The organism is Kluyvera sp. (genome assembly GCF_047971185.1).
GTDB lineage: Bacteria > Pseudomonadota > Gammaproteobacteria > Enterobacterales > Enterobacteriaceae > Kluyvera.
Genome location: NZ_JBKDZH010000092.1, coordinates 1 through 57,671 on the forward strand (window position 1 = coordinate 1; position 57,671 = coordinate 57,671).

The 57,671-nt window shown below is 53.0% G+C and carries 47 protein-coding genes (1 of these 47 running past the window's edge); 9 read left to right on the forward strand and 38 right to left on the reverse strand.

Annotated elements, in window-relative coordinates:
* The 32 genes from gndA to ACK5JN_RS19740 all read right to left on the reverse strand — a co-directional run.
* Nucleotides 1-1,024: NADP-dependent phosphogluconate dehydrogenase (gene gndA, locus ACK5JN_RS19585; RefSeq protein ID WP_416871678.1), on the reverse strand; the 1,024-nt coding region annotated here is incomplete at its 3' end.
* 97 nt (nucleotides 1,025-1,121) lie between these two features.
* The gene (locus tag ACK5JN_RS19590; RefSeq protein WP_416871679.1) at nucleotides 1,122-2,033 is read right to left on the reverse strand and encodes a glycosyltransferase; all 912 of its coding nucleotides are present in this window, start codon (nucleotides 2,031-2,033) and stop codon (nucleotides 1,122-1,124) included.
* Nucleotides 2,026-3,135 carry a UDP-galactopyranose mutase gene (gene glf / locus ACK5JN_RS19595; RefSeq protein ID WP_416871680.1) on the reverse strand — a complete coding sequence of 370 codons (1,110 nt, stop codon included), beginning with the start codon at nucleotides 3,133-3,135 and terminating at the stop codon, nucleotides 2,026-2,028. Before glf ends, ACK5JN_RS19590 begins: the two co-directional genes overlap by 8 nt.
* A gap of 2 nt (nucleotides 3,136-3,137) precedes the next feature.
* Nucleotides 3,138-4,187 carry a glycosyltransferase family 2 protein gene (locus tag ACK5JN_RS19600; RefSeq protein ID WP_416871681.1) on the reverse strand — a complete coding sequence of 350 codons (1,050 nt, stop codon included), beginning with the start codon at nucleotides 4,185-4,187 and terminating at the stop codon, nucleotides 3,138-3,140.
* Between the two features lie 48 nt (nucleotides 4,188-4,235).
* On the reverse strand, nucleotides 4,236-5,330 hold the full coding sequence (locus ACK5JN_RS19605; RefSeq protein WP_416871682.1) for an EpsG family protein: 1,095 nt from the start codon (nucleotides 5,328-5,330) through the stop codon (nucleotides 4,236-4,238).
* Between the two features lie 87 nt (nucleotides 5,331-5,417).
* Nucleotides 5,418-6,197 carry a glycosyltransferase family 32 protein gene (locus ACK5JN_RS19610; protein WP_416871683.1) on the reverse strand — a complete coding sequence of 260 codons (780 nt, stop codon included), beginning with the start codon at nucleotides 6,195-6,197 and terminating at the stop codon, nucleotides 5,418-5,420.
* Nucleotides 6,198-6,201: 4 nt separating this feature from the next.
* Nucleotides 6,202-7,230, reverse strand: coding sequence for a glycosyltransferase family 2 protein (locus tag ACK5JN_RS19615; RefSeq protein WP_416871684.1), 1,029 nt, complete (start codon nucleotides 7,228-7,230; stop codon nucleotides 6,202-6,204).
* Nucleotides 7,231-7,233: 3 nt separating this feature from the next.
* On the reverse strand, nucleotides 7,234-8,382 hold the full coding sequence (locus ACK5JN_RS19620) for a polysaccharide pyruvyl transferase family protein (RefSeq protein WP_416871685.1): 1,149 nt from the start codon (nucleotides 8,380-8,382) through the stop codon (nucleotides 7,234-7,236).
* Entirely contained in the window at nucleotides 8,379-9,761 is a 1,383-nt protein-coding gene (locus ACK5JN_RS19625; protein ID WP_416871686.1) for a Coenzyme F420 hydrogenase/dehydrogenase, beta subunit C-terminal domain, read from the reverse strand. The genes ACK5JN_RS19620 and ACK5JN_RS19625 overlap by 4 nt, the downstream gene beginning before the upstream one ends.
* Nucleotides 9,719-11,239 (reverse strand): hypothetical protein, encoded by a 1,521-nt coding sequence (locus tag ACK5JN_RS19630; RefSeq protein WP_416871687.1) that lies wholly within the window; start codon nucleotides 11,237-11,239, stop codon nucleotides 9,719-9,721. Before ACK5JN_RS19630 ends, ACK5JN_RS19625 begins: the two co-directional genes overlap by 43 nt.
* A 324-nt stretch (nucleotides 11,240-11,563) precedes the next feature.
* Nucleotides 11,564-12,457: a UTP--glucose-1-phosphate uridylyltransferase GalF gene (gene galF / locus ACK5JN_RS19635; RefSeq protein ID WP_416871688.1), complete on the reverse strand. Its 894-nt coding sequence runs from the start codon at nucleotides 12,455-12,457 to the stop codon at nucleotides 11,564-11,566.
* A gap of 214 nt (nucleotides 12,458-12,671) precedes the next feature.
* Nucleotides 12,672-13,667 carry an NAD-dependent epimerase/dehydratase family protein gene (locus ACK5JN_RS19640; RefSeq protein WP_416871724.1) on the reverse strand — a complete coding sequence of 332 codons (996 nt, stop codon included), beginning with the start codon at nucleotides 13,665-13,667 and terminating at the stop codon, nucleotides 12,672-12,674.
* 164 nt (nucleotides 13,668-13,831) lie between these two features.
* Nucleotides 13,832-15,244 (reverse strand): colanic acid biosynthesis protein WcaM, encoded by a 1,413-nt coding sequence (gene wcaM / locus ACK5JN_RS19645; RefSeq protein WP_416871689.1) that lies wholly within the window; start codon nucleotides 15,242-15,244, stop codon nucleotides 13,832-13,834.
* Between the two features lie 9 nt (nucleotides 15,245-15,253).
* Nucleotides 15,254-16,477, reverse strand: coding sequence for a colanic acid biosynthesis glycosyltransferase WcaL (wcaL, locus tag ACK5JN_RS19650; protein ID WP_416871690.1), 1,224 nt, complete (start codon nucleotides 16,475-16,477; stop codon nucleotides 15,254-15,256).
* Nucleotides 16,474-17,754 (reverse strand): colanic acid biosynthesis pyruvyl transferase WcaK, encoded by a 1,281-nt coding sequence (gene wcaK, locus ACK5JN_RS19655; RefSeq protein WP_416871725.1) that lies wholly within the window; start codon nucleotides 17,752-17,754, stop codon nucleotides 16,474-16,476. Before wcaK ends, wcaL begins: the two co-directional genes overlap by 4 nt.
* Nucleotides 17,755-17,858: 104 nt before the next feature.
* Nucleotides 17,859-19,343: an MOP flippase family protein gene (locus ACK5JN_RS19660; protein WP_416871691.1), complete on the reverse strand. Its 1,485-nt coding sequence runs from the start codon at nucleotides 19,341-19,343 to the stop codon at nucleotides 17,859-17,861.
* Between the two features lie 9 nt (nucleotides 19,344-19,352).
* Nucleotides 19,353-20,747, reverse strand: a complete 1,395-nt coding sequence (wcaJ, locus tag ACK5JN_RS19665; protein ID WP_416871692.1) for an undecaprenyl-phosphate glucose phosphotransferase — start codon at nucleotides 20,745-20,747, stop codon at nucleotides 19,353-19,355.
* A 116-nt stretch (nucleotides 20,748-20,863) separates the two neighbouring features.
* On the reverse strand, nucleotides 20,864-22,234 hold the full coding sequence (gene cpsG / locus ACK5JN_RS19670; RefSeq protein WP_416871693.1) for a colanic acid biosynthesis phosphomannomutase CpsG: 1,371 nt from the start codon (nucleotides 22,232-22,234) through the stop codon (nucleotides 20,864-20,866).
* A 103-nt stretch (nucleotides 22,235-22,337) separates the two neighbouring features.
* Nucleotides 22,338-23,774 carry a mannose-1-phosphate guanyltransferase gene (cpsB, locus tag ACK5JN_RS19675; RefSeq protein WP_416871694.1) on the reverse strand — a complete coding sequence of 479 codons (1,437 nt, stop codon included), beginning with the start codon at nucleotides 23,772-23,774 and terminating at the stop codon, nucleotides 22,338-22,340.
* A gap of 3 nt (nucleotides 23,775-23,777) precedes the next feature.
* Nucleotides 23,778-25,001 carry a colanic acid biosynthesis fucosyltransferase WcaI gene (gene wcaI, locus ACK5JN_RS19680; protein ID WP_416871695.1) on the reverse strand — a complete coding sequence of 408 codons (1,224 nt, stop codon included), beginning with the start codon at nucleotides 24,999-25,001 and terminating at the stop codon, nucleotides 23,778-23,780.
* A complete protein-coding gene (locus ACK5JN_RS19685) occupies nucleotides 24,998-25,477 on the reverse strand; it encodes a GDP-mannose mannosyl hydrolase (protein ID WP_416871696.1) in 480 nt (159 codons plus the stop codon). Before ACK5JN_RS19685 ends, wcaI begins: the two co-directional genes overlap by 4 nt.
* A 3-nt stretch (nucleotides 25,478-25,480) precedes the next feature.
* The gene (fcl, locus tag ACK5JN_RS19690; RefSeq protein WP_416871697.1) at nucleotides 25,481-26,446 is read right to left on the reverse strand and encodes a GDP-L-fucose synthase; all 966 of its coding nucleotides are present in this window, start codon (nucleotides 26,444-26,446) and stop codon (nucleotides 25,481-25,483) included.
* Nucleotides 26,447-26,448: 2 nt separating this feature from the next.
* Nucleotides 26,449-27,570: a GDP-mannose 4,6-dehydratase gene (gene gmd, locus ACK5JN_RS19695; RefSeq protein WP_416871698.1), complete on the reverse strand. Its 1,122-nt coding sequence runs from the start codon at nucleotides 27,568-27,570 to the stop codon at nucleotides 26,449-26,451.
* 24 nt (nucleotides 27,571-27,594) lie between these two features.
* Nucleotides 27,595-28,149, reverse strand: a complete 555-nt coding sequence (wcaF, locus tag ACK5JN_RS19700; RefSeq protein ID WP_416871699.1) for a colanic acid biosynthesis acetyltransferase WcaF — start codon at nucleotides 28,147-28,149, stop codon at nucleotides 27,595-27,597.
* Nucleotides 28,150-28,158: 9 nt separating this feature from the next.
* Complete coding sequence (gene wcaE, locus ACK5JN_RS19705; RefSeq protein ID WP_416871700.1) at nucleotides 28,159-28,905, reverse strand: colanic acid biosynthesis glycosyltransferase WcaE; 747 nt, start codon at nucleotides 28,903-28,905, stop codon at nucleotides 28,159-28,161.
* Between the two features lie 8 nt (nucleotides 28,906-28,913).
* A complete protein-coding gene (gene wcaD / locus ACK5JN_RS19710; RefSeq protein WP_416871701.1) occupies nucleotides 28,914-30,137 on the reverse strand; it encodes a colanic acid polymerase WcaD in 1,224 nt (407 codons plus the stop codon).
* On the reverse strand, nucleotides 30,112-31,329 hold the full coding sequence (gene wcaC / locus ACK5JN_RS19715; RefSeq protein WP_416871702.1) for a colanic acid biosynthesis glycosyltransferase WcaC: 1,218 nt from the start codon (nucleotides 31,327-31,329) through the stop codon (nucleotides 30,112-30,114). The genes wcaD and wcaC overlap by 26 nt, the downstream gene beginning before the upstream one ends.
* Nucleotides 31,326-31,817, reverse strand: coding sequence for a colanic acid biosynthesis acetyltransferase WcaB (gene wcaB, locus ACK5JN_RS19720; protein WP_416871726.1), 492 nt, complete (start codon nucleotides 31,815-31,817; stop codon nucleotides 31,326-31,328). The genes wcaC and wcaB overlap by 4 nt, the downstream gene beginning before the upstream one ends.
* Nucleotides 31,817-32,659, reverse strand: coding sequence for a colanic acid biosynthesis glycosyltransferase WcaA (gene wcaA, locus ACK5JN_RS19725; protein ID WP_416871703.1), 843 nt, complete (start codon nucleotides 32,657-32,659; stop codon nucleotides 31,817-31,819). The genes wcaB and wcaA overlap by 1 nt, the downstream gene beginning before the upstream one ends.
* 102 nt (nucleotides 32,660-32,761) lie before the next feature.
* Nucleotides 32,762-34,924 (reverse strand): tyrosine-protein kinase Wzc, encoded by a 2,163-nt coding sequence (wzc, locus tag ACK5JN_RS19730; protein WP_416871704.1) that lies wholly within the window; start codon nucleotides 34,922-34,924, stop codon nucleotides 32,762-32,764.
* Nucleotides 34,925-34,926: 2 nt separating this feature from the next.
* Nucleotides 34,927-35,370, reverse strand: coding sequence for a low molecular weight protein-tyrosine-phosphatase Wzb (gene wzb / locus ACK5JN_RS19735; RefSeq protein WP_416871705.1), 444 nt, complete (start codon nucleotides 35,368-35,370; stop codon nucleotides 34,927-34,929).
* Between the two features lie 5 nt (nucleotides 35,371-35,375).
* Entirely contained in the window at nucleotides 35,376-36,509 is a 1,134-nt protein-coding gene (locus tag ACK5JN_RS19740; protein WP_416871706.1) for a polysaccharide export protein, read from the reverse strand.
* A gap of 642 nt (nucleotides 36,510-37,151) precedes the next feature.
* Between ACK5JN_RS19740 and ACK5JN_RS19745 the strand changes: the two genes are divergently transcribed.
* Nucleotides 37,152-38,735: a TerC family protein gene (locus tag ACK5JN_RS19745; protein WP_416871707.1), complete on the forward strand. Its 1,584-nt coding sequence runs from the start codon at nucleotides 37,152-37,154 to the stop codon at nucleotides 38,733-38,735.
* Nucleotides 38,736-38,776: 41 nt separating this feature from the next.
* Here the strand turns inward: ACK5JN_RS19745 and asmA are convergent, their stop codons facing one another.
* From asmA to udk, 3 genes are all read right to left on the reverse strand, one after another.
* Nucleotides 38,777-40,621 carry an outer membrane assembly protein AsmA gene (gene asmA / locus ACK5JN_RS19750; protein ID WP_416871708.1) on the reverse strand — a complete coding sequence of 615 codons (1,845 nt, stop codon included), beginning with the start codon at nucleotides 40,619-40,621 and terminating at the stop codon, nucleotides 38,777-38,779.
* Between the two features lie 26 nt (nucleotides 40,622-40,647).
* Nucleotides 40,648-41,229: a dCTP deaminase gene (dcd, locus tag ACK5JN_RS19755; RefSeq protein ID WP_032281180.1), complete on the reverse strand. Its 582-nt coding sequence runs from the start codon at nucleotides 41,227-41,229 to the stop codon at nucleotides 40,648-40,650.
* A 77-nt stretch (nucleotides 41,230-41,306) separates the two neighbouring features.
* On the reverse strand, nucleotides 41,307-41,948 hold the full coding sequence (gene udk / locus ACK5JN_RS19760; protein ID WP_416871709.1) for a uridine kinase: 642 nt from the start codon (nucleotides 41,946-41,948) through the stop codon (nucleotides 41,307-41,309).
* A gap of 343 nt (nucleotides 41,949-42,291) precedes the next feature.
* On the opposite strand from udk, the gene ACK5JN_RS19765 reads away from it, so the two are divergent.
* Entirely contained in the window at nucleotides 42,292-44,562 is a 2,271-nt protein-coding gene (locus ACK5JN_RS19765; protein ID WP_416871710.1) for a diguanylate cyclase domain-containing protein, read from the forward strand.
* Here the strand turns inward: ACK5JN_RS19765 and alkA are convergent.
* A complete protein-coding gene (gene alkA / locus ACK5JN_RS19770) occupies nucleotides 44,514-45,356 on the reverse strand; it encodes a DNA-3-methyladenine glycosylase 2 (RefSeq protein ID WP_416871711.1) in 843 nt (280 codons plus the stop codon). The two genes, ACK5JN_RS19765 and alkA, sit on opposite strands and share 49 nt — an antisense overlap.
* Before the next feature lie 147 nt (nucleotides 45,357-45,503).
* Between alkA and yegD the strand changes: the two genes are divergently transcribed.
* A complete protein-coding gene (yegD, locus tag ACK5JN_RS19775) occupies nucleotides 45,504-46,856 on the forward strand; it encodes a molecular chaperone (RefSeq protein WP_416871727.1) in 1,353 nt (450 codons plus the stop codon).
* Nucleotides 46,857-46,938: 82 nt separating this feature from the next.
* On the opposite strand, the gene ACK5JN_RS19780 is transcribed toward yegD, so the two are convergent.
* The gene (locus ACK5JN_RS19780) at nucleotides 46,939-46,998 is read right to left on the reverse strand and encodes a type I toxin-antitoxin system Ibs family toxin (RefSeq protein ID WP_416871728.1); all 60 of its coding nucleotides are present in this window, start codon (nucleotides 46,996-46,998) and stop codon (nucleotides 46,939-46,941) included.
* Between the two features lie 48 nt (nucleotides 46,999-47,046).
* The gene (locus ACK5JN_RS19785) at nucleotides 47,047-47,169 is read right to left on the reverse strand and encodes a hypothetical protein (protein ID WP_416871712.1); all 123 of its coding nucleotides are present in this window, start codon (nucleotides 47,167-47,169) and stop codon (nucleotides 47,047-47,049) included.
* An 81-nt stretch (nucleotides 47,170-47,250) separates the two neighbouring features.
* Here ACK5JN_RS19785 and ACK5JN_RS19790 point away from each other — a divergent pair, with 81 nt between their 5' ends.
* The 6 genes in view from ACK5JN_RS19790 to baeR are tightly spaced (at most 3 nt apart) and all read left to right on the forward strand, a layout consistent with a single transcriptional unit that may run on beyond the window.
* Nucleotides 47,251-48,513, forward strand: coding sequence for an MdtA/MuxA family multidrug efflux RND transporter periplasmic adaptor subunit (locus ACK5JN_RS19790; protein ID WP_416871713.1), 1,263 nt, complete (start codon nucleotides 47,251-47,253; stop codon nucleotides 48,511-48,513).
* Entirely contained in the window at nucleotides 48,513-51,635 is a 3,123-nt protein-coding gene (locus tag ACK5JN_RS19795; RefSeq protein WP_416871714.1) for an MdtB/MuxB family multidrug efflux RND transporter permease subunit, read from the forward strand. Before ACK5JN_RS19790 ends, ACK5JN_RS19795 begins: the two co-directional genes overlap by 1 nt.
* The gene (gene mdtC / locus ACK5JN_RS19800) at nucleotides 51,636-54,713 is read left to right on the forward strand and encodes a multidrug efflux RND transporter permease subunit MdtC (RefSeq protein WP_416871715.1); all 3,078 of its coding nucleotides are present in this window, start codon (nucleotides 51,636-51,638) and stop codon (nucleotides 54,711-54,713) included. It abuts the gene before it with no gap.
* Between the two features lie 2 nt (nucleotides 54,714-54,715).
* On the forward strand, nucleotides 54,716-56,128 hold the full coding sequence (locus tag ACK5JN_RS19805; RefSeq protein WP_416871716.1) for an MFS transporter: 1,413 nt from the start codon (nucleotides 54,716-54,718) through the stop codon (nucleotides 56,126-56,128).
* 3 nt (nucleotides 56,129-56,131) lie between these two features.
* Nucleotides 56,132-57,583 (forward strand): two-component system sensor histidine kinase BaeS, encoded by a 1,452-nt coding sequence (gene baeS, locus ACK5JN_RS19810; protein WP_416871717.1) that lies wholly within the window; start codon nucleotides 56,132-56,134, stop codon nucleotides 57,581-57,583.
* A protein-coding gene (gene baeR, locus ACK5JN_RS19815; RefSeq protein ID WP_416871718.1) for a two-component system response regulator BaeR crosses the window boundary here: on the forward strand, nucleotides 57,580-57,671 show its 5' portion. 631 nt of this gene lie beyond the right edge of the window; the window shows 92 of its 723 coding nt (coding positions 1-92); the start codon lies at nucleotides 57,580-57,582; the stop codon falls past the right edge of the window. The genes baeS and baeR overlap by 4 nt, the downstream gene beginning before the upstream one ends.

Below are 57,671 nucleotides of genomic sequence, written 5' to 3' on the forward strand. Positions count from 1 at the left end.
CACGCAGCTGAGAGAAACCTTGTGCATACGAGACGATTTTACCCAGATACAGCGCACGACGAACTTTCTCAACGAATTCAGCTTTATCACCAGCTGGTTTGGCCTGAGGACCAGACAGCACTTTTGAAGCGGCAACGCGCTGCTCTTTCAGAGAGGAAATGTAACGAGCAAACACAGATTCGGTGATCAGGGACAGGGGCTCGCCCAGATCCAGAGAGCTCTGGCTGGTCCATTTACCGGTACCTTTGTTCGCCGCTTCGTCCAGGATTACATCAACAAGATATTTACCCTCTTCATCTTTTTTAGTGAAGATGTCTTTAGTGATGTCGATCAGGTAACTGCTCAGCTCGCCTTCATTCCACTCGGTGAAGGTCGTTGCCAGTTCTTCGTTAGACAGGTTCAGGCCGCCTTTCAGCAGGGAATAGGCTTCAGCAATCAGCTGCATATCGCCGTATTCGATACCGTTGTGAACCATTTTCACGTAGTGACCCGCACCGTCAGCGCCGATATAGGTCACGCACGGTTCGCCATCTTCCGCCACCGCGGCAATTTTGGTCAGAATTGGTGCAACCAGCTCGTACGCTTCTTTCTGGCCGCCAGGCATGATGGATGGGCCCTTCAGCGCACCCTCTTCACCGCCGGACACGCCGGTACCAATGAAGTTAAAGCCTTCAGCAGACAGTTCGCGGTTACGACGAATGGTGTCCTGGAAGAAGGTGTTGCCACCATCAATGATGATGTCGCCTTTATCGAGATACGGCTTCAGGGAATCGATAGCAGCATCGGTGCCTGCACCCGCTTTCACCATTAACAGGATACGACGTGGGGTTTCAAGAGACTCGACGAACTCCTTGACCGTGTAGTGAGGAACCAGCTTTTTACCTGGGTTCTCAGCGATAACTTCTTCAGTTTTTTCACGGGAACGGTTGAAGATGGAGACGGTATAACCACGGCTTTCAATGTTGAGCGCCAGGTTGCGCCCCATTACGGCCATACCGACTACGCCGATCTGTTGTTTGGACATTATTTGCTCCTGTTTGGGGGTTCACGATTCATACACAGCTTGAAAATATTTGTGATGTTAACTCAAGTTTTATTCATGATGATAGCTGAAGATGCTTTTACTGTTTCGAACCAGGTTTGAATAGCTCTGTATTTTTCAAGGAGTCAGCATCCCAGAATGCATGCCAAAGTACTTTCAGTTGCTTAAACTGTCCTCTAATGAGGCAAGAACAACCGTACCCGATAGCTAGAATTATGGGTTTTTTCCTTACGAAAATGTTAGTACCGTATTTTTTGTGAAGATAGAACAGATTCCTAAGCATGAAATAACCTTTCCAAGAAAGTAGGTCATTTCCTTGGTGATTGACAAGAAGTCGGTATGCCTTCGCCTCAAGATTACAAACGATTGGTATCTTTTTCCTTTTTGCTTTTATAGCATACTCAATATCATCACAAAAAATAAAAAATTTGGGTTCAGGAAAACCAATACTAATTATGGTATTGCGGGAAATCAAAGGTCCCTCAAATGGGATAGCTTCTATAGATATCAATTTTGGCTTATCATCACTCTCTTTTATATGCTGTTTGAGAGGAATTCCTTTAGGGTTTAGTTTGAATGGATTGGATAAATTATATGTCAACGGGGAAAGTTCTGCACAAGTATTATCAAGATTATACCTAACTGGTTGTACTATCCCTTGAGGATTATTTGATATTAATTTTTCAAGACAGTCAACAGTCGGCATGAGGTCGTCATCCATTAACCAAAGATAGTCATAACTATATTTTTCAGCCTCAAGAAAACCAAAATGAAAACCGCCAGCGCCACCAAGATTTGCACCAGTATTTTGATACTGAATGATATCTGACTCGAACGTACTGACTAATTCCCTTGTACCATCAATGCTATTATTATCGACAATAATTATTTTTTTTAAAGGGTAGCTTTGATTGTTAACAGATTCAATAACCTTCTTTAATAAGTCTTTTCTATTATACGTTACAATTATAGCTATCACATCTTTATTCACTAGTAACTACCTCCTTGCGAAATGCAGACAAAGCAGATCTGATGACCTGGTGCATGTCATAATACTTATACTCTGCCAAACGCCCTCCAAAAATCACTTTTTCGTTTTCCATGGTCAATGAATAATATTTTTTATATATCTGCATATTTTTTTCATCATTTACAGGGTAATAATACTCATCCCCTGATTCAAACTCTTTTGGATATTCACGGGTAATCACGGTTTGTTTTTGCGTACCAAACTCAAAAAATTTATGTTCAATTATTCTAGTGAACTCATATTCTTTATCAATGTAATTAACTACCGCATTACCTTGATAATTTTCAATATCTAACAACTCAGTTTCAAATTTCAATGAACGATAATCAAGCGCTCCATACCTATAATCAAAATATTTATCAATAGGCCCTGTATAGATAACCTTATTTGCTACAGAATTCCAATAGTCGCGTTCATCAAAATAATCAACACTCGTTTCTACTTTGATACCTTCGAGCAGTCCAGAAATTATTTTATTATAACCGCCTACTGGTATCCCCTGATAGCGGTCATTAAAATAGTTATTATCATAAGTGAAGCGTACAGGTAACCTTCTTATAATAAAAGAGGGAAGTTCAGTGCATTTTCTACCCCATTGTTTTTCGGTATACTCCTTAATCAAGGTATTAAATATATCTCGCCCCACTAAAGATATTGCTTGTTCTTCAAGGTTTTTGGGGTCAATACTTGAAAACTCGGCGCTTTGTTTTGCTATTATTTCTTTTGCATCCTGTGGAGTGATTACCCCCCACAATTGGTTAAAGGTATGCATATTGAAAGGAAGATTATATATACGACCTTTAGATAAAGCCATTGGAGTATTTGTATATCGATTAAACTCAGCAAACTGATTAACATAGTCCCAGATATCTTTATCATTAGTATGGAATATATGTGCTCCATATTTATGTACATTGATATCAGCAATGTTTTCACAATATACATTCCCACCAACATGCTCTCGTCGCTCAATAACCATCACTTTTTTATTGGCTTTGTGCAACTCATGTGCAAAGACACTACCATAAAGACCACTACCAACAATAACATAATCGTATTTCACAATTATCTCCCACGCCAAGTTTTAATTAATTTGTGTATAATAATGATGGGTTTAAAACAAATGACAGGATAAATAAAATACTTCCCTGTCTTTTTTAAGATATTAAATGGAAATTGTCTGACACAGAGAACAGGAGTGAATTCTTTCATGTTGAATTCTTTTATATAAAAGTGCGAGATCTTGTTTAGGTTGGATAAACATTGTCGCATTGGTAATCTAAGGGACAAAAATACAAGAGTAAAATACTGATTAATTATTACTGATTTAATATATTTAGACTGAGAATTTTCATACAGATAACTAACTCCCTTTAGGATATCTAAATATTTATTATCATTAAAAAATGTTATAGCGCCACGACGTTGACGATAAAAATAGCAATCAAAATCAATATGAAAATGAATTTTTGCGCGATCTATTAATAATGGAATTAATGCTACATCTTCATAAAACCAACCTCGATGAAACTCAATGCCACTGAATAGTGTTTTTTTGTAAATTTTATTCCATGCAAATACCGGTTTATCATTATAAAAATCAATACTAACTTGCCTCAAATAATGATTCTCATATGAACAATTGTATTCCTCATATTTATCGCCAAAAAATTTGATAAAATTAAAGGATAAAATATCAAAATTTGTTTTTTCTATGCAATCCACAATAATTTTCAAGAATTGTGGATGAACTATATCATCAGAATCGATAAATGAATAATATTCCCCAGAAGCTTTCTTGATGCCAAAATTTCTAGCATCCGATAACCCTCCGTTACTTTTCGAGAAATACTTCACACATGAATATTCAGTAGCCATCGTTTTAACTATTTGTAGAGAATTATCAGTTGATCCATCATCAACAATGATAATTTCAATTTTTGTTAAATAACTATCCCTGGCGTTTCTCAACAGACTTTTTAGACAATCGGCTATATATTTCTCAACGTTATAAACAGGTATAATTATAGATAGAATGGGTTTGCTTTCTGCATAAGATGGGTGATTATTTTTAGCAGTAAAATCCCTATCATTTTGCATAAATAAATTAGACATAAACATTCCGATTTATTACAACTTTTATTAAAAGGTAGTTTCCATTATTTAGGATACACATGCCTTAGAAAATATACATATGTTGAAATAATAGTTATAATCAGTTTCTTTTGAAATATTTGAACCGACCATCACATTAAAGAGACACAGACATAATATGCAAGCAAAATAACACGGCAAAACAATTTTTGGCCTTACTAAATAAGACAATCTATAGACAGATGTAAAAATCAAGATAATTGCGATAGGTTTTAGAAAATCGCTAAGTCTTGAAAAGATCAAAATATCGATTGACATTGCACGTAAAAGAACAAAGAAAACAACATACTTAATCATCATATCATATTGTCGTGGAAGCAATTTTGCACAACTAACAACAACACCTAATACAATTATTATAGAGAAAATACTATACGTTTTTTCTAAGCCTGTCTTAGGAATGAAGAACTCAGACTCAAAATATGTTAAAAATCGGCTATCAAAAAAGAGTAAAATATACTTTATAAGCCCTGAGAATAAATTGAAGTATGATAAAAAAACCAAGAATGGAAACATTAAAAGAAGTAATTTAACATTAACTCTACGAAGAATAAAATATAATGGAAAAATAAACAATGCAGCAGAGTGAAATAATATTGCTAAGAAAGCCATTATATAGAATGATACATCTTTTTTATCTTTCAACAATGCGCAACTTATAAAGACCGCAGAAAGTGTAGAGCGAATTTGATTCAATGAGAGAAAGAAATTAAATGAGTAAAATGCCAATAATAGTCCACATGCATAAGTTATACTTACTCTGTTAATACACTTTTGATAAGCAATAACCACTAAATAATATAAACCAACTGAATATAATATTGCATACAAAAGAAATAAGGCTTGTGCATTACCGCCTAAAAACTGAATCAAGTAAGTAATTAATTTGAATGTTGGGTCCAAATATACATCACTTGTGGAGCGCAATAATTCAAAATAATTAACATATGACATAAAATCAAAACCAACATCATATCTGAAACCAGCAACTAATGTTGTCGGCACTAAAGCGGCGATAATAAAGAGTCTACGATCTGGCAATAAAATACAGATTAAAGCCATATAAAAGAAATATAATACAGAAAAAAAATATAGGAAAGTCATAGAACTGTTACCTGCAAAACGTCATGATTAAGCGCGCTTGGAGATTATTTTAACAACATAAACAAAGTTCTCTTTAGGAATGACATTTTAGCTAAAAATTTTCTTAATCGTTTTTAGTAAACCATTGTCGCGAATCTCATCTATCAAGATAATTGGTTTATTGATCCACGAACCTAGCGAAAGACCAAAAACTTTTATTAGTTTTTTCTTTCTTTCCAATCCCTTTTTCTTAACATCAGAAAGCCAACTTGCATCATAATGATGAATTGAATACGTATTTTCAGTAAAATTACTAACACCCAACAGAGATATTGGACATAAATAATCTTCAGATAAAATAATAATGTTTTTTAAAATTTGAGTTTTTCCGTTTACTTTTAACCCCAATCGCATCAGTGCTCTCGTTTCTCTTAAAACGCAGGGCGTCATATCATAATCACCGAGTTCATTAACAAAACTCAGTTGTTCATATTCGGCAAGCAGAGAAAGGAAAAATGGATGACCTTGCTCGGCCCCAAAACCTAAGCCTGAGTTAACAACACAATTTTTATTAGATTCAAAGCCCATATATGCAGGATATTGTAGTAGATTGTCGAGAGGTTTAAGTAGCTCAACATCTGTATCAAGATATATACCACCGTGTTCGCTTACAACTTTGAGTCGGATATAGTCAGAAACAAAAGCCCATTTTTTCGATGCATAAGCTTCTCTGACAAATAAGCAAGATTCAAGATCAACATTACTTTCATCCCATCTAATAATCTTGTAGTCGGGACAATATTTTTTCCAACTTTCAATACATTTTTTTGTTAATTCTGGAAGCGGGTTACTTCCGAACCAACAATAATGAATTATTTTGGGTATCATATTTTTACCTTCCTTTCATTTTTACTTGTATATAACCAATTATATATAATATTTTTTTCGCAAGGTAATGATAACCAATATTATGGAGAACGAGAATGAGCTTATAATAAAACCTAATGTCAGAGTCTATTATAGGTAACTTATCTTTTTGGAACATATTCCATGATATATTATTAGAACTCATCTTACTTTGAGACAAGAACCAAACCTTTTGTGTTAGTTTAAATTTATTCAAAGGTTTTGCAAAAGAAATTTCAGCAATGTTTTCTAGTAAGAAAAACTCAATGAAGTTGATGGCGTTTACAACATTGTTAATTTTTACCTCATCAATTTTACTAGTTAATGAATTCGGGTTATCACGTCTATAATGATAAAGTGATTTATCGATAAAAGATATTTTATTCGCAATTTTCAATACTTGAATTATAAAAACAACATCCTCTAGATAATTTAATTCCACATTGAAGGTTATTTCATTTTCTATTATTAATTTTCGTCTAATTAATTTATTCCATGTAAAACCCTGCATATTCCCAAGTAATATGTTTGTTATGCAATTGTATTTATTAATATCTGCTTTTTGCTTAACGGATTCTTCTTTATCATCCATAACCATATAATAGTTACATATGAGGACATCTGCATCGTCACTAACGATTTTTAAATACATGTCCTCCAGCATTGTGGGCTCAATCCAATCATCACTATCTATATGAATTATGAATTCGCCACTAGCAAGAGAAGTTCCTTCCGCCCTTGTATATGAAACCCCCTTATTTCCACGATTTATAATTCTAATTGTTTTATTATGTTGCGGACACTCTTCAATAACTCTTTCAATTACACTCAATGAATCATCGGTTGAACCATCATTGATAATAATTATCTCGATATCATCTAAAGTTTGCTCAAGTAAACTTGATAATGACTTTGCGATGTACATCTGACTATTATAAACAGGGACAACTACAGATACAGAAATTTTATGTCCTACTATTGATAAGGAATCTTCATTAGACGATTTTGATTTCATAACTTACTGATTGCCCAGAGCAAGTAAAGCTTTTTCTAGATTACCCATGCATTGTTCTTTTAAAATAGCTAATTTCATATTAACTACGTCATAGTCGATGTCACTATTTAACAGTTCCGGTGAGATATCTTCAACTTTACTAACCAGTCTATCGTCTAAATTAAAAAGATTAAGCAATGATATAAATCTAGCCTTCCCTCTCTCCTCATTGGCAATTGAGATAAATGGTTTATTAAAAATAATAGCAAATACAGTCCCGTGGAAAGAGTCTGTAATAACAAAACTAGCAGATTCAAAAGAGGCAAGCCACGACTCTATTGAAGGAAATTCATACTCCGAAAAATCAGCTATTTTGAATGTTTTCTTTCTTCTTGCCTTAGGATACGTAAAAAATATATCCTTATTAAAAAAATTTGCAACTTCATCGATGATTTTATTTTTCTTTATATTTTCATCAAGCACATAACTAAATATTTTACCTTTGTTTTCATTTATAATATATGGCTTCAACAAAGAAAAATATTCATCTCTGCTTAACAATAATGTTGGGTCCAATACATGAACAGCATTAACATTAAATTTTTCTTTACAAAGTGTAATCGCCGATTGCTCACGCACAGAGACATAATGAAAATCTCTCAGAAGCATGCCACAATTAATCGTTTGTTGTTCAGAAAACTCCCAGTCATCAGTTCCAAATGAAGCTGCATAAGAAATTTTTAATATTTCATTGTTTTGTATTAAAAAATCCAAGAAAAACGATTCTATTCGAGGTGAATATATTGGGCGCCAAGTTTGATCGCTTCCGACGATAACAGCCGAATATGCTTGTTTTTTGAAATAAGAACTTAAATCAGATATAGAATTAATCTCATGTGAATATTTAATGTTGATTTTTATAAAGCGCAAATGTTCTTTAGATATTCTTTCTATATCAGCAGACGAGAATCGATAATATAACTTACCATTTACTATTAATTGTTTTATCTTTGAAAAAAAAACTTTCAATATGTTAGGTTTTTTTGGATTAAGTCGATAATTAATTGTTTCAGGCTCATGCCCTAATTTAACTATTACTTTTTGTAAAGCATAAGCTTGCAATGTACCACCATAATTGGTATGCAATGGTTGAGTCATTATTGCTACTTTCATTTTCGCCCCGTTAAGAAACCTTTAAATAAATACACTAAACGATTATATTTTCTATTTATTAAGGTTATATAATTAAGCCTCATCAGATATTTTTTCATTAACTTGTCGAACATTGATGAATCTTTAGTCTCCCTCCATATTTCTAAGCTTTTTTCACGAGTGACTAAACGTTGTTTTTGCATTAATTTGGTCAATATTGTCGTTTCAGTTAAAAAGCGAGATCTTTTAATAGGATATTTTTTATTCTCTCTTTCTGCTTTTTTAATTCTTACAAGCAGTCCTTTATGCCTATGATTAAAGCTACCTTGCTGTGATGATTTAAATAGTTCAAGATCTAGCGTTTCTAATTTCAGATTGCCACTATTAATTCCATCTTCAATAATTTTCTGAGCTAATTCCGAGCGGCAAACAATAACGCTGTTTCCTGCGCTTTCTAAATTATATGGTTTAATCCATGCATCTCCTAATGATATATCAGCAAGCTCCGTTGTCACATCATCACAGAAATCACATGCATTAGATTTAAATAATCCAGTGCCCCACATATCGCCCATTTTCTGCATATCGATAACATGGATTCGTCTGCTGTCCTTACCAATACATGAAAATTGATAATCCAGTGCTATACCGTTTTTTTTCTTAACTCTATACTCTGCGTTAGAATATTCATTCTTACATCCTGCAGATTGAGATAAATAATCTGTATAATAACGACTTTTCAAACCCCCACAAATAATCCCCACAAGAAATGGTATTTTTTCTTTTAAAGCTGGATGAAAATGCTGTTTTAACCGAATTGCTTTAATAAAACAAGCGACCCCCGAGACTGCAACGCGACCTTCAATCCTATATAAACATTCGAAAAGATTTTCTAATGTCACTGGGTAATATCTTGTCTTAGATATGTCTTTTATTTTCTCATGATCATCAAATATTTGATAAGCATAGACTCCGTTTATCTCTCGAACGATGAAGAGATGCTCTACATATTTATTGATTAATAATTGCTCAAATACATAAGTTGCTAATCCACCAGATGATGAAGATTCTCGATACTCAGTTGAATAGCCAACATATAATTGCCGATAAAGACCGATATCCTTATCTTGTTTAGTAGCGTTTTCAAAAGAGAGCTTTGCTAAATCATCTTCATCGATAATAGACGTTCTATTTAAATTAAATGGACAAACTCTCTGCATTAAATCTAGTGTTGATTCTTGGCTAATTTTAGGTTCAAGAAAACCATTGGAATTCCATGTCATAGAAGATTTTTTACTTAAATCTTCCGATATACAAACCCCACATCCCGTACAAAGTTGATTATCAATTATATCGTTTAGTGTGCCGTTTTTTTCTTTATTAACAACTCTTTGAGCCATTTTTTTTCCTTTTTAGAAACAACAATACTATAAAAAACAATAACATTTAACATGGCAATTAATATACAATTAGTTAATGTTATCACTAAAGAATCAGGCCCAATGTATTTTGTAGTTAAATAACCAAGTAGAATAGCAATAACGGATGAACATGCACATGGGGAAATAACTTTTTTAATATAACTTCTATAATTAAATGTAGAATAACTCGAAATAAATAAAACTCTTAAAACTAGATTTATTACAGCTGTTATTGTAAAAGGTATGAACATTGCTAGAACACTATACCCCATCTTAAATAAAATAAAAGTTATTGGCAGGTTTAGCAGAATAAAGAAGCTAACAACCACTTGATATTTTTTTATTCGGCCAGTAGCTTGTATTCCAGTGATTATACTCTGAGAAAAACTATCAATTAAAGCAACTACAATGATAAACCTAACACATTCTACTGTATATAGAGGAATGTCGCCAAGCCATATTTTTAATAAGCTGTCAGTACAGATTAATATTGGAGAGCTAATTACAAACAAAAATGAAAATGTATATTTAGAACCAAATTCTATCAGCGAGTAGTATCGCAAGCGCTCATTTTCTACGTAAGATTTAAATATTTGAGGCCTTAATGCAACAATTAAAGACTGGGTTAGTGAATTAATTGCATTCAACACAGTCATAGAAATAGCATATGCAGCATTAATTGTCGTTGCAAAAAACATATTTATTACTACATTAATGCCTTGTACACGACACATATAGGAAAAATTACCGAACACATTCCAGAGAGAAAAGGCCGTGATATCCTTTAATATATTTTTGTTTAGCTGCCCCCCCTTTAGCACCTCTCCGAACTTTAATCTACAATATATGTAATAAATAAAGAAATCTAGAACTGCTACAGCTGTAAGTAATATAGAATATATAATCAATTTATTTTTTGTTGTTATAACCAGTAATAAAGTCATTACTAATTTAGCACCAACATCAAATATCATCATATATGCATAAAATGACATTCGCTCATATGCAAGCACCAAAGAGTTAAAAGGTGTTTGTAAGATAAGTAATATGACAGTAAAAACGGATGCTATATAAACAATTAATGCCGAATCAACTGAACCAGCAGGTATATTCAATAGCCTGCCAACAAGCATATCCTTAATAATTAAAAGTCCAACACCCAAAAGGATTCCCGCTGATGAGAATATAAAGAGACTATTCTTAACTGCATTTTTTATAGATTCTAATTGACCTGTCCCTACACCGAATGCAATGTAGCGCTGAACAGAATCACTCATTGCTGTTATCACAAATGAAAAAAAGGCTACTACTCCATATATCACACTGAATATACCATAATCAGAAGCACCTAACTGCTGGAGTATTATTCTAGTTGTATAAAATGAAACCCCAAGCGACACAATAGTTCTGGTAGCTAAAAACATGGTGTTTTTTACAATTAATTTGTTACGTGACATTTAGTTTATTAGACTTACATGATGGATTTATTGATTATAGCCAGAAAAGTAGTTTTACCACGCTACCGCCCCTAGCTTTACAGTTACCAGAACACTGATTAAATATATTAAAATGATGTAAATACTGAAACTTGAAGCAAAATGTTTAATGTCGAATTATTCCTTAAAGAATCGCCACATATGGGTCAGAATAGTTTCTCTATTTATATTTTACTTCAAGCATCTTAATTGCCACACCTTCAGTGAAAAAACTATATTTTATTTATTGACAAAACGATATTGATATTACCCCCTAGCCAGTTGATTTCATTTATAATGAAATCACTATTTAGATAAGATATCTTCAATGTGTTTTCTAAGTTTTGTCCCATCCTTCAAATTTCGTAACCCATACTTCACAAACGCCTGCATATACCCCATCTTCTTCCCGCAGTCGTAGCTATCCCCCGTCATCAGCATCGCATCCACCGACTGCTTATTCGCCAGTTCAGCAATCGCATCGGTCAGTTGGATACGGCCCCATGCCCCAGGAACTGTCTTTTCCAGTTCAGGCCAGAGATCAGCAGAGAGCACATAGCGCCCGACAGCCATCAAATCAGATTCCAGCGTTTGCGGCTGATCCGGTTTTTCGATGAAATCGATAATGCGACTAACCTTACCTTCAACGTCCAGCGGCTCTTTGGTCTTAATAACCGAATATTCTGACAGATCCCCAGGCATACGCTTCGCCAGCACCTGACTACGACCGGTTTCATTAAAACGAGCCACCATAGCAGCCAGGTTATAACGCAATGGATCGGCCGTGGCGTTGTCGAGCACGATGTCTGGCAGCACAACCACGAATGGATTATCGCCAACAATCGGTTTTGCGCAAAGGATAGAGTGACCTAATCCTAGTGGTTGGGCCTGACGTACGTTCATGATGGTCACGCCAGGAGGGCAAATCGACTGAACTTCAGCAAGCAACTGACGTTTTACACGTTGCTCGAGCAAAGCTTCAAGTTCATAGGAAGTATCGAAGTGGTTCTCTACTGAGTTTTTCGATGCATGAGTGACCAGGACAATCTCTTTGATGCCAGCAGCCACAATCTCGTCAACGATGTACTGAATCATCGGCTTATCGACGATGGGCAGCATCTCTTTAGGGATTGCCTTTGTCGCAGGCAACATATTCATACCTAAACCAGCTACCGGAATGACTGCTTTCAAATTCATCATTGTATAATCCACTTGTGTACGGTTGATAAAGTATAGGCTTTTAGCCTCTATTAGTCAGTGCCAGGTTGACTAACCTACTGAAATAGATAGCTAACTAAGTTCGCTTAACTAACAGTAGACCTCATCAACCCGCCATTTTGACTCAGAGGAATCGGAAAGCCCGCGATTTTGTCTTACTACCGCGGACGGAATCCGTCATAGCCACCTCAGCAACCTACTCAGTAACAAAGGTGATGTCATCTTTCTTATCGTGTACGAACTCGTACTGCAACGTACGGTCCAGCCCCTGGGATAGCGTGTATGGCGCGACAAAACCAGAACTATGCACTTTTGACGCATCAAATTGTGTCGTAGCGCAGAATTTTTTTACACGGACGGAGCTGATAGCGTATTTTTTCCCCGTGACTTTGCTAAGAATATCAAAGCAAAAACCGCCTAACATTCCTGCAAAATAAGGTAAGTGAACAGAAGGGATCTTTTTGTTGAGGCTTTTTTCAACTTCAGCAACCAGTTGATTCATGTTCAGGTCTGGCTTATCTACATAATTGTAAACTTCGTAACCTGCCTGTACGTTACTGAGTTTATACTTGATAAACGCAACGATATTGCCAACGTAGGCCATTGATTTATAGTTCGTTCCTGCGCCAACCATCGCAAACTTCCCGCCGGCAATTTGCTTGAGCAGGTTGTATACGTTGCCACGGTTTCTTTCACCGAAAATCACGGTCGGCCGGACGATCGTTAAAGAACGTTCCTCAGGTGCCTTGTTGTACCATTCGCGCAGAACCTCTTCGGCCTGCCATTTGCTTTTGCCATAATGGTTGAAGGGATCGTGCGGGTGAGTCTCGTCAGGGTTCTTTTTATTAAGACCATAAACAGCGACGGAGCTGGTAAAAATGATATTTTTAACACCATTTTTATCCATCGCTGCAAGGACATTGCGCGTTCCCTGGACGTTCACGTCGTAGTACAAGGTGGTCGGGCTGACATCATCACGATGCTCAGCAGCCAGAAGTACCACGGTCTCAAAGCCTGCGAACCCAGTATCAAGATTTTCCTGATTACGAACATCGCCGATTTCAGTAAGTTCAGGGAAAAAATGGCTTTGCTGTTTGTCTAAGTTTTTAACTTCAAAGTCATTTTTTACCAATTCAATCAAACGAGTACCAACAAATCCCGACGCTCCGACAAAGCAAATTTTATTATTCATAATCAAGTTAACTGTTTGTGCTATCTGCACTAAAAAAGACTGACTCCTGAAATCAAGAGCCTCTCTTGCAAACAATATCCAACCTTCTGGTAGTGCGGTGATTATAAGCCTTTACTCACCGATATCCAGTGTGTATGAATCAGACAGCTCATTTTATCATCAACTCAGTAACCGGGCGCTTTCTTTTGCGGCAATGGAAAATTTACAGCTTCAACATTGACCACATGCTGATCCACGCGGTCAATATCCACCGCCACCTCCCCCTTCTCGTTCACCGCCTTCACGTTCGCCAGCGACAGCAGTGTGTCCTGCTTAGCCATAAACTTCCCGCGCACATCCTTGCGTAAGTCAAAGTTGAGCTTCAGCGCGGGCCCGCGAGAGGATAGCTGCATCACGTTGATGTTCCTCAAGAAAATATGCTGAGGTTTGTTGTGGATCTCCAGCGAGGCATGCTTCATGGAGAGATTAGTGATCGAAACGAACGACGGGTTGTTACCAGAGGAAATTTGTATGCCTCGTACTTTGTAAGCCAGAGCACTATTATCCATCTGTACATTATTCAGCCGGAAATTTTGCGGTATCGACAGATAGTTGCCTTTGATAACACCGTAGCCAATAAGCATGCCCGCGCTATTTACCATATCGACACCATCAATAACGAAATTATCACAGCCGTAGATCGCCACCGTCGCATTATCTATTCCCGCCTTCTTACTGAACTCCGGCGTAATATTGCTGGCCTTCACGTTACGAATAATAAAATGCTTCCCATTCTCAACATGAACCAGCTGGCGGCAGTTGCTGCCGGTGATGTTGGCGACGACGAAGTTTTTCACCGCCTGCTCTTCCGGGTAGCCGTTATCGTAGGTGCTGCCGGCCAGGCCGATACCGATGCCCCAGTTGACCTTGCCGTTGGTGCAATCGATATGGTCGATTACGTGGTCGGAGATCAGAATGTTACGGTCGTTAATCGCCACGTTCCACTCGATGGCGTCGCCCTGTAGGTAGCTGAAGTGGCAGTGGGTGATGTTTACGTCCAGCCACTGATTATGGTAGCCCTGGCGCAGAATGCCGTAGTTGGCTTTGGTGATGGTCAGGCGGGTTATGGTCAGGTTGCGCAGCGTGCTTTTATCTTTACCGCCGATAAAAATCTGCGTCACCGGGCCGTAGCCGCTCATCGTTAGCCCGGCGATGGTGCAGTCGCCGCCGCGCACGTCGAGGGTAATGTTGTAGAGACTTGCCGCGCCGCTGCCAACAACCTGGCAGCCCTTTTGCAGTATAAAGCGCCCTCGCCCGTTGCCTTTCAGGACGCCGGCAATCGCCAGCGTTTTACCGGGCGGCAGCGTAATCGCGGTATTGATGTTATCGCAGACCACCTCCGCCGGGACGTTGACGGTATCCGCCTGTGCGAAGGCCTCGTTAAACGCGCGGATCCAGTCGCCGTCATGCACAAAGTCGCGAATGTCCGCGGTGGTGCGTTTCCCGGCGGCACGTGCGGTGGTCGCCGACAGTACCGGCAGCGCGGCGGCAAGCGTCGCCCCTGCCGTGAGGAAATAGCGTCGGGTTAAGGTGTGCATAGCGCCTCCTTAGCAAAGCGTCTGCAGCAGGCTGGCAAGCTGCCGGTTGATCACCTGCTGGTTAAAATCGGTTTCGACTTTCGCACGGGCGCGCGCCAGCACCGGCTGGAGGCTGTGCTCATCCATGCCGCCCAGCGATTGCAGTTTGTCCGCCAGCGCCTGAGCGTCGTTCTCCGCCACCAGCCAGCCGGAATTGCCGGATTCAATCAGCTCCGGGATGCCGCTATGCACCGTCGACAGCACCGGGATCCCCACCGCCATCGCCTCCATCAGCGCGACCGGGATACCTTCCATATCACCGTCGGCACCGGTTACCGACGGCAACAGAAAGACGTCGGCTTCATCAAGCAGCGCTTTCACTTCATGGCTCGGCTTAAAGCCCGGCATCTCCACCCGGTCTTCCAGCTGATACTGTTCAATCAGGGTGCGCAGGCGGCGCTCCCACGGGCCTATGCCGAGAATGCGATAGCGAAAGTTAACGCCGCGTTCCTTTAACTGGCGGCAGGCTTCAATCGCCACGTGCAGCCCTTTTTTCTCGGTCAGGCGCGCGACGGAGATAATCTGCAAGCAGCCGTCCGGCGCTTTCAGCGGCCGCAGCGAGAAACGCTCCATATTGACGCCCATCCGCGAGACGGTGATTTTGTCCGTCGGGCAGCCCATCGCCCGCAGCCGGTCGGCCCATAGCTGGCTGATGGGCAGCATCATGTCGCCACGGCGGAACAGCTGCTGGTATTCACCGGTATAGTGGTTCAGCACTTCGCGGCTGGAGATATCAATGCCGTGGAAGACGGTGGCAATTTTGCCGCTGATGACGCCCAGCTCGCGCAGCTTGGCGGCGGTGACGCCCGCCGGGCCGAAGTGGGCGATGTAGACGTCGGCGGCAATCGGCGCGGGTGTCCGGCTACAGATAGAGGAGAGAATCAGGTTGCGCGCCTCCTGGCCGTAGCGGCGCGCGTTCAACGCCCGCCAGACGGCGGGACGGAGCAAGCCGCGCAGGGTGCTGAACGCCCGGTAGCGCAGCTTCTCCAGCGCCGTCGGCGGCTCATCCTGCAACCAGCGGACTTTGTCCGCCAGCTGGTATTGAGTGTAGGCGGCATGCGTGTTGGTCAGGTCGCCCTTTTGCAGGGCGACAATCTCCACCTCATACCCCATCTCGATAAACGCCACGATTTGGTTTAAGACAAACGTCTCTGACGATAGGGGAAATTTCAGCAGGAAGAAGCTGACTTTCATCGGCCCTCCCGGATGCGGTTAAGCACCGATTCAATCATGGTGAAGCCCTTCTGGCGCTCGCCTTCGACCGCCGCCGCCACTTTCTCGCCCAGCGCCGGCAGCTGGTTGAGAATATCGCCCACCACGCCCTGCATCGAGCCGTCGAGCAGGTGACGAATGTCGATGGCCATTTCCGGCATCCCCAGCTGCTGCATAATGCCCGCCGATTTGTGTTCGTAGTTGATGGCAATCGCCGGCGTGCCGAAGTTCATCGAGATAATCGCCGAGTGCAGGCGGGTACCGATCGTCAGTTCACAGGAGGCGAGGATTTTGCCGATCTCCACGTCGTTAAGCTCGTCCATCGCGATATGGAAATGCTCGCGATTTTTGACGTACTGCGCCATCCGCAGCGCGACCATACGGTCGTCGCGGTTGTAGCGGTCGATGCTGGTGCAGGTCGAGAGCGCCAGCACCTGATAACCGTCATCAATCATGCGGTTGACCACCTCGGCGAAGGCTTTTTCATACGCCTGCTGGGTGGTGCCCAGACGCTTATCAAACGGCTCCAGCTCGCGCAGGGTGATCGCCACGGTTTTACGCTGCGCGGTCAGGTTCAGCCAGTGCTGCACCGCGTAGCTCGGCGTAAAGCTGTCGTTGCGATGCTCGACTAACCAGGCGGTATCCACGCCCTGCTCCACTTTGCTGGTGTTGATTTGCGCTTTCGCCATCAGCTCGCGGCTGACGGTTTCGCGCAGAATCAGCGCATTGGTGCGGCCAAACACGTAGTTGGCCAGCTGGTTGAAGTCCGGGTTCTGGAACGGGCCAACGCTGTGGCCAATCATGTAGATAGGCTTGTTGGCCATAAAGGCGCACAGTGGGTATTCGAAGTGGGTTAGCCCGTAGAGATCGACGTAGTTCGACCCGCCAACCTGAATAATCGCGTCATAGTTACCCAGGAAGCGCACAAATTCATGGAACTCCGGCGCAATCTCAAAATTACGCAGCTTGCCTTCGCCGGTCACCTTTGCCAGCAGGATCTTGTGCTGGAAACGACGGCGCAGCACCTTCTTCACGCGCCCGCTCACGCCGGCTGCCGCCTGCTGTTTCTGGCTCAGCTGATACAGCGGGTCGGCAATAATCTCACGCCCCTGCAACCAGGAGGAACTGATCGGGAAACGGCTCATCACGTCCATTTCAACGTCCGGCTGCTGGCGGAGGATTGCATCAAGCAGGCCACGCATAATTGCGCTATCGCCGCGGTTGCCGCAGGTGTGGTTTCCCAAAATAAGTAATTTCATCATGGCCTCATCAAAAGGGGTTTCAATTCTGTAGCCCGGCCGAACGCAGTGACGCCGGGAAATCCCCGGAGTCGGCGTAAACACCTCGTCCGGGCTACGTTATGTCAGCAGTCTGAAATGCGTAATAACGTCTTCAGTTTCTGGCTCCGACAGAGCGGTTTTTTAAGTTCAATCAATAGGCTGTTGCGCGACAGCATGATCACCAGCGCAAAGCTGATGACACCAGCCAGCACCTGCAATGCCAGCAGCAGAGAGAGCGAGACGCTCCCTTCCAGCAGCCGCCCTACCGCGTAGCTTGAAACAAGCGTCGGCAGCGAGAGACGGAACGGCAGCCACAGGCTCAGCAGGTAATCGCGGTAGCCCGGCCCCAGCACCGGTTTGATCATCACGAAGTAGCTGAGGATGGTGTTGATGATTTGCACCAGCAGGAAGCCGAGGGTGACGCCAATCGCGCCGCCGAGCTGCCCGCCGATAATCACCGCAGGAATAAACAGGAAGGTTTTAAAGACGTTGAATTTGAAGCTGATATCCACCCGCGCTTTCGCCATCAGCAGCGAGCCAATCGGGTTGCCCACCGAACGCAGCAGCCCCACCACGCACAGCAGCTGGAGGATCGGCACAATGTGCAGCCATTTGTCGCCAAACACCAGCGGCACAAAGTTGTTGCTGACCACCATCAGCCCCAGCAGCGCCGGGAAGTTGATAATCCCCACCACCGACAGCAGCTTGTAGAAATTAATCCGCAGCTTGTCGGTGTCGTCCTGAATTTTAGCGAACGCCGGGAACAGCACGCGGGTGATGATCGGGTTAAGCTTCATCGGCGGCACCACCGCCACGTTGTAGGCGAGGTTATAGCCCCCGGCGACGCTGGCGCCGAGGATACGCGCCAGCGTTAGCGTCGACAGGTTGGTGTTGATGTAGTTGACGATGCTGTCCGCCGTCAGCCACGCGCCAAAGCGCAGGTTCGGCACCACCGCCGCCAACGAGAAATGCAGGCCGGGACGATAGATCTTACGGCCAAAGTAGCCGAACAGCAGCGTACGTACGGCGCTGTTGACCAGATAACCGAGGATTGCCGTCATCGCCAGCGGCCAGAAGCAGGCGCTGATCACCGTGAAAGTAAAACCAGACAGCACCGCCGCGGTCTCAATCGAGCCAATCTTGTTGAACTCCAGCTCTTTTTGCATCAGCGCGCGGAACTGCTGGCCGTGGGGGATCACCACAAAGGCCAGGGACAGCGTCTTAATCAGCGGCGCCAGGTCCGGGTTGTGCAGCAGGCGGGCGATGGTATCGCTCAGCAGATACACCGCGGCAAATACCGCAATCCCCAGACCGACGTTCAGCCAGTAGAGCGTGGTCAGCTCCAGCTGGCTAATCGCTTTACGCTGAATAATCGAGTTGGCGATGCCGAAATCCGACAGCGTGTCCGCCAGCGCGATAATCACCAGCGACACGGTCAGCAGGCCAAACTGGTGGCCGTCGAACAGCCGCGCCAGCACGGTCATCTGCGCCAGCCCCAGGCCAATAATCACCACCGTTGCCATCGCCGACCATTTCGCGCCGTTGATGGTTTTTTCTCTCAGGCCCATGTCACTTCCTCAATAGGCTGCTTTGTTGACAAAGCCTTTGAACACCGTCAGGAACACAATCTTGATATCGAGCCACAGGCTCCACTCGCGAATGTATTCGAGGTCGAACTCCACCCGTTTCTCCATTTTTTCCAGGGTGTCGGTTTCGCCGCGCCAGCCGTTGATCTGCGCCCAGCCGGTAATGCCGGGCTTCACTTTGTGGCGCAGCATGTAGCCTTCAATCAGCTGACGGTACTGCTCGTTATGTGCCACCGCGTGCGGGCGCGGGCCGACGATCGACATGCCGCCGGTGAGCACGTTGATAAACTGCGGCAGCTCGTCGAGGGAGGTGCGGCGCAGGAAGTTGCCGACGCGGGTGACGCGCGGGTCGTTCTGCGTCGCCTGGGTTACCACCTTGTCGTTCTCCATCACCTTCATCGAGCGGAACTTCCACACTTTGATCGGCTTACCGTCCATGCCGTAGCGGGTCTGGCGGAAGATGATCGGCCCCGGCGAACTCAGCTTCACCGCCAACGCAATGCAGCACAGCGCAGGGGAAATCAGCAGCAGAATGCCCAGCGCCAGCACGATATCTTCCAGCCGTTTGATGATGCGGTTCACCCCGGAAAGCGGCGTGTCGTACAGCGGCACCAGCGGAATGCCGTTCACCACCTCCACGCGCGAGTGCAGGATATTGAAGGTAAAGACATCGGGGATCAGCAGCACCGAGCAGGTGGTGTCGGCAAGAGAACGGACCACCTCTTTAATCTGGCTTTCTTCCTGCATCGCCATCGAGATATAAACGTTGTGAATTTTGCCGTTGCGCGCGTCGTCGAGCAGCTGCTGTAGATTACCCATCCAGTCGGCGTTGACGCCGCCCGGTTTGGCATCGTAATAGCTGCCCACCACCTCATAGCCCAGCCACGGCTGGTTGCGGAAGCTCTCCAGCAGCGCCTGCCCTTCCGGCATATCCCCCGCCACCGCCACGTAGCGGGTGTTATAGCCGCGATGGCGCAGCATACCGGCGCCGTAACGAATAAACGCGCGGCTTGCCAGCATGCCGATGGTGCTCAGCAGGTACCACGCCAGCCAGATGCCAAAGTTAGTATTAAAATCGTCGTTAAACGCCAGCAGTCCGGCGGCAAACACCAGGCTCAGCGTCCAGTTCTGCAGCAGCAGCAGCAGTTCGGTGGTGATACGTACGCCGCGCCATGAGCGATAAAAATCGGTGATCCCGCCGATCATCTGGAAAACGACCAGCGTCACCAGCGCCATCAACAGATGGAGATACATGAACGGCAACGCGAGGGCCTGACACACCAGCCACAGTCCACCGAGCATGATGGTGATGTCAGAAAAACGCTGCACCATGGAGATTAACGATGCATTCGTTTTGGCTCGCTCGCGCTTTTTTAGAGTCGTCATCGTCGGTCCTATTTCGTGGTTTCCCCCTCACCCTGGCCCTCTCCCCAAAGGGGAGAGGGAACAGTCCGATTTTCTCCCTCGCCCTTCGGGGAGAGGGTCGGGGTGAGGGGCAATAATTACTGATTAAGCAACGCCAGAATGTCCTGCGTTCGCGCCTGCATCAGCGGCGTATTCCCGCGAGACTCCACGTTCAAGCGCACCACCGGCTCGGTGTTGGAGGAGCGCAGGTTGAAGCGCCAGTCGGCAAACGCCAGGCTGATGCCGTCGGTGCGGTCAATCTCCAGCGCGCTGCCGGCAAAGTGTGCTTCCACGCGGGCAATCGCTTCCGACGGTGCAGCCAGCTGGCTGTTGATTTCGCCGCTCGCCGGGAACGCCGCCATACGGTCGCGTACCAGCTCGCCCAGGGTTTTCCCCTTCAGGCACAGCAGCTCGCTCACCAGCAGCCACGGGATCATCCCGCTATCGCAGTAGGCGAAATCACGGAAATAGTGGTGCGCGCTCATCTCGCCGCCGTACACCGCGTCGTCCTGGCGCATGCGCTCTTTAATAAAGGCGTGACCGGTTTTCGACATCACCGGCGTGCCGCCCGCCGCCGTCACCACGTCCACGGTGTTCCACGACAGACGCGGGTCGTGAATAATGCGCGCGCCGGGGTTCTTCTCGAGGAACGCTTCCGCCAGCAGGCCGACGATGTAGTAGCCCTCGATAAACTGCCCTTTCTCATCGAACAGGAAGCAGCGGTCGAAATCGCCGTCGAAGGCGATGCCCATATCGGCACCGTATTTGATCACCGCGTCGCGGGTATCGGCGCGGCACTCCGGCAGCAGCGGGTTAGGGATACCGTGCGGGAAGGTGCCGTCGGGGGTGTTGTGCACTTTGATCAGGTTGACCGGCACGTTCAGCGCCTTAAAGCGGGCCTCCAGCGCATCAATCACCGGGCCTGCAGCGCCGTTACCGGAGTTCACCACCAGCTTCAGCGGGGTCAGGTTTTTGACGTCGATATAACCCAGCAGATGGTCAATGTAGGCATCGCGCAGGTCGATTTTCTGATAGCTGCCGCGCGCGGCGTCGTTGACCGGCGGGAAGTCGTTAGCTTCCGCCAGACGCTGTACGTCGCGCAGGCCGGTGTCGCCGCTGATCGGACGCGCGCCTTCGCGCACCAGCTTCATGCCGTTGTAGTCCATCGGGTTATGGCTGGCGGTCACTTCAATGCCGCCGTCAACGCCGAGGTGGAAGGTGGCGAAATAGATCTCTTCGGTACCGGAAAGCCCGATATCCAGCACGTCAACGCCCGCGTCGCGCAGGCCGTTCGCCAGCGCCAGCTTCAGCGCTTCGCTGGTCAGGCGTACATCGCCGCCCAGTACGATAGTTTTCGGCTTCAGGTATTCGCCGTAGGCGCGGCCGATGCGCCACGCGATGTCTTCATTCAGCTCTTCGCCGAGCTTGCCGCGGATGTCGTAGGCTTTAAAACAGGTTAATTTAGTCATGTTTTTACCTTTCTTCAGGCAACAGTTCGCCCTGACCGTAATGGCCATCAATTTTGGTCTCGTTATTTGCCGGACGGCGCCGCGCTATCCGGCCTGCTGGGCGCTATACGCGCCCGTAACGGTCCTGGAAGCGCACCACGTCGTCCTCTTCCAGATAGGCGCCGGATCGCACCTCGATCAGGTCGAGCGGGATTTTCCCCGGGTTTTCCAGGCAGTGGGTCACGCCAAGAGGGATATAGATAGATTCGTTTTCGCCCAGCAGCGTAATCTGGTCGTTGAGGGTGACTTTGGCGGTGCCCGCCACCACAATCCAGTGTTCCGCACGGTGGTGATGCATTTGCAGCGACAGCCCTTCCCCCGGCTTCACGGTGATACGCTTAACCTGATAGCGATCGCCGGAATCGATCGAGTCGTACTTGCCCCACGGGCGGTAGACTTCCCGGTGAATGTGGTGCTCGTGGCGGCCATCGGCCTTAATCTTCTCGACCACCTTTTTCACGTCCTGCACCGCGTTGCGATCGGCGATAAGCACCGCGTCTTTGGTTTGCACCACCACCAGGTCCTTTACCCCGACGGTCGTCACCAGGCCAGACTCTGCATAGACATAGCTGTTTTCGGTTTTATGGCTGATCACATCGCCGTGGTGCACGTTGCCTTCCGGCGTGTGGTTGCTGATCTCCCACAGGGATGACCACGAGCCCACGTCGCTCCAGCCCGCGTCCATGGGCACCACCACCGCATCCGCCGTCTGCTCCATCACCGCATAGTCGATGGATTCGTCCGGGCAGCTCAGGAACGCCGCTTCATCGACGCGGATAAAATCGAGATCCGGGTCGGTGACGTCCATCGCTTTTTCGCAGGCGCGGAGGATATCCGGGCGGTATTTGCCCAGCTCTTCCAGATAGCGCCCGGCGCGGAACAGGAACATGCCGCTGTTCCAGTAGTATTCACCGCAGGCCACGTAGGCCTGCGCGGTATCCAGGTTCGGTTTTTCGACAAACTGCGCGACGTCGAAGGCCAGCCCGTCGCCGCTGCCCGGCGTGACGTCACCGCGACGAATATAGCCGTAGCCAGTCTCCGGCACGTTCGGCACAATGCCGAAGGTCACCAGCTTGCCGCTTTCGGCATACGGCGTGGCTTCGCGCACCGCGGCGCGGAAAGCGTCTTCGTCCTGAATCACATGGTCCGCCGCCAGCACCAGCATCAGCGGGTCGCCGTCCGGCTCGCGGCGCTTCGCCGCCAGCGCCGCCAGCGCAATGGCTGGCGCGGTGTTGCGTCCTGCCGGTTCCAGGATAATGTTTTCAGTGAGCTTATCGAGCTGGCGCAGCTGCTCAGCCACAATAAAGCGGTGCTCCTCGTTGCAGATCACCACCGGGCTGGCGCACTTCACGCCGTCCAGGCGGTTCACCGTCGCCTGCAGCATGGTCATGTCCCCTTTCAGGCACAGGAACTGTTTGGGGTACAGCACTCGGGACAGCGGCCACAGTCGGCTACCCGAGCCACCGGCCATCACGACCGGGAAAAGCGTAGTTTGACTCATCGTTTAACCCCGAATATCAGCAATAAATTGGTTGAGAACGTGTTCTTTATCGAGCGAACGTTCCGCCCAGCCGCGTGCGATGGTATTGCGCTTCGGCATCTTCAATGCCTGTTCAATGCCTTCCACCAGCGACGGAACCGATTCAGGCGTCACGCACACCGCAATGCCCGGATTGTCCAGACACAGCTGGCCGAGCTCGGTCTGCGGTTCGGCGGTAATCACCGCGTTACCGCCTACCGCCAGAATATTGGTCAGCTTAGAAGGCAGCACCGCGTCCGCCGCGCCGCGCTTCTGAATCACCAGATGGCAGTCGCCAATCGCCAGCAGCGCGGGTAAATCCTCATACGATTGCAGCGGCAGGAACCTGACGTTATCCAGTCCGCGTTCGGCGGCCATTTTCTCCAGCCGCGCTTTGCCGCCGCCCTGGCCGACAATCGCAAACAGCCACGGCTGTTCACGGAGCTGTTCGGCGGCGGTAATCACGCTCTCCAGCCCCTGCTTCTCGCCGATATTGCCGGAGTAGAGAATAATTTTGCGCTCGGCCGGCAGGCCAAGACGCTCACGCAGCGCCATCACCAGCGTTTCCGGCACCTCGCGAAAACGGGACACTTCCGACCAGTTGGGGAAGAAAATCACCTTCTCCGCCGCCACGCCCTTTTCGCAGGCCTTGTTCATCATCGAGCGCGAGATGGTCGACACGTTATCGACGTTATGCAGCCCGCTGCGCTCAAAGGCGCTGGCGAGTTTCGCCACCTTGCCGCCGTTGCCTTTGCCGGCCATACCCAGCCCGAGCATCGCATCCACTTCATAATCCTGAATGTGCAGCAGCGTGCGCGCCCCGGAGAGCTTCGCCAGCAGGCGCATACCGGGGGTGCAGAACAGCGTCGGCACCACGCCGATAATGCGATCCGGTTTCCAGCGGCGCTGGGCCATCAGCGGGAAGAAGCTGCTCAGCGCAAAGCTGCCGAGATGAAGCAGACGCTTCAGCGTTGACGGCTGCTTAGGCACATACAGCGGGCAGCGCCAGACGGTGGCGTCGCCAACTTCCCGGCGGTAGCGCCAGCTGGAGTAGTTAACGCCAACCTGCCATTCCGGGTAGTACGGCGGTGCGGTAATCACCCGTACCTCATGGCCCTGCTGCGCCATCCATTCGACCATTTCCCCGGTGTATTTGCCGATGCCGGTCAGTTCAGGCGAATAGTTGATGCCATACACCAGAATCTTCATAGGCCCGGCACCTCGGCCATTTTGTCGATACGAAAATAGGCGCGGCTGTTTTCGTGAACGTTGTCGGACTCCAGCAGCGCGGGCGGCGTCAGCCAGCGGTAGTCATTGTGCTGATCGTCCGGCAGCGTTAAGGCGTCGGCGTCCACCTGTAGGCGGAAGGCCAGCACGATGTAATGGGTGGAGAAATCCGTGCCGGAGAAATTATCGTCATAGAAATGCTGCCACACGCCGTAGAAGCTGCCTGCCGTGATCGGCAGGCCCAGCCCCAGTTCGGCCTCGGTCAGGCGGGTGAACGCCTGCGCCAGCGTTTCATCTTTCTGTACCCGCCCGCCCGGCACGAACCAGTAGCCCTGCGCCGGACGGTTGGTGCGTTTGCCGAGCAGACACTCGCCCTGCGCGTTCTCGACGATCAAATCGATGGAGATCAGCGGCGTAGAGCGCACCACGGTGGCAAACGCTTCCTGGCTCAGAAACATACGTTACCCCCGGAAGCGGTGCTGGTTTTCCAGAAACCACTGGTAGGTGCTGGCAAGACCAGCCTCCAGCGAGATTTCGTGGTACCAGCCCAGCTGATGCAGGCGAGACACGTCGAGCAGCTTGCGCGGCGTGCCGTCGGGTTTGGTGGCGTCAAAGACCACCCGGCCCTTGAAGCCCACCACTTTCGCCAGCGTCTGCGCCAGCTCACGGATGGTGCAGTCAACCCCGGTGCCGACGTTGATGTGCGACAGCATCGGCTGGGTGTTCTCCAGCCACACGCTGCGATCGAGCTCCATCACGTGGATGCTGGCCGCCGCCATATCGTCGACGTGCAGGAATTCGCGCATCGGCGTACCGCTGCCCCACACCACCACGTCAGAGGCATTCTGCTGTACCGCTTCGTGGAAGCGGCGCAGCAGCGCCGGGATGACGTGCGAATTGCTCGGGTGGAAGTTATCGTTCGGCCCGTACAGGTTGGTCGGCATCACCGAGCGATAGTCGCGGTTGTGCTGACGGTTATAAGACTCGCACAGCTTGATACCGGCGATTTTGGCAATCGCGTACGGCTCGTTGGTGGCTTCCAGCGTGCCCTGTAGCAGCTCGCTCTCGTGCATCGGCTGATTGGCCATCTTCGGGTAAATACAGGATGAACCGAGGAACAGCAGCTTATTCACGTTATGGACATGCGCCGCGTGAATGATGTTGCTTTCGATCATCATGTTTTCGTAGATGAAATCCGCCGGGAAGGTGTTGTTGGCGACAATGCCGCCCACCTTCGCCGCCGCCAGATACACCTGGTCAATCTTTTCGCGGGCGAAAAAGTCGTTCACCTCGCGGCTGTCCAGCAGGTTAAGCTCCTCGCGGCTGCGAACCACCAGATCCACGTCGCCGCGCTGCGCAAGCTGTCGGACGATGGCCGAGCCCACCATTCCCCGGTGGCCCGCCACAAAAATACGTTGTCTGGTCATACTCAGGACTCCAGCGCGATCGCCACTTCGTAGCCATGGGATTTCAGCAGGGAATGTTTTTTCGCCGCTTCAAGATCTTTCGCGACCATTTCAGAGACCATCTCCTGCAGCGTGGTTTCCGGTTTCCAGCCCAATTTCTCGTGTGCTTTGGTCGGGTCGCCGAGCAGGGTTTCCACCTCTGCCGGACGGAAGTAGCGCGGATCGACCGCCACCATCACATCGCCCGGCTTCACGCCCGGCGCATCGTGACCGGTCACCGACACCACAATGCCCTTCTCGTCCACGCCGGTACCTTCAAAGCGCAGTTTGATACCCAGCTGGGCCGCCGCCATTTCAACGAACTGACGCACCGAGTACTGCACGCCGGTGGCGATAACGAAATCTTCCGGATGATCCTGCTGCAGCATCATCCACTGCATTTTGACGTAATCTTTGGCATGGCCCCAGTCACGCAGGGAGTCCATGTTGCCCAGATACAGGCATTTCTCCAGGCCCTGAGCGATGTTAGCGATCGCACGGGTGATTTTACGGGTGACGAAGGTTTCGCCACGGCGCGGGGATTCGTGGTTAAACAGAATGCCGTTACAGGCGTACATGCCATAGGATTCACGGTAGTTGACGGTGATCCAGTAGGCGTACAGCTTGGCCACCGCATACGGCGAGCGCGGGTAGAACGGCGTGGTCTCTTTCTGCGGAATTTCCTGAACCAGGCCGTACAGTTCAGACGTGGACGCCTGATAGAAACGGGTTTTCTTTTCCAGGCCGAGGAAGCGGATGGCCTCCAGCAGGCGCAGGGTGCCCATCGCATCCACGTCGGCGGTGTATTCCGGCGACTCGAAGGAAACGGCAACGTGGCTCATCGCCCCCAGGTTATACACTTCATCCGGCTGCACTTCCTGCAGGATGCGCGTCAGGTTGGAGCTGTCGGTCAAATCACCGTAGTGCAGGTGAAATTTCGGGTTGCTGCTGTGCGGATCCTGATAGATGTGATCGACACGTTCGGTGTTAAAGGAGGAAGCACGACGCTTAATCCCATGAACTTCATACCCTTTTTCCAGCAGCAGTTCTGCCAGATAAGAACCATCCTGCCCCGTTACGCCGGTAATAAGTGCGACTTTTGACATTCTATTTTCCTCAAATTGTCCCGTTTAGGGAGTCACTTTCTCTACGCGCTCACGCGTAACCACTGCGGGATTGCCACGGCAAATCGTATTTGCCGGTAGCGATTTAAAAACGCTGCTCCGCGCACCCACGATAGTGCCGTCGCCAATCGTGATGCCGGGTGCAACAAACACATCGGTTGCCAGCCAGCATTTCTCACCGACCACAATAGGTGCGGCGTTAATATCAAAATGCGCGCTCTGATAATCATGGCTGCCGGTGCATAAATAACATTTTTGCGATACCACCGAATTCGCCCCAAGGGTAATGTCGCCAAGGGTATATAACACCGCGTCATCCCCTACCCACGCATAATCACCAATGGTCAATTTCCATGGATAGGTAATTTTTACCGACGGGCGAATCACTACGTTTTTTCCTATTTTTGCGCCGAACCGGCGTAATAAAAAAGCACGCCAGCGGTACATAATTTGTGGCGACCACGCAAATAATGTTGCCTGTACCGCCCACCAGATTTGAACTTTAATCCCCCCGGCGCCGCGAAACCCTTTAGGCACCGAAAAGCCAGATAATTCCTGCATCCTGTTTCCTTACGCTTTGTTGTATAACGCTTTGGTTTTACCGGTCGTGCGCAGGCGTAATAAATAAGACAATTCCGTCAATACCGCTGGCATGTGTAATATTTCACGCTGCACCTTTTTCGCATCCTGGCACAGTTGCAGATTATTGGTCGTTGACACTCCGCCCATCGAGAACTCTGACACCAGCCCCTTAATACGCTTAAAGGCAAATCCCGATTTATACATTCGCGCCGCCAGCGCATAATCAGAAGAAACACGATACTGAACATCGTAAGGATAATTTTTCAGCCCGCGCAGCGGGAAGAAAATAGCCTGATGGCTGGCCGGCAGGCTGTGGTAAATATACCAACCCTGCTTGGCGCTACGACGAATCTGGGTGCCGTCGCCGAAGTCCAGCATCGCATCGCCAAGGTACATCGCCTCGTCGCTTTTCCCGCGCAGCTGGCGGACAAACTGCGAGACGTCCGGATGGAAGCTGTCGCCAGAATTGAGGAACAGCACAAACTTGCCCTGCGCCATACGGATGCCTTTGTTCATCGCATCGTACAGACCTTTATCCGGCTCGCTAACGTAACGTAAGTTATACTGGCCGTTACGTTTTTCGAGAAACTCCGCGGTACCGTCGCTGGAGCCGCCGTCGACCACAATCCACTCAAAAGTGAGGCTCGGATCGTTGGCCAGATGCGCCAGCGAACGCCAGGTTTTCATCACGCCGTCAAAGTTACGAAACGCCACGGTAATCACGCTTAACAACATGTTTCACCTCATCTGTTGTCAGCAATATTCAGCGCTTTACGCAGAATAAAAGGACAAACAATTAAAAATGCATATTCCGGGCTAAATATCGAACCGGTAAAAAATAACGATATCGGCGTGAAAAGATACAGCTGCACGGCGAAATTACGATTATTCCCAAAAGCGTTAATGAACATTTTAAATACGTAGTACAGATAACCTGCGGTTAATATCACAGCGAACCACGAAAAATAAATCATTAACAGATACAGACCATTGTCTATGGTTTTACCGACATCCGCACCGTTAAATATTCCGAATGATGCAACATATTCGTAAAGAGAACCAAAACGCACGACACCATCAATACTGGTTAGTGAATAACCGACCATCACTAACGGCCCAATAATTCGGTAATACGATGACGAGCCTTCGGTTCCCAGATCGCCAAGACGTTCTGAAATATAGGGAAACGCAAACACCAGCCCGATAAAAAACGCACCTAGCGAGATAATCGCCAGCGGTAACTTTTTCTTGATCGCTTCTTTGTTCAGATACTGGAAAGCCCACTCCAGCAGATAGAACAGGATAAATGTCATTACCCCTGAAAACGACCCAGAAAGAATTATTCCTGCCAGAATCATAGCATCAGACTTCGGGGTTTTGATACCAAACTGTTTGATACAGAGCCAAATTGAGATTAATGCCAGAGCAAAGAATGCCGGTTCGAAATATAGCGCGGTGGTACGCTTGCCACCGAATTTGATGAAATTCAGTACATAGCTATTACTGTAAATAAGATATTTCGAAATCGTCGATATCAGACTACTGCCGCCAGTGAGAATAATCTGCGCCATCTCCAGCGCCGCCAGCGCCACCACCAGGGTAATCACCACGTAGAAAAAGCGCAGGATCTTGTGGTGGTTATGCGGCGAAATGGTTTTAAAGCGAATGCTCCAGACCATGCCGATGATAATCACGATATAGACAAACAGCATCGTCGAGGTGACGTACTTACTCGGATCCAGCGATTGCCCAAACAGATAGTTGAACAACGTCAATCCCACGCCCAGCCCGAGAGCAATCATCAGTTTTTTCAGGTTGATGCGTTCGACAAACAGCAGCAGCAGCAGGGGAAGGAAAGTCACGATGGTAATGGGGAAGCTTTCCCCCAGCTGCGCCAGCTTTACGTTAACCAGCAGGTAGATTAACGGCAGCAGCAGATAGCTACAGACTCTGATAGAACGAGACATATTCCTCCAGCATCTGTTGTCCGCTGTAGGCCTTGCGGCTTCGCGCGCTAAAGTTTTCCAGCGTGGTACCAAAAATCTGCTCGGCGATCTCCGCTTTCGGTTGCTGCACCAGCGCGAGCACCTCGGCGTCATCCACCGTACGTCCGCCGGATTTGGCCAGCACTTCTTTTGCCGCTTCGCTATGGGTGGCGATCACCGGTACGCCAATCGACAGCGCTTCGCACAGAATCAGCGGGTAGTTATCCACCCGCGAGCTGAACAGCAGCGCGTCCAGCGGGTTCAGTTCACTCATCAGTTGGCGTTTATCGGTCAGAAAACCGTGGTTCACCACGTTGCTGCCCTCAAACGGCGAGAACTTGCCGAAGGTATGGACCTCAACCTTATCGCCGAGGGCGATAATATCGCGCACCAGCTGCTGGTTAGTTTTCCCGTCATAGCGCAGGTCGTGGGCGACCACGGCGATTTTAGGCCGCGAGGAAAAGCGCTTTACCGGCGTCAGCTCGGCAAGAATCGCCTCCGTCGCCACGTCGATACCGTTATTGATAATCTGGCAGCGACCCGCGCCATAAAGGCTGTTAAAGGCCTCCGCAACGTGCTGGCTCGGGGAAATAAAGCGGCAGCCCAGCGCCAGCATCTGGCGGAAAAGCTGACGCTTTTCGTCTACCAGCGCATGCGCGCGGTCAACCTTCACCGGCGGGTAGTTACTCAGCGTCGGGCACTTCTGGCAGCCGCTTTTCCAGCCTTCACAGCCGTCGAGAAAGGCACAGCGTCCGGTTACGCTCCAGTGGTCGTGCAGCGTCCAGATAAACGTGACGTCGCTTTTGTGCGCCTTCACGCGCTGGCAGAAGCTAACAATATCCGCCAGGTTCAGCCAGTAGCTGTGCATCACGTGGAAATGCAGCACTACCGGCCCGTTGGTACGCGTGACCTGACGATAAAGGTTGTTCAGGTTGCCAAACAGGTCGCGGTTAAACAGGCGGAACAGCGCCAGGTTAGCCATCGACGTCAGCCGCCCGGTCTGCTTCACCACCTGCGGATAACGATCGTGGCTGACGCTCTTCTTGCCGCCCTTACCGTAGCCGTAGACAAACTTTGATGACAGACCCTGACGCAGCGCGCGCTGATGCAGGTCCAGCGCCACGCCCGCCGCGCCGCCTTCGGCCAGTCGAACGTTAAATTGCAGAATATTCATTTAATTACCTTCACTCGCGCTTTCTCACCTACCACCAGCGCATGGTCCGGAACGTCGTCCAGCACCACGCTGCCCGCGCCAATGGTGACGTGGTTGCCGATGGTAATGCCGCCGATAATGACCGCGTTGGCGCCCAGCTCAACGCCGTTGCCAATCGTCGGGCAGGCCAGGCTCTCCGGGCCGCGATTGCCGATCGTGATGCCGTGACGAATGGTGAAATCATCGCCCGCCACCACGTTTTTATTGATCACCACGGCATAACCGTGGTGGATGGTGAAGCGTCGGCCAATGGTCGCCGCCGCCTGGATTTCATAGCCGAAGAAACACTCGGTGATGAGGCGATACAGCACCAGTACCGGCGCGGCCCACAGGTTGTTGAGCACGTTTTTCTTGCGCCACACCGAGCAAAAATGGGCGACGCGGTAGGCGATCACCATGCAGCACGGGCGCAGGCTCCAGCTGTTGGCGCGTAAATCTTCCAGTAGCATCATTTACTCCGCAGCCCGTCCACCCAGCGCTTGCCGTTACGTACCGACAGCAGCGTCAGAAACGTCTTCCAGGTCATGCGCTTATTGCGAATCTGATACAGCGTAAACAGCTGATATTTCTTACTCGCGCGGTCGAATTTCTCTTTGTGCTTACGGTAAAAGCTGAAGTAGCCGGAGAATTTTTTCGGCGACGAGGTGATCTGCATCTCGCCGTGATTGATGTGCAGAATCTGGGTCGCCGCCTCAATTTTCCACGGTTCGCCGTAGGCCACCACCATGCGCAGGAAGATGTCGTAGTCCTGCGCCGCCTTCAGTTCGGTATCAAACAGGCTTTCTTTAAAGCGCCACGCCCAGCTAAATACCTGGTTGCCGATAATATTGCGCTTGTAGAACAGCTGGCGGGAGAACGGCGATTTCGGGTACAGCGGCAGACTGGCCGGCTGCGAGTACACCTCCCCTTCGCAGACGTAGTCGTTGGCGTACAGGAAAGCGTGATTCATCAGCTGCTGCTTGTGTTCGAGGAACAGCGAGAGGCGGTTCGGCGTCCACTCATCGTCATCATCGATGCCGGTAATAAACTGCCCTTTCGCCTGCAGGATGGCCTGATTGCGCACCGCGCAGGCGCCGGAGTTAAAATCGTTGCGGGTGTACTGCACGCGGCTGTCGTTCAGCTCAAGGACGTACTGCTGAAGCTGCTCGTAGCTGCTGGAACAGTCGTCGACGATAATCATTTCCCAATGGGGATAGTCCTGACGCAGCACCGATTTGATGGCGCGAATCGCCAGCTGCTGTCGGTTCCAGGTGGGCATATAAATGGAGATCAACGGATTGTCTGTTGTCATAGAATATCCCTTATCGAGTAGCCCGGCCGAGCGTAGCGACGCCGGGGATTCCCCGGAGTCGGCGCTGTCGCGCCTCGTCCGGGCTACAGGTGAAGCCCAAAATTACTTTGAATCCGACTGATACTCGTACTCGTAGTAGCCGTAATCCTGATAGCCCGTCGCGCGGCGGAAGATCGAGTTGAGGATCACCCCTCTCACCGCAATACCGTTCTGTTCAAAACGACTCAGGCTGGTTTCCACTTCTTTCAGGGTATTTACCGCATAGCGCGCGACCATCAGCGTGGTGCCCGCGTGGCGGCCGACAATGGCGGCATCGGTCACCGCGAGAATCGGCGGCGTATCAATCAGGACCAGGTCGTAGTTGGCCGAGCCCCACTTCAACAGCTCGCCAAAGCGCTCCGCCATCAGCAGTTCCGACGGGTTCGGCGGCACCTGGCCACGCGGAATCAGGTCGAAGTTCGCCACCGACGTCCGCTTAGCGCTGCTCTCAATTGCCGCTTTGCCGACCAGCACATCGGACAGGCCGTTATCATTGGTGGTGCCCAGCAGCTCGTGGGAATAGCCTTTACGCATATCGCAGTCGATCATCAGCACCCGCTTATTGGTCTGGCTGATGACCGCCGCCAGGTTGGCGCAGACGAAGGTTTTACCGATCGACGGGCTGACCCCGGTCATCATCAGCACGTTATTCGGCGCCTGCATCATGGCGAAGTGCAGACTGGTACGCAGGCTGCGAATGGCTTCGATCGCCAGGTCGGTTGGGTTACCCACCGCCAGCAGCTGGCTCTGTTTGTAACGCTTGACGCCGTTAACGCTTTTCACGCTATCGCGCGACTTCTGCCATTCGGAGAGCGGAATGCTGGCATAGACGTTGATGCCGTGCTCCTCCAGCACCTGCGGGCTTTCAATACCGCGGTTAAACAGCGAACGCAGCAGCACGCCGACGATCGACAGCATCAGGCCAAGGATTATGCTGCCCAGTACGATCAGCGCTTTCTTCGGCTTCACCACGCCCGGCTGGGTAATCGCCGGGTCGACGATACGCACATCGCCCACGGTGCTGGCCCGGGTGATTTTCAGCTCCTGCTGCTTGTTCAGCAGCTGCATGTAGACCTGCTGGCCGGACTCCACGTCGCGGGTCAGGCGCACAATCTCCTGCTGGGTTTTCGGCATCGCCGTTACGCGCTTGCTCAGCTTCGCCTTCTCTTCTTCCAGCGCCCGACGTTTCTCCAGCAGCGTGCGGTAGGCCGGGTGAATTTTGGTGTAGAGCTTGGAGATTTCCGCTTCGCGGAAGGTCAGTTCGTTCAGCTGCGCGTCGATGTTGACCATCGAGTCGAGCACCGATTTCGCCTCCAGCGGCAGGTCAACGGAGTCCTGCTGCTGGCGGTAGGCGTTGAGTTTGTTTTCCGCCACGTCCAGCTGGCTGCGCACCTGCGGGAGCTGCACTTCCAGGAACTCGAGGCTTTTCGCCGCCTCTTCCGACTTACGCGCCACGTTCTGCGCCACATAGTTGTGGGCGATGCTGTTAAGCACGTCGCGAATCTGATCTTTATCTTCACCCACCATGGTGAGCGTCAGCACGCCGGAGTCTTTTCCGTCTTCGGTCACGCTCAGGCTGTTTTGCAGGGTATTGATCATCCCCAGCGTGGAGTACTTGGTAACGGTAAAGCTCGCGCCGTCGTGGGCGGCAATCCCGGTGACCAGCAACGAGACGCCGCTTTTATTCAGCGTCTCCCCCACCTTCCCTTCCGCGCTAAAGCCATCATCGTTGCTCAGGCGGTAGCGCGTCGGGTCGATGACCTCCAGCGTAAAGGTGCTGTTAGCCATCGAGGCCGGGCGGTTAAAGGCGTTAACCTTCACCGTCTCATTCTGGCGGCCCATCAGCCGTTCCCAGCCCGCGCCAAGAACCGGGAAGGTATTTTTACTGACGGCGATGTCCAGCCCCAGATCCTCAACGGTTTTTCCCAGCACCAGACGCGAGGTGATCATCTGGATTTCCGCTTCGGAGGCCGGCGGTTTGCTGGTGAGCGCATTGCTAATATCCTGCACCAGCGCGCTGCCCTGATTTTGCTCAATACGCACCAGCGCGTCGGCGCTGTAAATCGGCGTCGCAAACAGCGCGTAGACAATCGCCAGCGCGGCAAACAGCCCGGTAATGCCGATGACCCACCATTTGGCTTCCACCACGGTGCCCACCAGGCGACCAATATCGATCTCATCGTTGCCCGAAACCGGTGGACTTATCTGTTTTACTTTATCTGTCATGGTTATCCCTGCTGAGCTTTCAGTGCCTGCGCCCACTGGCTGGCAGACCTGTCGAGTAACTGGTACACCGCTTCAAACGCCTCGCGGCTTTTACGATACGGATCGGGAATCTCACGTTCGTTATCCCAATGACCAAACAGCATGACCTTGCCGCGCATCTCCGGCGCCATTTCATGCAGGGTGGCAACATGACGTTTTTCCATCGCCAGAATCAGGTCGTATTCCCGGCACATGCGGCCGGAGAGTTGCCGCGCGCAGTGGCCGTCGAGCGAAATCGCGTGCTCGGCCGCGACGCTGGCGGCGCGTTCATCCGCCGCTTTGCCGACTAACGCGCCCAGCCCCGCCGATTCGACGGTCAGCGCGGGCAGATGGCTGCGCAATAAACGTTCAGCCGTGGGGGAACGGCAAATGTTCCCCACGCAAACCACAAGAATTTTGTTAAACATGACGGTTACCAGGTATGAATGTCTTTCGCCGAGTCGGTCATGTAGCGAACGCCACTGATGGTCGGCAACAGTTGGTTGATCAGACGGTTCCAGCGGGCAACCGGTGCGGTCGTGACGTAAACCACGTCATACGGCTGGAGGATAAAGTTGGTCGCCATCACCAGCGAGGTCGCATCGGACATATCCAGCTGGTAAATGTTGGCCATCTTGCCGTTGTTGCCTGCTTTGGTTGGACGGATCACGAAGATACCGCTGGCATCGGAGGTGGTGAGGTCGATGCCTTCCGCCTGGCCCAGCGCTTCGGTCAGCGTCATGCCGCTGAAGTCCATTTTGAGCGTGCTCTGTTTTTTCACTTCGCCCATCACGAAGACTTTGAGATCGTCGTTGCGCGGCACGAACAGAATATCGCCCGGGTAAAGCAACCGGTTCTGGCTCAGATCGCCGTTTTGCATCAGCGCCTGTACCGAAATGCGCTGCTCTTTACCGTCATGGGTCAGCACCACGTTGCGCCAGTCGGCCAGCTCGCTCAGGCCACCGGCGGCGTTAATGGCATCCAGAATGGTGAGCGGGACGTTGGTAATGGCCTGCTGGCCGGATTTGTTCACCTGGCCGGAGACATAAACCTTCTGCGAACGGAAGGCGGCGACGTTGACGTCAACCTGCGGGTCGGTAATGTAGGCGGCGAGGCGCTGGGTAATGGTCTGGCGGATTTCGGCCAGCGTGCGCCCTTTCACCTGCACTTTACCGATGTAGGGGTAGAAGATGGTGCCGTCCGGCTGCACCCAGTTGCCGGTATCGCTGGAGCTACGGTACTGCCCCGCGGGCGTCGTTAACTCCGGGTGGTCCCACACGGTGACGTTCAGCACGTCGCCGGACCCGACACGATACTGGTAATTGCTTAACTCCTGATCCAGCGACATGTTGGGTTGCGCGACGTCGGGACGTGGGCGTAATTGTTCAATCAGTCGCGGGGTCAGCGGATAAACATTCACCATCCGACCAATGTCATAATCAGCATCCTGCTGCTTAATCACATCTTTTCCGTAGGTAGACATATTGCTGCCTGGAAGTATGGTGCAACCACTCATCAAGCTTACCGACACCAATAATGGCATCAATTTTAGTTTGGATTTCATCATTGATTATTTATCACTTTGGCAGAAAATTATCCTGTGCGAATTAAATTAATCCGTACGATTTGATTACCGCTAAACTCACCATGCATTTATTTGCTGATGAATATAACTGGCATATATCCTAAAAAAGTTGGGATTCATCCGCAGGCTATTGACAGAATAATTCAGGCTTTGCGTCACGCCTTCAGGCACGCTACCGCCCTTGGCTTCCAGCTACCAATTCACCTAAAAATCATGTTGTTATAGGGAAATCAGCCACTCATCAAATGAATGGAGAATATTCCTGGATATATAATTGCAGAGACGATATCCCCTGCCTGTCTATTTTATGACGCACGTAAATGGCAATTCCATTCAGTACCGGGAGAATTGTTGCAGTTAAGCGAATAGCAGGCAAGGTAACTGCCGCCTAAAAAATATTTTTAAGAATAATATTAAGATTAATTATGCCGGTGGTTTTAGGAATTTCTTTATATTGACAGATAGCGTAAATAGTTTCTCACAATTTTTATTTCAGAATACCGCCTGTCATTATTCTCGCTATATCCATAATATTTGTCATGATAAATCACCGGCAAACGTTGCATTTTGTCGCGGCTTTATCCATGATCAATTTGTCTTGTAACATAAGGTTTTAACCAACGTATGGAATGGATTGCCGATCCCTCTATTTGGGCGGGACTCGTGACGCTGGTCGTCATCGAGCTGGTTCTCGGAATTGATAACCTGGTGTTTATCGCCATCCTCGCGGAAAAACTGCCGCCAGCCCAGCGCGACCGCGCGCGCGTCACCGGACTGATTCTGGCGATGCTGATGCGCCTGCTGCTGCTGGCCTCCATTTCGTGGCTGGTCACGCTCACCAAACCGCTGTTCAGCATTAGCGACTTCACCTTCAGCGCCCGCGACCTCATTATGCTGGTCGGCGGCTTCTTCCTGCTGTTTAAAGCCACGGTAGAGCTCAACGAGCGGCTGGAGGGGAAAGATAGCGATAACCCTACCCAGCGGCGCGGCGCGCGCTTCTGGGGCGTGGTGGCGCAGATTGTGGTGCTGGATGCAGTCTTCTCGCTCGACTCGGTGATCACCGCCGTCGGCATGGTAGATCATCTGGCGGTGATGATGGCGGCGGTCATTATTGCCATCAGCCTGATGCTGCTGGCCAGTAAATCGCTCACCCGCTTTGTTAACAGCCACCCGACCATCGTGATCCTGTGCCTGAGCTTCCTGCTGATGATTGGCTTTAGCCTGGTGGCGGAAGGTTTCGGTCTTGTCATTCCAAAAGGCTATCTGTACGCGGCCATCGGCTTCTCGGTGATGATCGAGTTCTTAAACCAGCTGGCCATATTCAACCGTCGTCGCTTCCTTAGCGCCAACCAGTCGCTGCGTAGCCGCACGACGGAAGCGGTTATGCGCCTGCTGAGCGGCAAAAAAGAGGACGCGGAGCTGGACGTCGGTACCGCCTCGCTGCTGGTCGACCAGGACGATCAGCAAATCTTCGACCCGCAGGAGCGGCGGATGATTGAACGCGTGCTCAACCTTAACCAGCGTACGGTCAGCAGCATTATGACCTCGCGTCACGATATTGAGCACATCGACCTCAGCGCGCCGGAAAGCGAAATTCGCGCGCTACTGGAGAAAAACCAGCATACCCGCCTGGTGGTGACCGGCGGCGATGACGAAGAAGATCTGCTCGGCGTAGTGCACGTCATTGACCTGTTGCAGCAGTCGCTGCGCGGTGAACCGCTGGATCTGCGCGTGCTGATCCGCCAGCCCTTGGTCTTCCCGGAGGCGCTGCCGCTGCTGTCGGCGCTGGAACAGTTCCGCAATGCGCGAACCCACTTTGCCTTCGTGGTGGATGAGTTTGGTTCCGTGGAGGGGATTGTGACATTAAGCGACGTCACCGAGACCATCGCCGGCAACCTGCCGAACGAAGCAGAAGAGATCGACGCCCGTCACGACATTCAGAAAAATGCCGACGGCAGCTGGACGGCCAACGGCCACATGCCGCTGGAGGATCTGGTGCAGTATATTCCGCTGCCGCTGGATGAGAAACGCGAGTATCACACCATTGCCGGGCTGCTGATGGAACATCTGCAGCGCATTCCTAAAGCCGGTGAAGAGGTACAGGTTGGCCCGTGGACGCTGAAAACCTTACAGGTTGAGAGCCACCGGGTGCAGAAGGTGCAGATTATCCCGCCGCCGCAGGAAGATGAGTGGGATTACGAAGTGTAGTACGTTCCCGGCGGCGCAAAGCCGCCGGGGTATTTCAACCGCTATTGCTTATTCAGCAACTGCTTAACGTCTTTTCCGGACTGGGTGTTCTTATTCCGCTCCGCCCAGTCATTTAACCGACGCTTCGCTTCATTCTGCAGCTGACGGCGCAGAATCTGATCGACCTGCAGGCTGTAGTTCAGCGCTTCCCATTTGCCGTAAACGCGCAGCGGGATCGCCGTGGTCTTCAGAATTTCCACCAGCTTACCCTGGCCCTGCCAGCCGTCGGTCACCTGAATACCGAACTGTAAATCCCCTTCCTCTTTCATCAGATTAAGCGTGCCGTTGCCGGTCAGCTGCATCAGCGAAGATTTACCGTTCATATTATTGAGGGTCAGAATGCCGTTGTTGAGGGTAACGTCGGTCGTCAGCTCGTCCAGCCGCGTGGCGCTGTCATAATTTTCCTGCGCCTGCACGTCGGCGCTACGCTCGACCGCCTGCTGAACCAGCTGCTGGAAGTTAAGCCCTTCGGTACGGGTCTCTTTCAGTTCAAGATTGGCCTGGCCCTGCCAGTCACGGCGGAAGTGATTAGCATCGATAATCGAACCGGAGAAATCACCGGCCAGCGATAGCTTGCCCATCATGTCGATTGGGTAGTTGAAGGCCTTCAGCAGGCTGCCAATCTCGATGTCGTCCAGCTTCGGCTGGAAAGCCGCGCGAGGCGTACTTCCGCGCACGTCGAGGGTGCCCGGTAGCGATAGCTGCCCGTTCGCCAGGGTACCGTCCAGTTGCGAAATACGCAGCAGCCCGCGTTGGTTATTGGCCTCGACGGTGACATTGGTAAACGGCAGCCCGCGCCAGAGGATCTGTTTAGCCGTCATTGCCAGCGCGCCGTCGAAGCCCAGCAGGCTGTTATACGGCGGTACGCTCACGCCGTTGGCGATTACCGGGCGCGGTTTGCTCGGCGCCGACTGCGCTTTCTGCGCCTCGCCGCCGATTAGCATGTCGGAACGCACCAGCAGGCTGTCGAGGTTAAGCTTGTCGGACTGGAGGTTCAGCGCCCACACTGGCCTATCGCCCAGCACGACGCTGCCGTCACCGGCCAGCGAGCTGTCGTTGGCGGTCAGGTTGAGCGCGCTAAAGCTGAGCTTCTTCGCCTCTTCCTGCCAGCTGGCGTTTACGCTGCCGCTACCGCTGATACCCTGTGCGGGCAGATCGGCCCCCTGAAGCTGCCAGCTGATTTGCGACAGCTGCGCATCAAGGCGCTGCGGGTAGTTACCCGCCTGCACGACGGCGGAGAAACGCAGGGATAAATCGCGCTGATCGCGATTCATGCGGCCCGAGAAATCGACGGTTGCCTGATGATGATCGTCCTGCTCCATCTGCAGGTGGATATCGCGAACCGTCATCTGCTCATCGTTTTCATGCTGGAACACCAGCACGCTATCGATGACCTGCAGCCCGGCAATATCGAATGACCAGCCGCTATCGCCCGGTTCGTGCGGTAAGGAGGTGCCTTGCGGCGCGACCGGCGCACGCTGGTCGCGTATCGCTTTGGTTTGCGGCGTCAACTGTACCACCGCGCCTTTCAGCATCACCTGCTTCACCTGCAGCTGATGCGACAACAGCGGCAGCAGCGCCACGTCGAGACGCATATTATCGGCGCGCACCAGCGGCGCGCTGGCGCCGGGCGCGGTTAAGGACATGCGCCCGGACAGGATGCTCAGCCGCGGCCAGACGTGCCAGCGCAGGGAGCCATCCAGCTGCAGCTGATAGCCGCTACGCTCGGCCACCTGCTTGACCATATAGCTACGGAAATCATTGGGATTGACCAGCAGCACCAACGATGACAGCCCGGCGATCAGCACCACCAGCAGAATCATCAGCGTCGTCAATATTCGTCTCATGGCACCCTCATCCGCTTTGCGATGGGTCAGTCTTTATCGATACGGCTGGCGACCGCGCCCTGCTGGTCGCGATATTTGGCATCTTCACGACGGTTATACGGGCGTGCCGCCGGGCCGGACAGCGGTTCGAAGCTCAGCGCGCCGATCAGCATTCCCGGACGCAGCGCCAGCGGCAGCTTGCCGGAGTTGTAGAATTCCAGCACGATGCAGCCCGACCAGCCCGGATCGATACGGTGCGCGGTGACGTGCACCATCAGCCCCAGGCGCGCCAGTGAAGAACGTCCGTCCAGCCAGCCCACCAGATCCGCCGGCAGGGTCACCGACTCCAGCGTCACCGCCAGCGCCAGCTCGCCCGGATGCAAATAGAAGGCGTCGCCTTCCGCGAGCACGATCTCTTCGCTCATCACGCGATCCAGCGCCGCGCTGACTTCGGCCTTCGGCCCGCTTAAATCAATATAGGCGGCGGTATGGCCGCTGAAGGTGCGAAATTTATTGCCTAAACGCACGTCAACGGTGGCACCATTGATACGCTCAATCGGCGGACGCGGGTTAATCGACAGTCGGCCTTCGTCCAACCAGGCTTCTATATCACGGTCACACAGACGCATATCACTCTCCTTTTGTACGACTACCCTCTCCCGTCACGGTTAAGGGCGTTTATTGCACGTTACACAATTCGCGTGAGTTATTCAAAAAACTGGCTAATTTTCGCTTTCAGAATATCGATGGCGATACGGTTTTTGCCGCCGCGCGGCACGATGATGTCGGCGTACTGCTTGGACGGTTCAATGAATTGCAGGAACATCGGGCGTACCGTTTTCTGGTACTGCGCCATCACCGAATCCATCGAACGGCCGCGTTCGTTCACGTCACGCTTGATACGTCGCATCAGGCAGATATCCAGCGGAGTATCAACGAAAATGGAGAAGTTCATCGCTTCGCGCAGGCGCGCATCGGTCAGCAGCAGGATCCCTTCAAGGATAATCACTTTCTTCGGTTCTATGCGAATCGTTTCCTGCATGCGGGTGTGTTCGACGTAGCTATAAACGGGGAGTTCAATAGGAGTGCCGCCTTTCAGCATTTGCAGATGCTGGAACAGCAGGCTGTGGTCCATAGCGTTCGGGTGGTCGTAGTTGGTTTTAACCCGATCTTCCATGGACAGATGACTTTGGTCTTTGTAATAGCTATCTTCAGGAATAACACCGATGTGCTCATCGCCTACCTGCTCGCGCAGCTCGCGATACAGCGTACTAGCAATAAGACTTTTACCTGAAGCCGATGCGCCGGCGATGCCTACAATGACGCACTGATGAGACTTATCAGTCATAAATTTTGCGACCCGATTAACCTGGATGATAGGAAGGACGGCACGTAATAGACAATAGTATTCAAGAGGAAACGTTCTGAATCGTCACGTGTATCAGCGCCAAACGCGGCAATTATAGGGATTTCATGTCAGCGATACCAGTCGAAAGCATCAATACGCCGCCACAAACACCAAACCCCGCGGCCTGCGGGCAGCGAAGGATGCGTCAACGATGATACGTATTACGAATTGATGATTATTGTCAATGAGTGGCACAGATCCAATACCGAGGGACAATGTTGTTGCATAATAGTCGCTTATCTCAGCCTGGCCGGTGAAATGCTGTCACCGGAAAACAGTGGTAATGAATAAAGAAAATCGCCATATCCCGCTCGTCCCCTCCTCGCGACGCTCTTCGCTACAGATCCTGGTGTGCCTCGGCCTGCTGACGTTTCTGTTTACCCTGTTCTCGCTATCGCTGACCCATGCGACCAACAAACTCGCGCCGGTCTGGTTTCCCACCGCCATGATGACCGCGGCGTTTTATCGCTTTCACGGCGCGATGTGGCCGGGCATTGCTATCGCCTGCCTGGTCGGAATTATCACCGCAACCGCCGTTTATAGCCCCGCTTCACTGGCGCTGTGTTACCCGGTGCTCAATCTGGTCGAGGCGCTGATCGGCGCCGGGCTGCTGCGCCGCTGGCTGGCGTTCGCCAATCCGTTGAAAAACCTGCACGACTGGACCCGCATGGCCATCGCCTGCGCGCTGCTGCCGCCGCTGGTGGGTGGCGTTATCATTGGTATCGGCGAGCCTGGCGAGAGCGCATGGCAAACGCTGCTGGTCTGGACGCTAGCGGAAGCCTCCGGCGCGCTGGCGATGGTGCCGCTGGGGCTTCTCCTTCCCGCCCCCCTGTTCCGTCGGGCTTATCATCGAAAATGGCTGGTCTCCACGCTGCTGACCGGGCTCGTGACGCTGGTACTGAGCGTGGTGTCGATGCTCTATATCCCGTGGCCCTTTACCTGCATCATGGTGCTGTTGATCTGGAGCGCGGTACGCCTGCCCAGAATTGAGTCTTTCCTTATTTCACTGTTGACCATTATGACGGTGCTGACCTTCTCGGCGCAGCACCCTCTGGTGCAGGGAATGATTGAGACCACGCTCAGCAACTATCGGCTAAACAATTTACCGGGGCTGCCGTTCCTGATGGTTCTGCTCCCCGTCGGCGTGATGAGCGTGGCGATGTATGCCGTGCACAGCGAACGTCGCCATATCGCCGAAAGCGAAACCCGTTTTCGTAACGCGATGGAATATTCCGCCATTGGCATGGCGGTCGTCGACACTTACGGCCAGTGGTTACAGGTTAATAAAGCGCTCAGCCAGTTCCTTGGCTATAGCCAACAGGAACTGCACCAGATGACCTTCCAGCAGGTCACCTGGCATGAGGATTTGCCTGAGGATCTCGCCCAGCTCGACCGTCTGGTCCGCGGCGAGATCGAAAGCTATTCGCTCGAGCTGCGTTACCGTACCCGCAGCGGCGAAGCGGTATGGGCGCTGCTGGCGGTCTCGCTGGTGCGCCACAACGACGGCTCGCCGCTCTATTTTATTAAGCAAATTGAAGATATTAACGATCTGAAAAAGAGCCGTGAGGCTAATAAGCAGCTAATGGCTGAAATAACCCACGCTAACGAAGCGCTGTTCCAGGAAAAAGAGCGCCTGCATATCACCCTCGACTCGATTCGGGAAGCGGTGATCAGCACCGACAGCCAGCAGCGAATTATCTTTATGAACCCGGTGGCCGAACGGCTTAGCGGCTGGCTGCAGGCGGACGCGCAGGGTCAACCGCTAAGCGATATTCTGCACATTACTTTCGGTGATAACGGCCCGCGGCTGGAAAACCTGTACAGCGATGAAAATCTGGATAGCGATATCGAACTGAATAAAGTGCTGCACAGCCGCTATGGCGTGAACTTTGATATTCACCACAGCATGACGCCGCTCAGCCCCCAGGAAGGCAAACATATCGGTTTTGTACTGGTGATCCAGGATGTGACGGAATCCCGCAGACTGTTGCGTCAGTTGAGCTATAACGCCAGCCACGACGCGCTCACCGGGCTACCGAATCGCACCAGTTTTGAAAGCCAGCTGAAAGAGCTGCTGAAGACGCTGCCGGGCGGCCACCAGTCACACGCGCTGGTGATGCTCGACCTCGACTTCTTTAAAGCGGTTAACGACAGCGCCGGGCACGCCGCAGGCGATGCCCTGCTGCATGAGATTGCCACGCTGATGCGCTCGCAGCTGCGGCCCAGCGATATTCTGGCACGGCTCGGCGGCGATGAGTTTGGCTTTATTCTGCGCCACTGCACCACCGAACAGGCGCTGAATGCGACCGAACGCGTCGTTGATGCCATTAAGCATTATGAGTTTATCTGGGCTGGTCGACGACACCGCATCGGCGCTAGCGCAGGGCTGACGATGATTCACGAACACAACGCGCAGCTGGCGGAAGTGCTGGTGCAGGCCGACTCCGCCTGCTATGCCTCCAAAAATCACGGCCGCGGTGTCGTCACGGTTTACGCTCAGGTGCATCACTTCGGCGACCAGTCGTCGGTATGCCAGATATGCAATAACGCATAGGACCGCCAGGGCTGCCAGCGTTCGGCATAACGGCGGATCTGCGCGGGCGTCATGCCCGGGAAACGCTGCTTGATCAGATAGTCATCCGGCAGAAAGATATCTTTTGCCTGCCAGGCGCGCAGCGCAAAGTAGTTCGCCGTCCAGCGCCCGATGCCGGGATACTGCTGCAACGCCTTCAGCGCCAAATCCACGTCGTCCGGGAGGGTTTGCGGCAGTTCGCCGCTCACCGTCGCCTGGGCAAAATGAATTAACGCCTCGGCTCGCTTCAGCGGCATGCCCAACGCCTTAAGCGCGACCGGGTCGCCTGCCGCCAGCCGTTCGGCGGTGGGAAAAAGCGTAAAACCGGTATCCTGCGCCAGCGGTTCGCCGTACAGCGCCACCACTTTTCCGGTCAGCTTCGCGGCCATCGCCACGCTCACCAACTGGCCGAGAATCGCCCGCACGCCCTGTTCAAACGCATCCAGCGCGCCGGGCAGCCGTAGCCCCGGCTTTGCCGCCGCCAGCTCGCCCAGCGAGCGCTGAATGTGTAGCGGGTCGCAGCGCAGGTCCAGCAGCTTCGTGACCCTCGCCAGCGCCTCATCCGCCACCGGCAGCAGCCCGGCGGAAAGCGTCACCCGCAGCACCTGGCGGGCGGGATCCGGCGTCATGGTGATCAGCCCATGATGCGGACCGAGGCCCCAGCTGCGGGTGTAGCTTTCATCATGAAAATACTCGATGCCAGCAACGGCACGCGCCTGTAGAAAACCGAACATCCAGCGCCAGTCGTACGGCGGCAGCCAGGGCAGCTCAAACATCCTTTATCCTTATCGTAGACAACCGGTAGCGTGTTACAGCATAGCGGTTAATCGCGGCAAAAACCTTGCTTTCATATTCCAGTTGCCGCCATCTCCACATTCCGCTAAAGTCGCCCCCTTTTCTTCACTGGCATGGGGATGATTGACGTGTTTATTGGTTTTGACTACGGGACGGCGAACTGCTCGGTCGCCGTGATGCAGGATGGCGCACCGCGCATGCTGATGATGGAGAATGGCAGCACCCTGCTGCCGTCGATGCTGTCGGCCCCTACCCGCGAAGCGGTCAGCGAGTGGCTGTACCGCCATCATCAGGTACCGGCGACCGGCGATGAAACGCAGGCGCTGCTGCGCCGGGCGATGAACTATAACCGCGACGAAGATATCGACGTGCTGGGCAACAGCGTGCAGTTTGGCCTAGCGTCGCTCAAGCAGTACATTGACGACCCGGAAGAGGTGTATTTCGTTAAGTCCCCCAAATCGTTCCTGGGTGCCAGCGGGTTGAAGCCGCAGCAGGTTGCCGTATTCGAAGATCTGGTCTGCTCGATGATGCTGCATATTCGCCAGCAGGCGCAGACGCAGCTTCAGGACACCATTGAACAAGCGGTGATTGGCCGCCCGATTAACTTCCAGGGCCTTGGCGGCGACGACGCCAACGCGCAGGCGGTAGGCATTCTTGAACGCGCCGCCAAACGCGCCGGTTTTCAGGACGTGGTTTTCCAGTATGAACCGGTCGCGGCAGGTCTGGATTTCGAAGCCAGCCTCAGCGAAGAAAAACGCGTGCTGGTGGTCGACATCGGCGGCGGCACCACCGACTGCTCGGTGCTGCTGATGGGGCCGCAGTGGCGGACCCGTCACGACCGTGAGCAGAGCCTGCTCGGCCACAGCGGCTGCCGCGTAGGCGGTAACGATCTGGACATCGCGCTGGCGTTTAAGAGCCTGATGCCGCTGCTTGGCATGGGCGGCGAAACGGAAAAAGGCATCGCCCTGCCGATTCTGCCATGGTGGAACGCGGTGGCGATCAACGACGTACCGGCGCAAACCGACTTCTACAGCTCGGCCAACGGCCGCCTGCTGCGCGACCTGGCGCGCGACGCCCGCGATGCGGAAAAAGTCGCCCTGCTCTACAAGGTCTGGCAGCAGCGCTTGAGCTACCGTCTGGTACGTAGCGCGGAAGAGAGCAAAATTGCGTTGTCCGAAAGCGCACAAATCGATACCACGCTGCCGTTTATCAGCGATAGCCTGGCCACCGCCATCAGCCAGGACGGACTGGAAGCGGCGCTGAACCAGCCGCTGACCCGCATTCTTGAGCAGGTACAGCTGGCGCTGGAAAACAGCAGTGAGAAGCCGGACGTCATCTACTTAACCGGCGGCAGCGCCCGCTCGCCGCTGATTAAGAAAGCGCTGGCCGAACAGCTCCCCGGCATTCCGATTGCCGGCGGCGACGATTTTGGCTCGGTAACCGCCGGTCTGGCCCGCTGGGCGCAGGTGGTATTCGCCTGATGGTTCGCCGTTGACTTTGCTGTTTTTTCGACCTATGGTAAAGGAATGAGGGTAAGGGAGGATTGCTCCTCCCCCTGGTGTCTTAGTAAGCCGGTAAGCTGATCGCTAAGAGTATCACCAGTATGATGAGGTACTTCATCATAACCCTTTCCTTATAAAAGGCCCCTTCGTCAGGAGGGGCTTTCCTGTTTTAGCGCCCTGCTAAACGCCGCCGACGGTAGCACATGCGGCTGCTGCGCGGTTTTTCATCACCACGGATTGCGAGGCGGCGCGTAAAGCTGACGCGATTCGGACGATTCCTTCCGTGTTTCATATTTCCTCCATTTTTCCTGAGCGTTCCGTTACTAAACTAGTATCATTTCGTGAAATGATTCAGGACGAGACACGTATAACGATGAAAGGCAGTCATAAGTTTCGCTGGCGGGTAGCGCTGGCCGTGCTGGTAGTGGTCGCAGGGGCGATCGGCATCTGGCACTTTAGCAGCAATTCTGACACCTCGGGTTCCACTGCGGCTAAACCGGCGGGCGCGCCGGGGGCCGGCGGTGGTCGCCACGGCGGGCGCTTCGGCGGCGCGCTGGCACCGGTGCAGGCCGCTACCGCCACCAGCGAAGCGGTGCCGCGCTACCTCAGCGGGCTGGGCACCATTACCGCCGCCAATACCGTCACGGTGCGTAGCCGCGTCGACGGCCAGCTGATGGCCATTCACTTCCAGGAAGGCCAGCAGGTCAAAGCCGGCGATCTGCTGGCGGAAATTGATCCCAGCCAGTTTAAAGTGGCGCTGGCGCAGGCGCAGGGGCAGCTGGCTAAGGATAAAGCCACGCTCGCCAACGCGCGTCGTGATTTAGCCCGCTATCAGCAGCTGGTCAAAACCAATCTTGTCTCTCGCCAGGAGCTGGATACCCAGCAGTCGCTGGTGAGCGAAACCGAAGGTACCATCAAGGCCGACCAGGCCGCCGTCGCCAGCGCCCAGCTGCAGCTCGACTGGAGCCGCATCACCGCGCCGATTGACGGCCGCGTGGGCTTAAAACAGGTGGATATCGGCAACCAGATTTCCAGCGGCGATACCACCGGTATTGTGGTGCTGACCCAGACTCACCCAATCGACCTGGTGTTCACCCTGCCGGAAAACGACATCGCCACCGTAGTTGCCGCGCAGAAAGCCGGTAAAACGCTGGCGGTTGAAGCGTGGGATCGCACCAACAAACAGAAGCTGAGCGACGGCACGTTGCTGAGCCTCGATAACCAGATCGACGCCACCACCGGCACCATCAAGCTGAAGGCGCGCTTTAATAACCAGGACGACGCGCTGTTCCCGAACCAGTTCGTCAACGCACGGATGCTGGTCGATACCCAGCAGAACGCCGTTGTTATTCCAACCGCAGCGCTGCAAATGGGCAACGACGGCCACTTCGTGTGGGTGCTGAACAGCGAGAACAAGGTCAGCAAGCACACCGTGGTGCCGGGGATTCAGGACAGCCAGCGAGTGGTGATTGACGCCGGGCTTTCCGCGGGCGACCGCGTGGTCACCGACGGTATCGACCGCCTGACCGAAGGGGCAAAAGTGGAGGTGGTGACCGCCCACGACGCGACCGATGCGACGACGGATAAACCGGCCGCCGCAGAGGGACAGGCCGGCCATAAAGGAGCGCGCGGCTGATGCAAGTTTTACCGCCGAGCAACACAGGCGGCCCGTCCCGCCTGTTTATTATGCGCCCTGTCGCCACCACGCTGCTGATGGTGGCGATTTTGCTGGCCGGGATCATCGGCTACCGTTTTCTGCCCGTCTCCGCGCTGCCGGAGGTGGATTACCCGACCATTCAGGTGGTCACGCTCTATCCGGGTGCCAGCCCTGACGTGGTTACCTCGGCGATTACCGCGCCGCTCGAACGCCAGTTCGGCCAGATGTCCGGCCTCAAGCAAATGTCGTCGCAAAGCTCCGGCGGCGCGTCGGTGGTCACCCTCCAGTTCCAGCTCACGCTGCCGCTGGACGTCGCCGAGCAGGAAGTCCAGGCCGCCATCAACGCCGCCACTAACCTGCTGCCTAACGATCTGCCTAACCCGCCGGTCTACAGCAAGGTCAACCCGGCGGATCCGCCGATCATGACCCTTGCCGTCACCTCGTCCGCCACGCCGATGACCGAAGTAGAAGATATGGTCGAAACCCGCGTGGCGCAGAAAATTTCCCAGGTCTCCGGCGTCGGTCTGGTGACCCTGGCGGGCGGTCAGCGCCCGGCGGTGCGCGTGAAGCTCAACGCCCAGGCCATTGCCGCGCTGGGGCTGACCAGCGAAGATATTCGCACCGCCATTACCAGCGCTAACGTTAACTCGGCGAAGGGTAGCCTTGACGGCCCGGCGCGGGCGGTAACGCTCTCCGCCAACGACCAGATGCAGTCGGCGCAGGAGTACCGCCAGCTGATTATCGCCTATAAAAACGGCGCGGCCATTCGTTTGGGCGACGTCGCGACCATCGAGCAAGGTGCGGAAAACGCCTGGCTTGGCGCGTGGGCCAATAAAAAACAGGCCATCGTGATGAACGTCCAGCGCCAGCCTGGCGCGAACATCATCTCGACCGCCGACAGCATCCGCCAGATGCTGCCGCAGCTGACCGAAAGCCTGCCAAAGTCGGTCAAAGTGGAGGTGCTTTCCGACCGTACTACCAACATTCGCGCCTCGGTGTCCGATACCCAGTTCGAGCTGATGCTGGCGATTGCGCTGGTGGTGATGATCATCTACCTGTTCCTGCGCAACGTCCCGGCAACCATTATCCCCGGCGTCGCCGTGCCGCTGTCGCTGGTGGGTACCTTCGCGGTGATGGTGTTCCTCGATTTTTCCATCAATAACCTGACGCTGATGGCGCTGACCATCGCCACCGGCTTCGTGGTCGATGACGCCATCGTGGTGATCGAAAACATTTCGCGCTATATCGAAAAAGGCGAAAAGCCGATGGCCGCGGCGCTGAAAGGCGCGGGCGAGATTGGCTTTACCATCATCTCGCTGACCTTCTCGCTGATCGCGGTGCTGATCCCGTTGCTGTTTATGGGCGATATCGTGGGCCGTCTGTTCCGCGAGTTCGCCGTGACGCTCGCGGTGGCGATACTGATTTCAGCAGTGGTGTCGTTAACCCTGACGCCGATGATGTGCGCCCGCATGCTCAGCCACGAATCGCTGCGTAAGCAGAACCGTTTCTCCCGCGCCAGCGAGCGTTTCTTTGACCGGGTGATTGCCGGGTATGGCCATATGCTGGCCCGCGTGCTGAACCATCCGTGGCTGACGCTGGGCGTGGCGCTCGGCACCCTGGCGCTGTCGGTGATCCTGTGGATCGCCATTCCGAAAGGCTTCTTCCCGATTCAGGACAACGGCATTATTCAGGGCACGCTTCAGGCGCCACAGTCGGTGTCGTTCGCCAGCATGGCGCAGCGCCAGCAGACGGTGGCCGACGCCATCCTGAAAGACCCAGCGGTAGAGAGCCTGACCTCGTTTGTCGGCGTCGACGGTACCAACCCGGCGCTCAACAGCGCCCGTTTACAAATTAACCTGAAGCCGCTCGACGAACGCGACGATCGCGTGCAGACGGTGATTAGCCGCCTGCAGCAGGCGGTTGACCGCATTCCCGGCATCGAACTGTATCTACAGCCGACGCAGGACTTAACCATCGATACCACCGTCAGCCGTACCCAGTACCAGTTTACGCTGCAGGCCAACTCGCTGGACGCGTTGAGCGAATGGGTGCCGCAGTTGATGACCCAGCTCCAGGCGCTGCCGCAGCTTTCCGACGTCAGCAGCGACTGGCAGGATAAAGGGCTGGTGGCTTACGTTAACGTCGATCGCGATAGCGCCAGCCGCCTCGGTATTTCGATGGCCGATGTCGATAACGCGCTGTATAACGCCTTCGGCCAGCGCCTGATTTCCACCATCTACACCCAGGCCAACCAGTATCGCGTGGTGCTGGAGCATGATACCCGCGCCACGCCGGGGCTAGCGGCGCTGGATAACGTGCGCCTGACCAGCAGCGACGGCGGCATCGTGCCGCTCACCGCCATTGCCAAAGTCGAGCAGCGCTTTGCGCCGCTGTCGATTAACCACCTCGATCAGTTCCCGGTGACCACCATTTCGTTCAACGTGCCGGATAACTACTCGCTGGGCGACGCGGTGCAGGCGATTCTGGATAGCGAGAAGACGCTGAACTTCCCGACGGATATCCGCACCGAGTTCCAGGGCAGCACCCTCGCCTTCCAGTCGGCGCTCAGCAGCACCATCTGGCTGGTGGTCGCGGCGGTGGTGGCGATGTACATCGTGCTCGGCGTGCTGTACGAAAGCTTTATCCACCCGATCACCATTCTGTCTACCCTGCCAACGGCGGGCGTCGGCGCGCTGCTGGCGCTGATGCTGGCCGGTAACGAGCTGGACGTGATCGCCATCATCGGCATTATCCTGCTGATCGGCATCGTGAAGAAAAACGCGATCATGATGATCGACTTTGCGCTGGCCGCCGAGCGCGAGCAGGGCATGCCGCCGCGGGAAGCGATTTATCAGGCCTGCCTGCTGCGTTTCCGCCCGATTCTGATGACCACGCTCGCGGCGCTGCTCGGCGCGCTGCCGCTGATGCTGAGTACCGGGGTCGGCGCGGAACTGCGTCGCCCGCTGGGGATCGGCATGGTGGGTGGCCTGCTGGTCAGCCAGGTACTGACGCTGTTCACCACGCCGGTGATTTATCTGCTGTTTGACCGTCTGTCGCTGTACCTGAGAAGCCGGTTCCCGCGCCGTGAAGAGGAAGCGTAAGTGAAATTTTTTGCGCTCTTTATCTATCGCCCGGTGGCGACGATCCTGATTTCGATCGCCATTACCCTGTGCGGGGTGCTCGGTTTTCGGCTGCTGCCGGTGGCGCCGCTGCCGCAGGTAGATTTCCCGGTAATTATGATCAGCGCCTCGCTGCCTGGCGCCTCGCCGGAGACCATGGCCTCGTCGGTGGCGACCCCGCTGGAGCGCTCGCTGGGGCGCATTGCCGGCGTCAATGAGATGACCTCCAGCAGCTCGCTGGGCAGTACGCGTATCATTCTGGAATTCAACTTCGACCGCGATATCAACGGCGCGGCGCGCGACGTGCAGGCGGCGATAAACGCCGCGCAAAACCTGCTGCCGAGCGGCATGCCCAGCCGCCCGACCTACCGTAAAGCCAACCCGTCCGATGCGCCGATTATGATCCTGACGCTGACCTCGGACACCTACTCGCAGGGTGAGCTGTACGATTTCGCCTCCACTCAGCTGGCGCAGAGCATCGCGCAGATTGACGGCGTGGGCGACGTTGACGTGGGCGGCAGCTCCCTGCCCGCCGTGCGCGTTGACCTCAATCCGCAGGCGCTGTTTAACCAGGGCGTATCGCTGGATGCGGTACGCACCGCCATCAGCAACGCCAACGTGCGCAAGCCGCAGGGGGCCATCGAAGATAGCGCCCAGCGCTGGCAGGTGCAGACCAACGACGAGCTGAAAAAGGCCGCCGAATATCAACCGCTGATTGTGCACTACAACAACGGCGCGGCGGTGCGCCTGAGCGACGTGGCGACGGTGAGTGACTCGGTGCAGGACGTGCGTAACGCCGGGATGACCAACGCTAAACCGGCCATCCTGCTGATGATCCGCAAGCTGCCGGAAGCCAATATTATCGATACGGTTGACCGCATCCGCGCCGAACTGCCGGAGCTTCAGCAAACCATTCCGGCGGCCATCGACCTGCAAATCGCCCAGGACCGTTCGCCCACCATCCGCGCCTCGCTGGAAGAGGTCGAACAAACGCTGGTGATCTCGGTGGCGCTGGTGATTCTGGTGGTGTTCCTGTTCCTGCGCTCCGGCCGCGCGACGCTGATTCCGGCGGTAGCGGTGCCGGTATCGTTAATCGGCACCTTCGCCGCCATGTACCTGTGCGGCTTTAGCCTCAACAACCTGTCGCTGATGGCGCTGACCATCGCCACCGGCTTTGTGGTCGATGACGCCATCGTGGTGCTGGAGAATATCTCGCGCCATCTGGAGGCGGGGATGAAGCCGCTACAGGCGGCGCTGCAAGGCAGCCGCGAGGTGGGTTTCACCGTGCTGTCGATGAGCGTGTCGCTAGTGGCGGTGTTCCTGCCGCTGCTGCTGATGGGCGGCCTGCCCGGCAGGCTGCTGCGCGAATTTGCGGTAACGCTGTCGGTGGCGATTGGCATTTCGCTCGCCGTCTCGCTGACCCTCACGCCAATGATGTGCGGCTGGATGCTGAAATCCAGCCGCCCGCATTCGCCAACCCGTAATAAAGGTTTAGGGCGTCTGCTGGTCGCCATGCAGCAGGGCTACGGCAAATCGCTGCGCTGGGTGCTGAATCACGCGAAGCTGGTCGGGGTAGTGTTCCTCGCCACCATCGCGCTGAATATCTGGCTGTACATTTCAATTCCGAAAACCTTCTTCCCGGAGCAGGACACCGGCGTACTGATGGGCGGCATCCAGGCCGACCAGAGCATCTCCTTCCAGGCGATGCGCGGCAAGCTACAGGACTTTATGAAGATCATTCGTGAAGACCCGGCGGTGGATAACGTCACCGGCTTTACCGGCGGTTCGCGAGTCAACAGCGGGATGATGTTTATCACCCTCAAATCACGCGACGTGCGCCAGGCGTCGGCGCAGCAGATTATTGACCGCCTGCGCAGCAAGCTGGCCAAAGAGCCGGGGGCCAATCTGTTCTTAATGGCGGTACAGGATATCCGCGTCGGCGGGCGTCAGTCGAACGCCAGCTACCAGTACACGCTGCTGTCGGACGACCTCAGCGCCCTGCGCGAGTGGGAGCCGAAAATCCGCAAAGCGCTGGCGGCGCTGCCGGAACTGGCGGACGTCAACTCGGATCAGCAGGACAACGGCGCGGAAATGGCGCTGGTCTACGATCGTGAAACCATGTCGCGGCTGGGCATTAACGTCGAGGCGGCCAACAGCCTGCTCAACAACGCCTTCGGTCAGCGACAGATTTCCACCATCTATCAGCCGCTTAACCAGTACAAGGTGGTGATGCAGGTCGACCCGGTCTACACCCAGGACGTCAGCGCGCTGGATAAAATGTTCGTGATTAACAGCGACGGCAAAGCCATTCCGCTCTCCTACTTCGCCAAATGGCAGCCCTCCAACGCGCCGCTGTCGGTGAACCACCAGGGGCTGTCGGCGGCGTCAACCGTCTCCTTCAACCTGCCAACTGGTAAATCGCTGTCGGAAGCCAGCGATGCGATTAACCGCGCCATGACCCAGCTTGGCGTGCCGAGCACGGTGCGCGGCTCGTTCGCCGGGACCGCGCAGGTGTTCCAGGAGACGATGAACTCGCAGATTATCCTGATCATCGCCGCCATCGCCACGGTATATATCGTGCTGGGGATCCTGTACGAAAGCTACGTGCATCCGCTGACCATTCTCTCGACGCTGCCGTCGGCGGGGGTCGGCGCGCTGCTGGCGCTGGAGCTGTTCAATGCCCCATTCAGCCTAATCGCCTTAATCGGGATCATGCTATTAATTGGCATTGTGAAGAAAAACGCCATCATGATGGTCGACTTCGCCCTTGAAGCGCAGCGTAACGGCAATCTGCCGCCGGAACAGGCCATATTCCAGGCCTGCCTGCTGCGTTTTCGCCCGATCATGATGACTACGCTGGCGGCGCTGTTTGGCGCGCTGCCGCTGGTTATTTCGGGGGGCGATGGCTCCGAACTGCGTCAACCGCTGGGGATTACGATCGTAGGGGGGCTGGTAATGAGCCAGCTGTTAACCCTCTACACCACGCCGGTGGTTTATCTGTTCTTCGATCGTCTGCGTCTGCGTTTTTCGCGTCAACCCCGACAATCGGTAACTGAATAACGATGACTGAGCTACCCGCCAACGTACGCTGGCAACTCTGGATCGTGGCGTTCGGCTTTTTTATGCAATCGCTGGACACCACGATCGTTAACACCGCCCTCCCCTCCATGGCGTTAAGCCTGGGGGAGAGCCCGCTGCATATGCATATGGTGGTGGTCTCCTACGTGCTGACCGTCGCCGTCATGCTGCCCGCCAGCGGCTGGCTTGCCGACCGCGTCGGCGTGCGCAATATCTTCTTCACCGCCATTGTGCTGTTCACCCTCGGTTCGCTGTTTTGCTCGCTCTCCAGCACGCTGAATGAGCTGGTTATGGCGCGCGTGCTGCAGGGGGTGGGTGGCGCGATGATGGTGCCCGTCGGCAGGCTCACGGTGATGAAAATCGTCCCCCGCGAGCAGTATATGGCGGCGATGACCTTTGTCACCCTGCCGGGACAGGTGGGGCCGCTGCTCGGCCCGGCGCTGGGCGGGATTCTGGTGGAGTACGCCTCCTGGCACTGGATTTTCCTGATCAACATCCCGGTCGGGATTATTGGCTGCATCGCCACCCTGATGCTGATGCCCAACTACACCGTCCAGACGCGGAAGTTTGATATTTCCGGCTTCGTAGTGCTGGCGCTGGGCATGGCCACCTTAACGCTGGCCCTCGACGGCCAGAAAGGCCTCGGCATTTCGCCGCTGATGATGGGCGCGCTGGTGGCCGTCGGCGTGGCGGCAATTCTGATGTACCTGTGGCACGCCCGCGGCAACGACAGCGCGCTGTTCAGCCTCAAGCTATTTCGCACGCCCACCTTTTCGCTCGGGCTGGCTGGCAGCTTCGCCGGCCGCATCGGCAGCGGTATGCTACCGTTTATGACGCCAGTGTTCCTGCAAATTGGCCTCGGCTTCACCCCGTTCCACGCCGGTCTGATGATGATCCCGATGGTGCTGGGCAGCATGGGGATGAAGCGCATCGTGGTGCAGGTAGTGAACCGCTTTGGCTACCGCCACGTACTGGTGTTTGCCACCCTCGGGCTGTCAGTCATCAGCCTGCTGTTTATGTTTACCGCGCTGGCGGGCTGGTACTACGCCCTGCCGGTAGTGCTGTTTATCCAGGGGATGGTGAACTCCAGCCGTTTCTCCTCGATGAACACCCTGACGCTGAAGGACCTGCCGGACGACTTCGCCAGCAGCGGCAATAGCCTGCTGTCGATGATCATGCAGCTGTCGATGAGTATCGGCGTGACCATCGCCGGGATCCTGCTGGGGATGTTCGGCCAGCAGCACATCGCCGTCGGCAGCGAGGCGACGCATCACGTCTTTATGTACACCTATCTCTGTATGGCCATCATTATTGCGCTTCCCGCTCTCGTCTTCGCACGCGTGCCGGACGACACCAGCAAAAACGTGGTTATTGCCCGACGCAAACTGAAGGAGTAGACCGTGAAATTATGGCGCCCGGGGATTTCCGGCAAACTGTTTCTCGCCATCTTAGCCACCTGTATCGTGCTGCTGATCAGCATGCACTGGGCCGTGCGTATTAGCTTTGAGCGCGGCTTTATTGACTATATCAAGCGTGGCAACGAGCAGCGGCTACAGCTGCTGAGCGACGCGCTGGCGGAACAGTACGCCCAGCATGGGAACTGGCGCTTTTTACGCAATAACGATCGTTTTATTTTCCAGATCCTGCGCTCCTTCGAGCACGATAATAACGACGATCGCCAGCCGCCGGGGCCACCCGGCCCGGACGGCGGCCCCGAGCGTGGCCCGGATCGCGGCGGTATGCCGCCGCACGGCTGGCGCACGCAGTTCTGGGTGATTGACCAAAACGCGCGGGTGCTGGTCGGCCCGCGTGAAGCGGTGCCGCACGACGGCACCCGGCGCGGGATTATCGTCAACGGCATGGAGGTCGGCGCGGTGATCGCCTCGCCGGTTGAGCGGCTGACCCGCAATACCGATATCAACTTTGACCAGCAGCAGCGCCGCACCAGCTGGCTTATCGTCGGGCTGGCAACCCTGCTGGCCGCGCTGGCGACCTTCCCGCTGGCCCGCGGGCTGATTGCACCGGTACGACGGCTGGTAGAAGGTACCCACAAGCTGGCGGCGGGCGATTTTTCGACCCGCGTGCCGGTCAGCAGCAGCGATGAACTGGGCAGGCTGGCGCAGGACTTCAACCAGCTCGCCAGCACGCTGGAAAAAAATCAGCAGATGCGCCGCGACCTGATGGCCGACATCTCCCACGAGCTGCGCACCCCGCTGGCGGTGCTGCGCGGCGAGCTGGAGGCGATTCAGGACGGCGTGCGGAAATTCACCCCGGAGTCAGTGACCTCGTTACAGGCTGAAGTCGCCACGCTGACCAAACTGGTGGACGACCTGCATCAGCTGTCGATGTCCGATGAAGGGGCGCTGGCCTACCAGAAAGCGCCGGTTGATATCATCGGCCTGATTGAGATTGCCGCCGACGCCTTCCGCGAACGTCTCGCCAGCCGGGGGTTAACGCTCAATCTGGCGCTGGCGGAGAACGCCACCGTATTTGGCGACCCGGACCGCCTGATGCAGCTCTTCAACAACCTGCTGGAAAACAGCCTGCGCTACACCGACAGCGGCGGCCAGGTGCTGATTCGCACCGAACTGCTGGCGCAAAGTATCGTGCTGGAGTTCGCCGACAGCAGCCCCGGCGTCACCGACGACCAGTTAGCCCGACTCTGCGAACGCTTTTACCGCACCGAAGGCTCCCGCAACCGCGCCAGCGGCGGCTCCGGCCTGGGTCTGGCCATTTGCGCCAACATCGTGACCGCCCACGGCGGGCGGCTTAGCGTCGGACATTCGCCTTTTGGTGGGGTTAGCATTAAAGTAGAATTACCGCTGGAACGCGTAATACCGAGAGAAATATGACCGAGTTACCGATTGATGAAAACGCCCCACGCATCCTGATCGTGGAAGATGAACCCAAGCTGGGGCAGTTGCTCATCGACTATTTACT

What these genes read in the sequence shown, in the direction of transcription:
- wzc (WP_416871704.1), bottom strand. Translation starts at nt 34,924, where the DNA reads ATGACAGATAAAGTAAAACAGATAAGTCCACCGGTTTCGGGCAACGAT.
- wcaF (WP_416871699.1), bottom strand. Translation starts at nt 28,149, where the DNA reads ATGCAGGAATTATCTGGCTTTTCGGTGCCTAAAGGGTTTCGCGGCGCC.
- ACK5JN_RS19630 (WP_416871687.1), bottom strand. Translation starts at nt 11,239, where the DNA reads ATGTCACGTAACAAATTAATTGTAAAAAACACCATGTTTTTAGCTACC.
- ACK5JN_RS19620 (WP_416871685.1), bottom strand. Translation starts at nt 8,382, where the DNA reads ATGAAAGTAGCAATAATGACTCAACCATTGCATACCAATTATGGTGGT.
- ACK5JN_RS19615 (WP_416871684.1), bottom strand. Translation starts at nt 7,230, where the DNA reads ATGAAATCAAAATCGTCTAATGAAGATTCCTTATCAATAGTAGGACAT.
- ACK5JN_RS19610 (WP_416871683.1), bottom strand. Translation starts at nt 6,197, where the DNA reads ATGATACCCAAAATAATTCATTATTGTTGGTTCGGAAGTAACCCGCTT.
- wzb (WP_416871705.1), bottom strand. Translation starts at nt 35,370, where the DNA reads ATGTTTAACAAAATTCTTGTGGTTTGCGTGGGGAACATTTGCCGTTCC.
- wcaB (WP_416871726.1), bottom strand. Translation starts at nt 31,817, where the DNA reads ATGCTACTGGAAGATTTACGCGCCAACAGCTGGAGCCTGCGCCCGTGC.
- wcaD (WP_416871701.1), bottom strand. Translation starts at nt 30,137, where the DNA reads ATGTCTCGTTCTATCAGAGTCTGTAGCTATCTGCTGCTGCCGTTAATC.
- ACK5JN_RS19795 (WP_416871714.1), top strand. Translation starts at nt 48,513, where the DNA reads ATGCAAGTTTTACCGCCGAGCAACACAGGCGGCCCGTCCCGCCTGTTT.
- ACK5JN_RS19765 (WP_416871710.1), top strand. Translation starts at nt 42,292, where the DNA reads ATGAATAAAGAAAATCGCCATATCCCGCTCGTCCCCTCCTCGCGACGC.
- galF (WP_416871688.1), bottom strand. Translation starts at nt 12,457, where the DNA reads ATGATGAATTTGAAAGCAGTCATTCCGGTAGCTGGTTTAGGTATGAAT.
- ACK5JN_RS19785 (WP_416871712.1), bottom strand. Translation starts at nt 47,169, where the DNA reads ATGAAACACGGAAGGAATCGTCCGAATCGCGTCAGCTTTACGCGCCGC.
- wcaA (WP_416871703.1), bottom strand. Translation starts at nt 32,659, where the DNA reads ATGACAACAGACAATCCGTTGATCTCCATTTATATGCCCACCTGGAAC.
- ACK5JN_RS19685 (WP_416871696.1), bottom strand. Translation starts at nt 25,477, where the DNA reads ATGTTTCTGAGCCAGGAAGCGTTTGCCACCGTGGTGCGCTCTACGCCG.
- cpsG (WP_416871693.1), bottom strand. Translation starts at nt 22,234, where the DNA reads ATGACTAAATTAACCTGTTTTAAAGCCTACGACATCCGCGGCAAGCTC.
- ACK5JN_RS19625 (WP_416871686.1), bottom strand. Translation starts at nt 9,761, where the DNA reads ATGGCTCAAAGAGTTGTTAATAAAGAAAAAAACGGCACACTAAACGAT.
- ACK5JN_RS19745 (WP_416871707.1), top strand. Translation starts at nt 37,152, where the DNA reads ATGGAATGGATTGCCGATCCCTCTATTTGGGCGGGACTCGTGACGCTG.
- ACK5JN_RS19660 (WP_416871691.1), bottom strand. Translation starts at nt 19,343, where the DNA reads ATGGGCCTGAGAGAAAAAACCATCAACGGCGCGAAATGGTCGGCGATG.
- ACK5JN_RS19640 (WP_416871724.1), bottom strand. Translation starts at nt 13,667, where the DNA reads ATGAATAATAAAATTTGCTTTGTCGGAGCGTCGGGATTTGTTGGTACT.
- wcaE (WP_416871700.1), bottom strand. Translation starts at nt 28,905, where the DNA reads ATGTTGTTAAGCGTGATTACCGTGGCGTTTCGTAACTTTGACGGCGTG.
- ACK5JN_RS19740 (WP_416871706.1), bottom strand. Translation starts at nt 36,509, where the DNA reads ATGATGAAATCCAAACTAAAATTGATGCCATTATTGGTGTCGGTAAGC.
- wcaJ (WP_416871692.1), bottom strand. Translation starts at nt 20,747, where the DNA reads ATGACGACTCTAAAAAAGCGCGAGCGAGCCAAAACGAATGCATCGTTA.
- alkA (WP_416871711.1), bottom strand. Translation starts at nt 45,356, where the DNA reads ATGTTTGAGCTGCCCTGGCTGCCGCCGTACGACTGGCGCTGGATGTTC.
- udk (WP_416871709.1), bottom strand. Translation starts at nt 41,948, where the DNA reads ATGACTGATAAGTCTCATCAGTGCGTCATTGTAGGCATCGCCGGCGCA.
- wcaI (WP_416871695.1), bottom strand. Translation starts at nt 25,001, where the DNA reads ATGAAGATTCTGGTGTATGGCATCAACTATTCGCCTGAACTGACCGGC.
- dcd (WP_032281180.1), bottom strand. Translation starts at nt 41,229, where the DNA reads ATGCGTCTGTGTGACCGTGATATAGAAGCCTGGTTGGACGAAGGCCGA.
- wcaC (WP_416871702.1), bottom strand. Translation starts at nt 31,329, where the DNA reads ATGAATATTCTGCAATTTAACGTTCGACTGGCCGAAGGCGGCGCGGCG.
- wcaM (WP_416871689.1), bottom strand. Translation starts at nt 15,244, where the DNA reads ATGCACACCTTAACCCGACGCTATTTCCTCACGGCAGGGGCGACGCTT.
- ACK5JN_RS19600 (WP_416871681.1), bottom strand. Translation starts at nt 4,187, where the DNA reads ATGTCTAATTTATTTATGCAAAATGATAGGGATTTTACTGCTAAAAAT.
- ACK5JN_RS19805 (WP_416871716.1), top strand. Translation starts at nt 54,716, where the DNA reads ATGACTGAGCTACCCGCCAACGTACGCTGGCAACTCTGGATCGTGGCG.
- fcl (WP_416871697.1), bottom strand. Translation starts at nt 26,446, where the DNA reads ATGACCAGACAACGTATTTTTGTGGCGGGCCACCGGGGAATGGTGGGC.
- cpsB (WP_416871694.1), bottom strand. Translation starts at nt 23,774, where the DNA reads ATGAGTCAAACTACGCTTTTCCCGGTCGTGATGGCCGGTGGCTCGGGT.
- gmd (WP_416871698.1), bottom strand. Translation starts at nt 27,570, where the DNA reads ATGTCAAAAGTCGCACTTATTACCGGCGTAACGGGGCAGGATGGTTCT.
- ACK5JN_RS19790 (WP_416871713.1), top strand. Translation starts at nt 47,251, where the DNA reads ATGAAAGGCAGTCATAAGTTTCGCTGGCGGGTAGCGCTGGCCGTGCTG.
- wcaK (WP_416871725.1), bottom strand. Translation starts at nt 17,754, where the DNA reads ATGAAATTACTTATTTTGGGAAACCACACCTGCGGCAACCGCGGCGAT.
- asmA (WP_416871708.1), bottom strand. Translation starts at nt 40,621, where the DNA reads ATGAGACGAATATTGACGACGCTGATGATTCTGCTGGTGGTGCTGATC.
- ACK5JN_RS19605 (WP_416871682.1), bottom strand. Translation starts at nt 5,330, where the DNA reads ATGACTTTCCTATATTTTTTTTCTGTATTATATTTCTTTTATATGGCT.
- wcaL (WP_416871690.1), bottom strand. Translation starts at nt 16,477, where the DNA reads ATGAAAGTCAGCTTCTTCCTGCTGAAATTTCCCCTATCGTCAGAGACG.